Raw genomic sequence first — 57,107 nt, 5'->3', positions numbered from 1 at the left:
CCAACTTCCTGGGCATGAGCGTCTCGTGCGTGTCGCTGAAGGAGGACGCGTGTGCGACCCCCGACGGCGGTGTGGCCAAGAACTCCACGATCGACCTGTGGCAGAACTACGACTCGCAGACCGGTCCCGAGGCGGGCAAGCCATGGGGCGGACTGACCATCCAGCTCCCGGTGAGCCCGGACGGTAAGGCGCTGCTGGCGGTGAACACCCTGTCCGCGACGGTCAACGTGATCGACCCGAAGACACACAAGTTGATCAAGGATCTGCCATGCAACCCCGGTTGCCACGGCGCCAACTTCGGCGCCAAGGAGGGTGGCGGCTACTACGCCTACGTCTCCAACAAGTTCTCCAACGCCATGCAGGTCATCGACGTCGACCCGAACAACGATGGTGACATCTCGGATGCCACCATCGCCGGCCAGCTGCCGCTGGGGCCGACGTCGGACACCAAGATGGACGACGAGCTCGTCGCTCACCCAGGTGTGGGTGGACAGGGCGTCCTGGCCCTCCCGCTCGTCTACAACGGCTGGTCACAGGAGATCCCGAAGGCCTGGCGAAAGGATCTGACCTGCGAGCAGATCAACCCGATCGACAAGTCGGCCTGCTGATCACCATCTGACACCACCGAAGGTCCGGGGCTGGGCAGCGCAGCCCAGCCCCGGACCGTGCCGGACCGACATTTCCCCAAGAGTTCCCAACCATGCAGGAGGCTGGCCGATGACGGCGCAGGAGATTCGCCCACAGGCTGTCACGACCCCACCCCGCCCCGGGTTCCGTCGGCGCGTGATCGGGCTGATTGTGTTGGTTGCAGTCTGCTGGGGAGTGTTGCTCACGGTGCTGCCGTCGCCATCCGGTGACCCGGTGCTGGTCTCGTTGAGCCCGACGGACGGCGAGACGGTCAAGTCCCCCGACGAGGTCCGGATCACGTTCGACCGGCCTGTCCCCGCGGAGCTCGCGATGGTCCAGATGACGGATCCCGCAGGCGAGCGCATCGTGTCGACCCGGCCGTACAACCCGCCAGGGGCCGACGACACGATTGCCGTGCCGATGCCGAAGACCCGCTACGAGGGGATCTACTCGGTCGTCTGGTCGGTGCCGTCCAGCACCCTCGAACCGATGGTCGGGTCGTCGAACTTCTCAGTGTTCTCCGCGGCGAGGCTCACCGCGGTCCCGGGGCTAGTCGTCGACCGCGACCCGGTGGTCGTCACGGTGTACACGGTGGCGGGAATCCTCGCGACAGCCGCCCTGGTGCTGGGTGTCGGGACCGTGTTCGTGCTCGGGGTCGTCTGGCCTGAGGGCGCCCGCCGCCCGGGATCGCGCCGTCTGCTCCGGTACACGTGGGCGGCCATGGTGCTGGCGACCCTCGTGTCACTGCTCTCGTTCGGGGGTTACGCCGCCCGGACCTCGCTCGGTGACGCGTTCGACCCGGCGCTCCTCGCCGGGACGGTCAAGTCGGACATCGGGGCGGCGCTCTTGGCCAGGCTGCTCGTCCTGCTGCCACTCACACTCGGCTTCTGGCTGCTCCTGCGGAGCGAGCCCGCCCGGACCTCGGTCGAGCGCTTGACGGCCGCGGCGACGGTGCTCGGTGCCGCCTCGGCGTTGGCGGCCACCTGGGTCTTCGCCCGCCCGCACGCACCGGCGGGACCGGCGCCGCTCACCGTGGCCGCGGACACCGTGCTTCTACTCGCGGCTGCGGTCGGCGTCGGTGCCGCGGTGATGCAGTGGACGGTCCTGCGTCGAGCCGATGGACCGGCGGCGCCCGCCAAGCGGCTACTTGCCCGGATCATGCCGGTGGGCGGTGCGGTGCTGCTGCTCGCGGCGACCACGACCGACGGCTGGCAGCTGGCAACGTACGGCGCGCTGGCGGTGGTGACCTTCGGCACGGGGGTGGCACTCCTGTACCGGGAGCGGCGCCGCAGATCCAAGCCCGACGAGAGCGACGGCCGGCGCGACAAGCCCGCTCGCCGGCGGCTGCAGGAGGTAGCCGCGGTGTCAGCCTCGGCCACCGTCGTGGCGCTCGCAGCGCTACCCGGTTCGGGCCTCCCCGGTTAAAACCCGCGACTCACACGAGAGATACCCATGTCTATGCACCGCCGCCACCCTCTCGGGCGATTCAGCATCACCATCGCTGCGACCTTCACACTCGTCCTCGCGCCCGCCGCGTGCGGAAGCGCCGAGAACACCGCCCCACCGGCCGAGCCGACCGACGCGACGTCCTCCGTGACCCCCTCGGCTGCCTCTTCGCCGGCAGCTCCGGTCAGCCCCAGCTCCGAGTCGACCGATCTCGGTCCGCTGCTCACGATCACCATCGACGGAGAGGAAGTGTCACCCAATGCGGAGGAGATCCATCTCGGCACCGGAGAGAAGCTCCTCGTGGAGATCGACTCCGATCGGGCCGGCGAACTACACATCCACTCTGCCCCTGAACAGTTCGTCCCGTTCGCCGAGGGGACCACGGACAGCGAGATCGTCGTGAACACTCCTGGCACCGTCGAGGTCGAGGACCACGACACGAGCGCCGTCGTCGCCCTCATCGAGGTGCACTGACTTTGTTTCCCCTGATCCTGCCCATGCATGGCTTGGGCGGGGGCGCCGACCTGCCCATCCCCGCCTCCTACGCGATCGCGGGCGGCACCGCCGCACTCGCGCTGTCCTTCGTCGTGCTGCTCCTGGCCTGGCGTACGCCGCGGTTCTCGACCGCCGGCGGCGAGCGAGCCGTCCCCGCCGGGCTCGCCGCGTTCCTGGACAGTCGCGGCTGGACCATGAGCATCCGCACACTCGGGATGGCGTTCTTCTGCTTCATGCTCTGGCCCGCGCTGTTCGGGCCGGACCTGCTGAACAACCCCACCTTTGGCGTGGTCTATGTCTGGCTCTGGGTCGGCATCGTCCCGGCTTCGCTGCTGTTCGGCCGCTTCTACCGTGCCGTCAGCCCGGCCCGCACCCTCCACTTGATCCTCGCGAAGGTCGCGGGGCGACCACCTGGCGAAGGCGTACGCCGATATCCGGCCAACCTGGGGTACTGGCCCGCCGCGATCGGTCTGTTCGCCTTCGTCTGGCTCGAGCTCGTCTCACCCCAAGCGACCTACCTGGGCTCGGTCCGCGCGTGGTTCGCGTGCTACCTGGCAGCGATGTTGCTCGGCGGCGCGATCTTCGGCGAACGATGGCTCGAACGGGCCGACCCTTTCGAGGTCTACTCCACCCTGCTGGCCCACCTCTCACCCTGGGGACGCAACGACGAAGGCGACCTCGTCTGGATCAGTCCGCTACGCCACCTTGCCCGGGTGCCGGGCGAAGCTGGACTGGTGGCCACGGTCGCCGTCCTCCTCGCAAGCACCGCATACGACAGCTGGCGCGAGAGCGTGACCTGGATCCGGTTCGTCCAGTCCAGCGGCATCGATCCGGCCGTGTTGGGAACGGCCGGGCTCCTGACGGCGGTCACCGTCGTCGGAGTCGTCTTCATGGCGGCGTCGATGGCAACAGGGGTCGATGAGAGCGTCGATCGCTGGCAGATCCCGCGTCAGCTCGCTCACTCCATCGTGCCGATCGTCGTCGGCTACATGGTGGCGCACTACCTGAGCTTCTTCGTACAGGTCGGCTCACAGACTCTGATCCAGATCAGCGACCCCATCGGAACCGGGGCGAATCTCTTCGGGACCGGGGAGTGGGAGGTCAACTACTGGTTCTCCCAGCATGCGACCTTCCTCGCCACTACCAAGGTCGTCTCCATCGTGACCGGGCACGTCTTGGGCGTCATCGCAGCTCACGACCGTGCCCTGGAGATCCTCCCACGCCGTCACGTGGTCGCCGGTCAGCTGCCGCTACTCATCGCGATGGTGCTCTACACCTACATGGGCCTCTACCTGCTGTTCGGAGCCTGACACGGTCAGCCGACGGCTCCCCACACTGGCGGGTTGGTTGCGTACATCGCAACCAGAGGTGGGCTCAGCGGACCAGGTCGTTGACGCAGCGGTTCCAGGCCACCAGGTCGAGCCGATTCACGCCGTTCGCCGTGCATCGCGTGATCGCCTGGGTCAGCGTCAAGACTTGATCGACAGGTTCGCTGACAGGGGCTGGAAGTGGCTCGATGACCTTCTCGAGAGTCCCCTCGGCCTCGTCCTGTCCCTGCTTCGGCGGCGAAGACGGAGTCTCCGAAGCAGGTGACTCGGGCTTGGCCTCAGGCTCGTCTTCCGTGCTTGCCTGACCACCACGATCCGGGTCCGGAGCGGAGGTCGGGCGAACCGTGGCGCCGTCGTCACCCCGCGGGAACCGCCCTGCTTTCGGCGCCCCATTCTCGCCGATGGCAGCAGCGTCAGCCCGCCGATAGGAGCCGGACATGGAGGTCGCCGGCACGGTTTGGTCGGGAACGGCGGCGTAGTCACCCTTCAGGTACGCCACTCGAGTCCGCAGCACCTGGTCGGCGTAGGACCGCGACCGGTTGTAGCGGAGGACCGCTTCGTGGCGGCCAGCCTCGCTACCGAGATCATAGGGCCCTGAGCACAGGTACACCGCTGCCGCCAGCACAGCGTCATTGATGTTCTGCGGGTTCCTCTGCCCGTCGCCATCGGCGTCCACGCCGACGGCCGACCATGTGGTGGGGATGAACTGCATCGGACCGACAGCACGATCCCAGATCTTGTCTCGGTCGTACTGCCCGCCGTCGGTGTCTTCGATCGCCTGGGTGTCATTCGTACCGTCAAGAGGGATGCCATAGATGCTTGGACGGGAGACGCCGTCGGCGCCCAGGGTGCTGCCGCCGAAGCGGCCGTGGTCCGACTCCACGTAGCCCACGGCCCCAAGCAGCTGCCAGTCGATGTTGCACGTCTCGTCGGCAGCGTTGATGACGGTCTCAGCGCGCTGGTACGCGGCAAGCGCAGCGCTCGGGATTCCACTTGCCGAAGCGGCCGACGCAACCTGCACAACACGCCTCTGCGGCGCGCCAGCCCCGACGACCGCGGGTAGGGAGTAGCTCGCTGGTGCCTGCGGCGCCGCCGCAGGCACCGAGATGCGACTGGAAGGCGTGGTGCCCTGCCCATTTGCGCTAGCGAGCGCGTATGGACTCATCAGGTGCGCGGTCCATACGAACGACAGGACGACCAAATCGATGTGTGCGACAACGCGCCGCTTCGTGCTCGACGTCGGCGTCTCGGCACTATCCGTGGCAAACATGGCACCTCCGTGGGGTCTACGGTCGATGTTGAATCGAGGTCCATCCGTCCGCTCAGTAGTCCGTCGCCCAGAGCAGGATCGCGCCGTTGCGACCGAAGAGAAATGGGTCCTACGAAGGGGCCACATCCGTCGGTGGCTCTGACACGAGCGGGGCAACGGGAGGCGCCGGACCTCTTGACCGTCAATACTCGCGAGCCGGATCGCTCCTACAACCACGGCGGCGTAAACATGCGGCGCTCCTAGGTCTCACAACCTCACACCACGCCGCTCGCTCAGCCGGCGGGGCGTACCAGCCGATCGTCGGGGATGACGGCGACGCCGAGGATCTCGATCATCGCCTCCGGCTGCCACAGCTCGGTGGTCCCGATCCCGGCCATCGCCGGGTAGACCGGGCCGGCCAGCTCGCGCCAGACCGCGCCGATCTCCTTGCCGTGTGCCTGGTAGTCGGGGATGTCGGTCAGGTAGATCGTGATGGACACCAGATCCTCGGCGATACCGCCCACCTCCCGCAGCGTGGTCAGTACGTTGCCGAACGCCTGCCGGAACTGCTCGACGATGCCTCCGGGGACGATCCGCATGTTCTCGTCCAGCGCCGTCTGGCCGCCGAGATGGAGGGTGTTGCCGCTGAGCGTGCCGTGCGAGTAGCCGCGCGGCGCGGGCAGGGCCGCGGGGTTCACCGGTACGGGCGTGAGGTCCGTGTTCATGATTCGACCGTAGGGCATCTATTGACATGCCTACAACGTTCGTGCAGAAAATGAAACACCTCCTGAATCGAACGGACAGGACCTCACATGGACCCCACCTCCGACACCTCTGGTCTCGTCGTCCCGGTCGTAACCCGCGCCGGCTTCGAGCCCGACCTGACCGGGCAGAGCGAGGGCGCGACCCGGATCAGCGGCGTCAGCATCCAGCACACGCCCGCAACCAAGCTCTGGTTCGGCAAGGTGCACAACCTCGCCGGCTATCGCTCCGTCCCCCATCACCACGGCGAGGCCGAGACCGGCGGCTACGTGCTGTCGGGGCGGGCCCGGATCTACTTCGGCGAGAAGTTCGAGGACTACCTCGACATGTCCGAGGGCGACTGGGTGTTCGTACCCCCGTTCCTGCCGCACGTCGAGTGCAACCTCGACCGCAACCACCCGCTGACCTGGATGACCACCCGCACCCCGGACAACATCGTGGTCAACCTCCCCCAGGTCGACGACGCCGACCTACGCGACTGGGCTGACCGGCCATGACCGCCGGCTCCCAGACATTCACGGACGCCGTCACCCTCAAGGAGTGCGAGCCGGAGGTCTTCGACCTCGCCTTCACCGCGACCACCCAGCCGTGCCCGTGGCCGAAGGCGTACGGCGGCGACATGGTGGCCCAGGCGCTCGTCGCCGCGTCCCGGAGCGTGACCGACGGCAAGACGATGCACTCGATGCACTCCTACTTCATGCGGCCCGTCGACATCGGCGCCGAGGTGCGCTACGAGGTCGAGGTGCTGCGCGACGGCCGCGGCTACAGCACCCGCCAGGTGCGCGGCTTCCAGAACGGCAAGCCCGTCTACGTGTGCATGGCGAGCTTCGCCGCCGGGGAGCCGAGCGGCAGCTTCCAAGCCACGAGGCCGGCCAACATCCCCGGTCCCGAGACGTTGCCGACCTCTGCGGCCTACCTCGCCGAGCGCACCGGCGGCACCATGACAGAGACCTCCAAGGCGTACTGGTCCGGCGGACGCAGCTTCGACATGCGACACGTGCCGGGTCCGGTCTATCTGACGGTCGAGGGCGAGCGGTCGCCGCACCAGGCCATCTGGGTCAAGCCGTACGACACCCTGCGCCCGGTCGAGGGGCTGACCGACCAGCAGCGCGACGCCGCGGCCCTCGCCTACGTCTGCGACTACACGATCCTGGAGCCCGCTCTGCGGGTGCTCGGCCTGGCCTGGGCCGACGAGGGTCTGGTGACCGCCAGCCTCGACCACGCGATGTGGTTCCACCGCCCGGTCGCGATGGACGACTGGCTGCTCTACGCGCAGGAGGCCGTCTCCGTCGATGACGGCCGCGGCACCGGCCTGGGCCGCTTCTTCACCACCGACGGCGTGCTGGTCGCGACCGTCGTCCAAGAAGGCATGATCCGAGCCGCAGGAGCGGCGTCATGACCGCGCTCAGCCCGACCGGCTACGCCGACACCTTCGCCCGCGACCACCTGCCGCCCGCGGATCTGTGGCCGAGACTGGAGTTCACCACGCCGCTCCTGGACTACCCCGAGCGCCTCAATGCCGCGACCGAGCTGATCGACGCGGCCGTCGCGGCGCACGGCCCGGACCGTCCCGCTCTACGCACCCCCGACGGCACGGTGTGGACCTACGGCGAGCTGCTCACCCGCGCCAACCAGATCGCCCACGTGCTGGTCGACGACCTCGGTCTCGTCAGCGGCAACCGGGTGCTGCTGCGCTCCCCGAACAACCCGTGGACGGTCGCGGCCTGGCTCGGCGTACTCAAGGCCGGGGGCATCGTCGTGACAACCATGGCTGCGCTCCGGGCGACCGAGCTCGGGCCGATCGTCGCGAAGACCCGGCCCGCGGTCGCGCTCGTCGACCATCGGTTCGTCGAGGACGTCCACGCGGTCCGGGACACCGTCGCACCCGACCTGACCGCGGTCGCCTACGGCGGGGACGCCGAGGACGACCTGACCCGCCGGATCCTGGCCAAGCCCGGCGACTTCACCGCGGTCGACACCGCGGCCGACGACGTCGCGCTGTTCGGGCCGACCTCGGGGACGACCGGCGTCCCGAAGATCACCACCCACTTCCACCGCGACATCCTCTCGATCGACAACACCTTCGGCCGGGCGACGCTGCGGCTGGAGCCGAGCGACGTCGTGGCGTGCACGGCGCCGTTCGCGTTCACCTTCGGACTCGGCATGCTGGTCGTCTTCACGCTGCGGGCCGGGGCCTGTGCTCTGCTCACCGAGGCCGCCTCGCCGGTCCAGCTCGCAGACCTGATCGCGACCCACGGCGTCACCGCGCTCGCGACCGCGCCGACGGCGTACAAGCAGATCCTCAAGTCCGGCGCGATCGAGCAGCTCAAGGGGCTGCGGGTCGCCGTCACCGCGGGCGAGCACATGCCCCAGGCGACCTGGGAGGAGCTCGAGCGCGAGCTGGAGCTGCGGGTCATCGACGGCATCGGCGCGACCGAGATGCTGCACATCTTCATCTCCGCGGCCGGCCACGACATCCGCCCCGGGGCGACCGGCAAGCCGGTGCCCGGCTACCGCGCCACCATCCTGGACACCGAGGGCAACGAGGTCGGACCGGGCGTCGAGGGACGGCTCGCGGTGATCGGCCCGGTCGGCTGCCGCTACCTGGACGACGCGCGCCAGCGCGGCTACATCGTGAACGGCTGGAACGTCACCGGTGACACCTTCGTCCGCGACGAGGACGGTTACTACTGGTACCGCTCACGCACCGACAACATGATCGTGTCCTCGGGCTACAACATCGCCGGGCCCGAGGTCGAGGAGGCGCTGGGCACCCACCCGGATGTCGTCGAGGCGGGCGTGGTCGGCGGACCCGATCCTGACCGCGGTGCCGTCGTCTGCGCCTTCGTCGTGCTCCGTGAGGGCGTGGACGGCGACCCCGCGAAGGCCGAGGAGATCCAGCAGTACGTCAAGGGCCGGCTGGCGCCCTACAAGTACCCGCGCGACGTCCGTTTCGTCGCGTCCCTGCCGCGCAACACCAGCGGCAAGCTGCAGCACTTCAAGCTGCGGCAGCTGATCGCCTCGGAGAGCGGGACATGAGGATCGCGATCGTCGGAGGTGGTCCCGGCGGGCTCTACTTCGCCACCCTGATGAAGACCCTCGACCCGAGCCACGAGATCACCGTCTGGGAGCGCAACGCCCCCGACGACACGTTCGGCTTCGGCGTCGTCTTCTCCGACGAGACCCTCGGCAGCATCGAGGGCGCCGACCAAGTCGTGCACGACCGGATGGAGGAGCTGTTCGCGCGCTGGACCGACATCGATGTCGCGATGACCGACCGGCAGGGTCGGAGCCACGCCTTCACCGTCGGCGGGCAGGGGTTCGCCGCGATGTCACGCAAGGACCTGCTGCAGATCCTGCAGGAACGCGTCGCCGAACTGGGGGTGGGCGTCCACTTCCGGACCGCGGCTCCCGACCCCGACGAGCTGCGCGCTTCGTACGACCTGGTGCTGGCCGCGGACGGCGTCAACTCGGCCGTCCGGACCAAGTACGCCGACCGGTTCGGGCCCAGCCTCGACCGCCGCCGGAACAAGTACATCTGGTTCGGCACCGACCTGGTCTTCGAGGCGTTCCAGTTCTTCGTCAAGCAGACCGAGTTCGGCACCATGCAGATCCACGGCTACCCCTTCTCCGACAGCGGCTCCACGTTCATCGTGGAGATGCACGAGGACGTGTGGCGCCGCGCCGGCCTGGACAGCACCGAGCACCAGGTCCTCGCCCCCGGCGCCTCCGACGAGCACGCCGTCGGCCGGGTCGCCGAGATCTTCGCCGACGAGCTCCGCGGGCACGCGATCCTGACCAACAACTCCAGGTGGATCAGCTTCCAGACCGTCCGCAACGAACGCTGGTACGACGGCAACGTCGTGCTCCTCGGCGATGCCGCCCACACCGCTCACTTCTCGATCGGCTCGGGCACCAAGCTGGCGATGGAGGACGCCCTCGCCCTCGCGGCGTGCCTGCATGAGCACGCCTCCCTCGACGAGGCGCTCGAGGCGTACCAGACCGAGCGGAAGCCGGTGGTGGAGTCGACCCAGCGGGCGGCCCAGGCCTCCCTGGAGTGGTTCGAGAACATCGAGATGTACGCCGACCAGGACCCCGCGCAGTTCGTCTTCAACCTGCTGACCCGCTCGCGCCGGATCACATCTGCGAACCTCGAGGAACGCGACGCCGACTTCGCGCGCCTGATGGACGCGGAGTTCGCGCGCCACCAAGGCGCTCAGGAGGTGGCACCGGCGATGTTCCAGCCAGTCCGGATCGGCGAGCTGGAGCTGAAGAACCGGATCATGCTCTCCCCGATGGACATGTACTCCGCGACCGACGGCGTCCCCGACGAGTTCCACCTGGTCCACCTCGGCTCCAAGGCGCTCGGCGGGGCCGGGCTGGTGATGAACGAGATGACCTGCGTGTCTCCCGAGGGCCGGATCACGCTCGGCTGCCCGGGCATCTGGACCGACGAGCAGCGCGACCGCTGGCGCCGAGTGACCGACTTCGTGCACAACCACTCCACCGCCAAGATCGGCATGCAGCTGGGCCATTCGGGCCGCAAGGGCTCGACCAAGCTGATGTGGGACGGCATGGACGAGCCGCTCGATGACGGCAACTGGGAGGTCATCGGCCCCTCCACGCTCCCTTACGGCGAGGGTTGCCACGTCCCGCGGGAGGCGAGCCGTGCCGACCTGGACAAGGTGGTCGCGGACTTCGTCTCCGCGGCTCGGCGCGCCGTCGACGCCGGCTTCGACCTGGTCGAGATCCACGCCGCGCACGGCTACCTGCTCAGCTCCTTCCTCTCCCCCGTCGCCAACCATCGCGACGACGAGTACGGCGGACCGCTGGCCAACCGCCTCCGCTTCCCCCTGGAGGTCTTCGACGCGGTACGCGCCACGGTGCCGGCCCCGATCCCCGTGACGGTACGGATCTCGGCCACCGACTGGATGCCCGATGGCAACACCGACGACGACGCCGTCGAGATCGCCCGCGCGTTCGTCGAGCACGGCGCGGCTGCGATCGACGTCTCCTCCGGCCAGGTGAGCAAGGAGGAGAAACCCGCCTTCGGGCGCTCGTACCAGACCCCGTTCGCCGACAAGATCCGACACCTTGTCGCCGAGCCGGCCGGGGTGAAGGTGATCGCCGTGGGCGCCATCTCGTCGTTCGACGACGTCAACTCGATCCTGCTCGCCGGCCGCGCCGACATCTGTGCGCTCGGCCGCACCCACCTGTTCGACCCGAACTGGACGCTGCACGCCGCTGTCGAGCAGGACTACGACGGCGCCGCGGCCCGATGGCCGGTCCAGTGGGCGGCCGGGCGGCGCAAGCCACCGACGTCGCGCAGCGACAAGATCCCGCCCCGGCTGCAGCTGCTCAGGGCCGGTGAGACCGACCAGGTCCACGTGCGGTGGGTACGCGGGAAGCCGACGGAGGATCCGGCAGAATGCCGCGGGTGACGAAGGCGGGGTCTGCACCGGCAGCACAGGTCAACCGACAATCGCGCACCACCGTGGTGACGTTCCTCGGCGCCGTCGTGCGACCGCTCGGCGACTGGATGCCGATCGCCGGCGCGATCGACCTGCTCGCCCAGGTCGGGCTCGACGCGCCGTCCGTACGCACCGCCGTACACCGCCTCAAACGGAACGGCTGGCTCGACTCGGAGACTCGCGACGGCACCCGCGGATACGGGCTCACGTCCGTTGCCCGCTCCACGCTCGCCGCCGGCGACGAGGTGATCTGGCACGCGCGCAAACCCGCGGACCTGGCCGACGGCTGGTGCATCGTGCACTTCGGGGTACCCGAGTCGATGCGCGCCAAGCGCCACCAGCTGCGCGCCCACCTCTCCCACCTTGGCTTCGGCAACGTCGGCACGGCACTGTGGATCGCGCCCGCACGGATGCGAGACGCCGCCGAGCGAGCGGTGACCGAGCTCGGGCTCGAGTCCCACGCCGCGATCTTCGTCGGCGGCTATCACGGCCCCCAGGACCTCACCGAGCTGCTCTACAGCAGCTGGGACCTCGACGCGATCGACCAGAGCTACCGCGACTTCATCACTGCCCACAGCGCACTCGCCGGCCGGCTCGAGGACACCGCCCCCGCGGGTCAGGACGCCTTCGCGACCTACCTCGGCGTCGTCGGCCAATGGCGCAAGCTCCCCTTCCGTGACCCGGGCCTGCCCCACCACGTCCTCGCCCCGAACTGGAGCGCCCCCGCCGCCGTCGCGCTGTTCGAGAAGCTGGTCGCGGACCTGGAGAAACCCGCGCTCGCACACGCGAGCGCTCACTGGCCCTCAGGCTGACGGGCTCTCGGTGAGCGCCTGGCGAGTCTCGATCAGCCAGTCCTTGTAGTCGAGGTGCGCCTTCCGCAGCGCGGAACCTGGCCAGTCTGCGGGAAGCAGTTCCTCGGGCAGGAGGGGATCCGCGAGCAGGTGACGTACGGAGGTGGCGCAGGCGGTGAACCGCAGCACGGGGTCGTCGGTTTCGGTGGCTGCCAGCAGCTCGCGCGCCCGGTCAGCCCAGCCGGCCAGATCCCACAGCCTGCCGGCAAGTTCCGCGGGGTCGGTCGTGGGCCGCATCGTCAGCCGCTCGCACAGACCGGCGAGGTCATCGGACCACTCGAGGGCGAGGTTCGCCGGGCGTACCCAGACACCCTCACGCAGCTCGGCCAGACGGAGCTCGGAGAGCGTCACCCGGAGGCTCGCCCGGTCGGCGGCGGAGCGGCCGGTAGCGGTCACCACGACCATGTCCCAGTCACCGTCCCAGGCGCCGGTCTGCACGTGGATCGCCGCCTCCTGACGGCGCTGGCGGTGGCTCAACCTCTCGGAGAGCTGGTATCTCCCGTCCACAGTTCGGACCAGATCATCGGCGGCGACCATGCGGGAGAGCGCGACCCGGACCGTCGTCTCCGAGAAGCCGACCAGACGGCCACCCGCGACAAGCTCGCGGGCGGACAACGTCGGCACCTCGGCACTCATGAGCAGACCGAGGAGCGCAGAACGGGCGGACACAGGGCGAAGGGCACTCGCATCGGCATGGGTCGGTGACATCCCTCGGGATGTTACATGAACCCTGCACCCGCAGACGATGTGTTATTTACATCATTGCCACAGCCGTAGACGATCTGTAACGTCCCAGGCATGAGCCTTACTGGACGCACCATCATCATGTCGGGCGGCAGCCGCGGCATCGGCCTGGCCGTAGGCATCGCCGCGGCCAAGCTGGGAGCCAACGTCACGCTGCTGGCGAAGACGGACAAACCCGACCCACGCCTCCCCGGCACCGTTCACACCGCCGCCGCGGAGATCGAGGAAGCGGGCGGTCAGGCGCTGGCAGTGGTGGGCGATGTCCGCGACGAGGCATCGGTGGAGAACGCCGTCGCACAGACCGTCGAGCGATTCGGCGGCATCGACATCGTGCTCAACAACGCCTCCGCGATCGCGCTCGACGGCACCGAAGACCTGCCGATGAAGCGCTTCGACCTGATGACCCAGATCCAGCTCCGCGGGACGTACCTGCTCACGAGCAAGTCGCTTCCCCACCTGCGCGCATCGGCCAACCCGCACATCCTGTCGCTGTCGCCGCCGATCAACCTGTCGCCGCAGTGGCTCGGCGCACACCCGGCGTACACCCTGGCGAAGTACGGAATGAGTCTGCTGACGCTCAGCTGGGCGGCGGAGTACGCCGAGCACGGCATCGCCGCCAACTGCCTGTGGCCGGAGACTCTCATCGCCACGGCCGCTGTGCAGAACCTCCTCGGCGGAGATGCGGCGGTGGAGAGGTCGCGTACGCCCGAGATCGTCGCCGACGCCGCGGTGGAGATCCTGGGGCGCCCCTCGCGTGAGTGCACCGGCAACTCGTTCCTGGATGTGGACGTGCTTCGGGATGCTGGAGTCACGGACTTCTCGAAGTACGGCGGGACCGGCGACCTGGAGTACGACATCTTCGTGGACCGGCCATGACCAGCCTCGTGCGGGAGCGGCGCGGAGACGTCGAGATCCTCCGGCTCAACCGTCCCGAGAAGCGAAACGCCCTCGACACTCCGGCGCTCCGCCTGCTCAACGACGCGTTGAGAGAGCTGTCCGATGACGGCGAGATTCGCGCGGTGGTGCTCTCGACGACATCTCCCGACGCCTTCTGCGCGGGCGCGGACGTCACCGAACCCCTGGACGCGGCGGGCGGAGTCGCCCGGATGGAGGCGTTCGCGGAGCTCTACCAGCTCGTCGAGCAGGTGCCCGTGCCGACGATCGCTGTCGGTGTCGGCAACTGCGTGGGCGCCGGCGCCGAGATCATCGCCGGCTGCGACCTGCGCGTGGCCGGGGACAATCTGAAGCTCGCGTGGGCGGGCGCTCGGCTGGGCGTTCCGGTCGGCCCGGCCCGGCTGACCCAGCTCGTCGGCCTCTCGCGCGCCAAGGAGCTGATCTACACCGGGCGCCCCGTCGGCGCGGATGAGGCTGTCGCGATGGGCCTGGCCCAGCGTACGGCTCCTGCCGGCGAGGCCGAGGCGGTGGCTCTCGAGCTGGCAGGACTCATCGCGCATCAGTCGCCCGACGGGATTCGCACCCTCAAGGAGATGTTTCGCGAGCTCGAGAGCACTGCCCACCGGATCACCTACGAGAACGAACGGCTGATCGACTTCCAGAGGAACAGCGTCGGCTTGCCGCAGGGCTAGCGGGTCCAGGACGTACGACCTAGAGGAAGCCGGCTGTGATCTGTTCGCGATATGGGCGACGGGTGAATGCGACCCTGGTCGGATGGATTTGATGCGGAGGTCGTGTTGAGTTGACGCCATGAGCGTGCGTACTTTCCGGCACACCTCGACGATCGCTGCCCCGCTCGACGAGGTGTGGCGCCGGGTGACCGACTTCGAGGGAATCAACGATGAGCTCATGCCGGTGATGCGCATGCGGGTGCCGCCCGGCCTTCGCGACGCGACGATCGATACCGTGCCGCTCGGGGTCCCTCTGGGCAGGTCCTGGATCTTCTATCTCGGGTTCCTGCCGCTCGAGTACGACGACCTGGTAATCACCGAACTCGCGCCTGGCTCTCACTTCCAGGAAGCCTCCAGCATGGCGTCGATGCGTCGCTGGATGCACCGTCGCGAGCTCCACGCCGTCGACGCCGACCGCACGGAGGTGACCGACGTCGTCGGCTTCGAGCCGCGGCTCCCGCTGCTGGCCAGTCCCCTGGAGCCCGTGATCCGCCGCCTTTTCGTCCACCGGCACCAGCAGCTCGCCCGCCACTTCGCGAACAACTAGAAGGCGGTACGGGTCGCGAGCCCTCGAGGCCGTGCCGTTCTCAGAGGAGGCCGAGACCGGTGGCGTGGCGACGTACCGCCTCGCTGTCGGCGACGAGCACGAGCGGCACCTCGTCGCCCATGGAGCTCCACACGCGCTCGACGCGGCCGTCGTGAGGATCGAGCCGCACCTCGCGGATGTAGACCGCGAGGATCCGCTCAGGATGGCGGCGGACGGCGTCGGCGTAGATCTCCGGATCGTGCTCACCGGAGTCGCCCAAGAGGACGAACGGAAGGCTGGGGTGGAGCGCGAGGACCTCGTCGATGCGCCCGCTCTTCGGCTCCCGGCCGTCGGCGCTGCCGAGCAGATCGCGCAGCAGCAGCGGCCCGCGCGGGAAGTCTCGGTGACGCACGAAGGCGTCCAGGAACGCATGCAGGTTCCACGGGCTGGAGGAGATGTAGAACACCGGGTTCGCGCGGGCGGCAAGGTCGCGGTAGAGCTCGGGCGCGCCAGGGAACGGCGTACGCGTGAGCGCCGATCCGGTGAGGGTCTGACGCACCATCCGCCCGACGCGCTGCACCCCGGTCTCGAGGATCGTGTCGTCGATGTCGGAGATCACGCCGAACTGCGCCTCACCGACAGGCACGCGTACCTCCACCGCGGCTCGGTAGTCGCCGGTCAGACCGCGGTACTCGCCGGCCAGCTCGACGGTGCCGCGCGTCAACGGATCCTCCAGCGTTTCCGGGGCGGGCCGCAGCCGTGCCACGAAGTAGCCCTCGTCATCGGTGACCGCGTCCACCGCGGCATCACCGACGGTGACCCGCAGCGGCACACCCGGCAGCTCGTCGGTCACGAAGTGGCGGATCATGCGGCGTACGGCGGCCCCCGCGCCCTCGCCCTCCACAGCCTCCGAGGGCGGTGGATCGTCGACGACCCGACCGCGTACCACGACCCCCTCGGCACTCCCGTGCCCGCCGTAGCACTCGATCCGGAAGTCCGCCGGAACCCGCGACCCTGCCCGACGGAATCGCGCCGCATCCCACGCTCGCTCCAGCCCGAGCATCCATTGACGTGCCGACATGGCCACAGCCTAGAGTCCGCCCCGTCTCGACGGCTCACCGCCGCGACGGGACCAAGGGACGTGCTCAGCGCGCGTCGCGCGCACCTTGGCGACGAGCACCCTGCGCACGAGAGGACGCGTCACGCTTGAGGCCTCCGGTCGTCCGCGTCGCGTCCCGCCGCGCGCTGGGCACAGGGGTGCCCCCGTCGTTCACGGCAGTTTCACGAGGTGGCCCTGCGCTGGTGGCGGCTCGCGCCGCGGCGATCCGTTCGGCCCGCAGCTCCTGCGAGGCCTTCCTCGCCGCCGCGCTGACCTGTCGACTGACCTGCGCCAACACGGACTCGAAGACCTCCACCTTGGCCCTGGCGCGCTGGTTCTGGTCGTAGGCCTTACCGCGTCCGCCGACACTCTCCACTGCGGCGCTGGCACCGCGACGGTAGACCTTCATGTGCTTGCTGCGCTCGCGTCTCACCCGCTCATGAAGCTCGAGGAGCTGGTCCTCGTCGAGCTCGCGCAGGACAGCAGGGTCCGCCTCACGGACGAGAGCTGCTTCCTTCTCGGTCAGGGAATTCAGCAAAGCCTTGTTCACAGGACCCTCCGGTGTCTTCGACGACTGCGCCGCCCCCGGTTGACGCCCACGGCGCAAGCCCATGCTACGCCCGGCACAGGGCCCCGGTCTGGCGTTCAGGACCCTCCGGGGCACGACGGGGGCACAAGGCGAAGAGACAGGCGAGCGGAAAGCAGAAACCCGGCCCGTTCAGCAACGAATTGCCTACTGAGACCGGGTTTTCACCTGGTGGAGCTGAGGGATTCGAACCCCTGGCCTTCTCATTGCGAAGGCGTGTCATCCCATGGCATCGGTGTTTTCCCGCGTGAGGTGCTAATGCATACGTTGCATTCCGACACCCCAATTTCGACGCCGGGGGCACCTGGGGGCACAAATCCAATCCACCCACCAAGTCCGTATCGCGGGGGCGGAGCGTCACCCGATCCGGCATCTGGCCCCTTTGGCGGGGGTCTGGGGCTGCCCCACGCTGCCTAACTACATCGGCCTGGGAAGCATCGCAGGGAATGTCCCTGCCGGTAGCGGCGGCCCCCTCCCCCTCGTCGCCAGCCTCCTGCTGTGCCTGGCGGCCGACGTGACGGTGATCGCCGGTAGCACGGAATACGTACGCAACGATGCGGGTCCGGTCGTCGAGCTGCTGAACGGGTCGGCCTGGTCGGCATCGTGGTGCAGGGTCCCCCTACTTCTCGCGCCGGTCCTTCGTGCGGGTGTTCTCAAGTCCTCGGGGGCGGGACGTGTCGTCCGGGTGCGCTCGTGCCCACGACCTCTTGGTCATGACCATGTGGCGTACTTTCTCGTCGGGATCGTGCCGGAGTACCTCGAGCACGCTCAGCGGCACGGTCTTGTTCTGGGCCACCCAGAAACACATGTCTGGGAACCGCTCGATCACGTCGCGCCAGGTGGTCTCGGACGCTTCGTCACGAGCGGCACGGTTGTAGTCGGCTGGGTCGTCGCTGGTGCGCAGCCGAACGAACTGCTCCGCTGAGTCGATCACGGAGTCATCGTGACATAGGCCGGACGGCTGGCGGGTTGGGTCGATCTGGTCGACGACTGAAGAGTGAGCGCTTGGTCTACGGACTGGGCGCTCTTCTTCATTTGCGCGGCACGTAGGGGGACCGGCCGCCAGGCCGCACGCCCCCGGAGGCCGCGCACGCGGCCGGAGGCCGCCTTGAGTCAGCAGAGAAAGTTCTCACGAAACCGGTCGGGGTGACCTTCTGACCCGGGTCGCCCAAGAGGAGGCGATACTCGACCCCGTGACGAACATGCGGTCCGACGTGATGCTGTCGATGATGCGCGCCCTCTGGGAGCAGGTCACGGCCGACCTGCGTGGCGTGGCCGTGCAGTACGAAGGCTCCTCGGAGGAAGGCACGATCGAAGGTCGCTTCTTGTACGAGGGCGACGTCGGCGAGGTGCAAGAGGAGTGCGTTTCCCTGGCCGAGACATACTGCATCGCTGACTACCCGCCCGAGGTGTCCGTGAGGTTCCGGGCAATCCCTCACTCGACCCGCGATCTGTTGCACGGTGAGCACTGGGTGTTCCTTCGCTGGGAGCCGGAACTCTGACCGAATCTTGCCGCCGAGACGCGCCGGTCGACCAAGTCATCAGCCCCCGGGTCGGACGACTCGATCTATCCGGTGCGCTGCGTCTTCGGGGGCCGTCTCGCGCCATAACCGTGGCCGACCTCGTCGAGGTTCCGACCCCTGGCCTCCGCGTTCGTCGCTCCCGCACAGAGGGTCACGAGACCAAGTCCACCAAGGGGCGGCGCTCTCGTCGGGTCCCCCTGGCGAACCGCGTACTTCCGCTGGTGCAACAGATGACAACCGGCAAGAAGGCCAACGATCTTCTGTTCACCACCGACACCGGGGCCACCCTCCACCGAGGCGCCGTCACCCGAACCTTGAAGTGGGAGCAGACCGGCCAGGGGCGACGGCTTCACGACCTCCGCCACACGGCTGCTTGCCTGTGGTTGGCTCGCGGCGTCGACGTCGGGACGGTCAAGGAGTGGATGGGTCACGAGTCCATCGCGACCACGAACCTCTACCTGCACTTCCTCGGCACGGGTGCTGACGCGGCGGGCCTGGACCGGCTCAACGACACCGGCCACAGGGGTGCTCAGAAGCCTCCGGAGGGCACCAGGAGGGGCCACATGACGAGGAGACGGGCGAATGACAAGCAAGAAACCCGGCCTTCGCTGCGGTGAAGATGCAGGTCAGAACCGGGTTTCAGGTGGTGGAGCTGAGGGGATTCGAACCCCTGGCCTTCTCATTGCACTGAGCCCGATTCATCGACGCCGACTTCTCGGCGTCTCTGGGTGACTCTTGGGCTCTTTCGGCCTCCGACCAGCGATGACGTTCGACATCGTCCAGTGTTTCGAGAATCCACTCTAGCCCGCTCAACCCGTCTCGATGCGTCTCGGTAGATCCGAAGTGTTGAGGTTTTGTTGAGCCGAAGTCGATCTCCGGCTCCTTCGAACGAAACTAGGAGCCCCTGCAGCGATCGGCGGACCTAGGCAGGACTCGGCGTGGCCAGTGTGGCCGAGTAGGTCTTCGGGCAGGTGCTGCCGGAGCAGGACCTGTACTTCGCCTCGATCGTCTTTAGTTGCGCGATGACCTTGGTGTAGCGCGGGTCGCCGGCCAGATTGCGGGTCTCGTACGGATCGACGGAGCGGTCGTAGAGGATCGGAGTGCCGGTCGCGGTGACCGTGACATAGGTGTAGCTCCCGTAGCGGATGCCGCGGTACTTGGTGGTCGTCCCGCCCGAGGGCGGCCACGCGGCGACCGGGATCGGCCGGTAGAGCGTCTTGCCCGCGGTCACGCTCGCCGCGAGCACCCGAGTGATGTCGACGCCGTCCTGGGCGCGCCCCGGAGTCGCGCGGCCGAGCGCCGCCACCGTGGTGGCGATGTCAGGGTTGCCGACCGCGGACCCGACCTTCCGGTTCTTCGGGACCCCCGGGCCAACGACCACGAGCGGGATCCGCGAGGCCTGCGAGGTCTCCCAGAACTTGTTGAGACGGTTGTGTTGGCCGGTGGTGTAGCCGTTGTCCCCGGAGAAGATGATCACGGTACGCCGGTACTGACCGCTGCTCTTCAGGTGAGCGATCGTGCGGGCAACCGCCCGGTCCACCGACTGCGCGGCCTCGAGGCGCTGCTGGTAGACGTAGCGCATCACCCGCTGCTGCGCCACGGTGTAGGACGGCCCCGCGGTGACCTGCCCCGGGCCGGCGTAGAACATGTTGGGAGTCGTCGGGAGCTCGAGGCCGCTGAACCTGCCCTTGTCCGAGGCCATCGGCCTGGTGTTCTCCAGCCACAGCGACGGCTGGTTCGGATAGCGCTTCTTCGGGTCGCTGCCCTCGACCGGTCCTCCGGCATGCGGGGCCACGTAGTTGACCCACAGGAACCACGGCTTCTTCCCGCCGATGTTGGTCCCGGCCTTCTTGATCATCTTGATCGACCGGTTCTGCAACACCACCGAGCTGTACACACCAGGGCTCTCGATCGTGCCGTTGTTGTTGATCTTCGGGCTCGACAGGTTGTAGGTCGAAGGGTCGATCGTCGCCTGCCAGTCATCCCACCCCGGCTCGCCGCTGGAGTAGCGCTCGGATCCCTTGCCGTAGCCGTTGAGGTACTTCCCCAGGAACATCGTGCGGTAGCCGGCTTTGTCCATCCACACCGGAAGCGTGTTCCGCCGCCCCGTGAACCCCTTATAGCCGCCGTTGGTCCCCGAGATAGACCAGTCCCTGTGGTTGTGGGCGTACTTCCCGGTCAACAGGCTCGCCCGCGCCGGCACACACAACGGCGTCGGCGCCACCCCATCGGTGAACGTCGTCCCCTGCTGCACCAGCAGCTTCTGCACGTTCGGCATGTACTTGATGTCGGTCGCCGCCAGGTCGTCGACGTTGATCATCAACACGCTCGGCCGCCCCGACTCCAACCGCCCCGGCAGCGCCGCCGCCACCGCCGTCGACATCGGCCCGCACAGCACGGCCACCGAGCTCGCCACCGCCACGGTCGCGATCGACACCCGCCCATGTCTAAGCACGCGCTTCAACGCCACCCCAGCACTCATGAACCAACCCGCCTCATCAAGTAGGTCACACTCAAATGCTCCGCAATCCCGCTGGACTCGGACCTGATTGGTCCGATGTCCGCCGCACCGAGAACCGATACAGAATCCCCGCCGAAGTCCGCGTTCTCCGACGGAATTCGATCAGCCCTATCACCAGGCCGAAAGCGAATCCCGCCAGGGAAACCGATTCGGGATCGATCCATTCATTTTCCGACGCCTCCCTACGACCGATCCGAGTGCTGCGAAATCTGCTTGGCGAACCGGGCGCTCAAGACGATGGCAATGACCACCCACAGGAACGCAAGTGCGTACTGCCCGTTGACCAAAAGGGCCACGGATAACAGCATGGATACAAAGCAGAGTATGGCACCAAGAACTAGTTGAATGATTCTCCAGATCTTGCTGCGATCGGTCAGCATCGGACAACCCAAATCGATGGCGCATAGAACTTCTTGATAGAGCGGCTAGCAATGTACTTTCTTCCCGCGAAGTTGATCACCACACACTTCCCTCGAAGGGCGGCGTATGACGCTACGCTCGAGAGGTAAAAGAAGTAACCCTCGACGATCGTCCACGCTGCCCACACCCATCCGCTCATCTTGATCTTCCCTCCTACCCAACTCAGCGCTCCAAACGTGATCCCGGTTCCCCACGCGAGGTTGGCCGTTTCAGACCTGTTCAGCTTGAGGTTCACCCACCAGACTGGTGACCAGAAGTTGAATGAGTAACTGGTTATCCGGATTTTCCCAGTGAGGTCCAGTTCGTTCACAGGGTCGGCAGGATAGTTATACGCGTTAGCGTTTCCGCCAAGGACGGGGTCTGGTGACAGGAACAGGCCGGTAGATGGACTGTAGAGTCGCGCGCCCATGCTGACGATGCCTCCAATGGTGTCACCGCCAGCGGGACGCTGGTGAGTTCCGAGATATCCGTAGCGTCGATCAACGCCCTCGTCGTCGATGGAGTTACCGAACTCGTCGGTTTCGGCGTAACTCAGTGCACCGGTATCTGTGTCCATGGTGGCAACGATGTCGCCATGGAGGTTCGCGAGTTGCAGCGTCGTGGCGGTAGCAGATACCTCGGCGACGTTCCCCACACCCGGCACTGTCACATACCGCTGCGACGCCCAAGACTCGCCGCCATCAGTCGTTGTTGATATGTAAGAGGGAATATCACCCGAACCGGGGTACTCATATCGGACACGGCTTGCTTCCTGTCCGTCGATAGTCGACGCCACAGTCGTGACACGTCCGGCGGGGTCGAGGGTGTAATCACGGCCGTCAGTTCGCGTGGTGACAGTGCCGTCTGCAGCAGTGCTCTGAAACTGCTGAGTCATCGACTTGACCATGTCGTTGGCGTGATAGGTCACCTGCAGCGGTCCTGACCCACCTCCGCTGTTGGAATCGACCGCAGGAACGGTCAGCGTTCGCCCAAGTGGGTCATAGGCATACCCGTCATTGGTAATACGGTTGGCCGAGTCGTACGTGTTGGACTTCGAGGTCGCCATCGTCGTGGCCTGACAAGCGCCTGCTCCGTCGCCTGTCGTCGAGTCACCCTGCGCCGGACCGAACGTTGTCAGGCTGGTGCGTTCAGACGCCTGGCTGAAGCTGTATGCACGAGTGGTGCATGCACCCTCGCGGGTGTCTTCGACCGTGGTGAGTCGGCCGATCGAGTCGTAGCCGAAGTTCTGAGTCGAGGCTGCCGAACTGTAGCCGAGGACGCGGCCATCGACGTCGGTAGTGGCGGCGAATCCAACCAACTCGGTCGGCACGCCACCGACGTTGGTGGTGTAGCTGAGCGCGGTCGGAGCTCCCGACTCGTTGTAGCCATGGGTTGCCGTCATGCCGTTGGGATAGGCGACCTCGGCGATCTGGCCCCTCGCATCGCGCCTGATCGTCAAGATGTCGTTGGTGCCCGCGGGAAGGTCGAGGTCAACGCCGGTCAGCAGGTTTCGGTGTTCGCCGGTCGGCTGGTCATAGCTGTATTCATAAAGACTGCGACCATCGTTGAACGTGGCGACGGCACCACCGCTTGTGTAGGTGGTGACTGCCTCGAGGCCCGCTGCATCCTTCGATGTCCACTCGCGGCCCCAGGTGTCCGTGGTCGCGGAAATCGTGTTCGTGGCGTCGCCCATCGACGCCGGCATTCCGGTCGCCGGGTTGTAGATGACGGTGGTGTCGATAGTCTCGTTGGTCGCGCCCCCGCCAGTGACCTGGACTCGACTGCTGGTCGGGCGTCCGAGCTTGTCGTAGCCGGTCGCAGTGGTCCGGGTGACGGCCGCCGACGTCTCCACGACGATCGTCGGCTGCAGGTCGGCGTTGTAGTCGGAATGGTGTTTGACCGGGATCGGCTGACCGATAGGCTGCCCAGCGGGACCGGTCTTGCAAGGCAGGCCGTCCCACCCGGCACGGTTCGCGTGACCAGTGATGTCGCAGTCGGGGTCCGAGTGGTTCTTCGAGTAGTAGGAAAACACGGTCGCATGCGCGTCCGCCCCGGCGCCAGAGGCGGAGGTAGCGCCGCCCGGCTGACGGGTCTCGACTTGGCGGCCGTCGGTGTCGTAGCGGTCGAGGGCGGTCTCGCGCCAAGTGCCATCGGCGAGCTTGACCAGGGTCTTGGTCGGGGTGCCGGACTTCCAGCCGTTGCCGTCACCACTCACCAGCGGGGAGTACTCGGCGCGACTGACGTGCTCGTCAAAGACCTCGGTCATGTCCGGGTTGGTCGCGTAGCGGTGGGTCTGGACGACCATGTCGAAGGAGGTCTTGCCCTCAGGATAGGCGGGCTTGGCGCCGCCGCCGAGGGTGGGTTCTTCGTCGTCGTAGTCATTGAGAGTGGCGGAGCGGTAGGTTCCGGTCGTGCCGTCCTTCAGTGTCGCGGTCTGAACGGGGCCGTACTCGGCCTCTACGCGGGTGCCGGCCGTGTTGAACTCGGTGATCACCGAGGCATTCAAAGCAGCGGCCCGCTGTTCCTCCGCCACCGTGCTGGTGGCGAGGGCGGCGTGGCGCCCGGCACCGTCGAGGCTGCGGATGGTGTTGCCGTGTTCGTCGTACCAACTGGTGTCGACCAACCACACCGGGTCGCCCTCGACATTGGCGTGGACGGCGGTGTTGGTGGTCGTGCCAGCCGAGTCGGTGTACCAGAGCTGGGCGTGCTCGATCTCGGCGGCGGTCGGGTTCTTCCGGTCGGCGGGGACCTTGGTCGGGTCGAAGACCGCGAACGCCTTGACCGGGGCCACTTCCTGGCCCCAGCGGGCGATCGTGTCGGTGGTCATGTCGGTGAGGCCGGGGCGTGTCGGGGCGAGGTCGTAGGCGATGGACCAGGTTGCAATGCCACCGCTGGTGGTGTTCTCGTCCTGGGCACGCGTGACGGTGGCGAGTCGGCCGGTGGTGTCGTAGTGGAACTCCCACGGCTTCTGGCCCGGTGGGGTCATCTTCGCCAGTAGCGTCCGGGATGCGACGGTGGTCGTGTCGTAGGCGTAACTCGAGCACAGGGACGGAAGCGCACCGGCTGAATCGGGGTCGATGCCGCAGACCTTGGTGAGCAGACCATCCGTGTAGGTGTAGGTCGCCACCGTCTCGGTCGCGGTCGTGCCGTCAGGGTTGACGGTGAGCCGGTCGATCTTGGAGACCCGCCTTGCATCCCCGGTGCCGGTATAGGTGAGCTTCAGCCCGCGGCAGCCGGGCTCCTGGGTCTGCTCGGTGCAGGTCGTGGCCACACCTGGCGAGGTCTGGGCAATCCAGGTCGGATACTCGGCACCGCCGGCAGGGTCGAAGGTGAACTCAGCCTCCGGGTCTGCCGTGTCGCTCTCCTGGCTGGTCGACTCGGCCAGGACCCACTCCGCCTCCGTGGTGTCCCAGATCCAGTTCGTGACCGCCCCCTGCAGCCTGGTCAGCGTGATCGTGTCCGGATCGGCGGTTGGGTCGAGCACGAGCCGTGATCCGTCATCCACACCGGCAGGCTTGAACTCCAGTGGACTGGTCGGGGCGGTGACGTCGGCGTCCGGGTCGACGGGGGTGAACATCTGCGATGAACCACCGGCGGTGACCAGCACGATCGTACGGTCCAGGGAACGGTGGTCGACGATCTCGGCACCGGTGTCTCCGGCCGCGATCAGCGTCGTGGACCAGCCCGGCCCGAAGGCACCCGTGGTGCCGTTGATCAAGGTCGAGCCGTCCAGGGTGGCGTAGGTGCGTCCGACACCGGCGGCAGTGTCCACCGCATCCGGTTCGGTGATGGTCGCCTCGCCAGTGGTCAGCGCGACGGATGCGGGGCCGACCTCGGTGGTCGGGAAGTTCCCACCGAAGGCCGAGGGCACGAGCTGGACCGGCCGGGCGGACGAGCACACCGTGGATGGCGTTCCGGAGTAGGTGAAGCAGGTGCGCAGCTCGATGCGAGTCGGTGCCTTCAGCAGCGCATTCGGATCACCGGTCGTCGGGGCCGGTTGGGTGGACGCGTCCCAGACCAGGTTCGGGGTCGTCGAGGTCCCGGACGCCTCGGAGACCGTGCCCGACCATGCGGACCCGCTGGTCGTGGTCGCGCCCTCGACGTCCTTCCATGTGCTTTCGCCGGCATAGCGCCAGCCGAGCTCGGCACCGGTCGCGTTGGGAGGACCGGATGCCTTGACTGCGAAGACACCGGTGGAGCGGTCATCACTGTTCGGGGAGAGCAGCGAGGCGGCGCCGACTCCGAACGTGAAGGTCGCGGTCGTGCCGAGGTTGCCGGCCTTGTCTGTCGGTGTGACCTTGAGCGTGTGCGCGCCGTTGGTCGGCAACCAGGAGAGCGTGGCGTCGCCGCTGGTGTTCGCGGTCATGGTGGTGGCGGCGCCGTTGTCCTTGACCACCGAGAACGACTTCGTGTCCGTGGGGCCGTTGAACGTGAAGGTGTTCGACGCCGGCGCCTGGGTCGTCCAGGTCCCGTTGGTGAACCCGGATGCGGTGATCGTCGCGGCGGGCTTGGTCGTATCGACTGTGAACGTCTTCGATGCCGAGTAGCTCTTGGACCAATCCGTCCCGTCAGCGGCACGCGCCCGCACCGTATAGGCCGACCCATTGGTCAGTTTGCCCGTTGGGATCGTGGCGCAGACATTCGTGCCGGAGGAGACTGCGTTGGCCACTGCTGCGGTCCATGTCCATATCGCGGTCCCGGACGCGGTCGAGCCGGCGTAGACCTCCAACGAGCCACGCAGCTTCGCCCCGGCATCGGGATCGGAGACCGTGAAGCAGACCTTCGGGGTCAACGTGGTGACGTACGGTGCCGTGCCCGGCGACGCCACCGGAGTGCTAGTGGTGCCGGGGTAGGAGTTGTAGGTGACCACCAGCTTCGGGTGCAGGCTGGTGCTGGTGGTGTAGTTCGCCGACCGGTAGCGGCGCCAGGTGTTGCTCGAGGTCTCGTCGACCGCCTTGATCCGCAGCCCGTAGTTCGGGAACCCGTCGTGCCACCCGGTGACCATGTCGGTCAGGTCCCAGGTCGCGTCTCCTGCCGGACAGGTCGAGTTAGCGCCGTAGGCAGTGCTGAGATCGGCGTACTTCTCGGCCCCCACGTTGGGCTGGTTGCTCCAGGTCAGGTCAGGTAGCGTCCAGTCACTGAGTACACGGCTGACCCGGATCGCAGAGCCCGTACAGGTCTCGGACTGCCAGTTCCGCAACGTGAGCTTCGCCGACAGGACGTGGCGGCCCTCCCACAACGCGTCACCGTCGTTGAACCTCATGAACGTACGCGCCTTGTGGGCGCCACCGTCATAGGTGCCGGCCCGCAGCTCTTGCGAGGAGGTCTGGCCGGACTGGTAGTCGGGGTACTGGACCCAGGTGTCGGCGTTCGGGTCGACCGTGAACGACGGGTCCACCGTCACCGGCCCGGCAGCCGCCGTTGCAAGCACGTCGGCCGGGATCGTCAGAGCGACCCGGGAGACCGCGCGCGACTTCACTGTCGCCTTTGAGGACGGCTTGGTGACCTTGACCTTGGCCTGGTGAACGTGGGCCTTGCCATCGTCGACCGGCTCTCCACCGGCCCCGATCTTCCGCTTCGGCGCCTTCTTGTTGTGGACCTTCAGCGCCTTCGTCGCCGGATCGAACTCATCCGGGCCCGGCGTGGTGGCATCCCACATCACCGGGGAGGGGGCAATCGCCAAGTTCTTCGCCCTTTTGCCCTCCCCGGCGGTGATCCGCAGACCGCCCTGGTCGGTCTCAACCACCCGAGCCGCATCAGTCTTCCCGTCCTTCTCGGCGGTCATATCGGTGACCGTCAGGCCCAGGTCCAGATCTGTCGCGGCGCTCGCAGTTTCGGCGTCGTCCTGGTGGATCACCCACCAGTGCTCGAAGCCCGTGCCCGACGCGCGCACCACCAGGTCAACCCGCATCGTTCCGTCCACGATCACATTCGCGTACACAGCGGTGTCCTCGGTGACGACGGGCTGACCGAACTCCACCGGCGCACCAGTACCGATCCCGTCCTCGAGGTCGTCCAGGCCGAAGCGGAGCTCGTGGCCACCGATGTTGAGCGAGGCAAACCACTCCGTACCGCCATCGGTGAGGGTCATGTCCTGCAGCACCGTGTGCGCCGGCTTCCAACCAACGGGCTTCGCTACCAGAGTCGGGTCGATCAGGTTCCAACCCTCGACGCCGTCCGCTCCGACCGGACCGTCTTGGACCTGCTCGGGCTCCGACGCCGTCTCCGAGGACCAGGTGCCATCGGGGTGGGCGAAGACACGCGTCGAATCGGTGCGCTTCGAGACGTCCTCTACAGCCACACCAGAGGTCTGCGCCGCCACCGCAGCGGACACGGCATCCGGGCGTCCCGGCCGATCATCGAGATCACCCGATCCCAGATCAGCGTCATCGACGGACCGGACAGACACCGCGGCCGCCGGCATTGTTGGAACCCATAGGCCGAGCACTGTCACAGCGACCGACAGCACACCGACCAAAGCGGCCAGCACCCCGGGACGGACGTGGCGTGGACCGACGAAGGCGAGGTCGACGCGCAGGGCAGACCAACGACTCGACAGTCTCCGGTGGGCAGCCGCGACTACATGAGGGCAGGGGAGGTTCAACGAGACTCCTGGCAAAGAATCGGACAGCTAGTAACGCGTCTCCGATCCCGAGCCGGCGAGCAAGACAGAAGTTAGCCCCCGGGGGCATGTCGCCGCAGAGGTTCAGGCCTCTGTTAACCAGTTGTACATCAAGCGCGGGGTCGACCGGCGAGTAGGCCGGTGAGTCCGGGGCCGACGTAGGCCAGGGCCGATACAAATCCGAGCCCACGTAATCCGGACCCACGCAATCCGGGCCGATGTACCGCTCCTCGAATGGGAACCGCGGTACAGACGACCGCCGGCATGGAGGCACTCATCCCGGGCGGTCGAACTCACGGCCTGGGTAGTAATTATTTACTGATACCATGATGAGCATGCGCGTTGGCCGACCTTCAAAGGGCTCCCTCGGTGTCTCCGGGATCGGCCAGGCGGTGATCGATCACCGACGGGCAGCCGGGATCAGCCGCGCCACGCTCGCCGCGAACGCAGGGCTCTCGTCCAACACGCTGATGAAGGTCGAGCAAGGGCAGACGCGGGATCCAGGCGTGTTGAAGGTCGCTGCGCTCTGTCGTGCGTTGTCCGTCTCGATCGACGCCTTGATGCGGGACGCCGAACGCAATCAACTACCTCAGGAGATACCCGGAATGACTCACGGAATCGTCTCGGTCGGATACGAAGGGCGAACGATCGACGAGTTCGTCGCCGAACTGGCGCACGCCGGGGTCCAGACGGTGGTCGACGTTCGGCTCAACGCGATCAGCCGAAAGGCCGGCTTCTCGAAGACTCGACTGCGTGAGGCTCTGGTGACTGCGGGCATCACTTACCGCCACATGCGCAGCCTCGGGAACGCAAAAGACAACCGTTTGCCGTTCCGGGAGGGCCGAGTCGATGAGGGACAGCGCGTCTTCCGGGAAGCCCTGAAGTCGCCCGAGGCTGAATCCTCACTCGAAGAACTCTCGACGTTGGTGCGCGACCAGGTCGTTGCGGTGCTCTGTTTCGAGACCGATGTCGAGAAGTGTCACCGCAAGGTGATCATCGATGAAGTGGTTGGTGCGACGGACGTGCCCGTCGCCGCGCTTCCTGTCTAGGACAACCTTTCCGGGCACGGCGTGTCCGGAACTACCTGTCTAGGAGTCCTTCTTCGGGTAGTAGGCACCGAGGATGCTGAATGTCTGTGGGCGTTTGGCTTGGTTGCCGACGTAGAACGCGACGTCGTTCTCGGGGGCGCAGATCTCGTCGAAGAAGCGCGTCCGGATCGCTGCTTGGACTTCGGCCTCTGATCGGTTTCGCAGATTGCGTTGTAGGGCGACGAACTCCCAGTCGATGATCGACTGCTCGTGGGTCCCGCACTTCGGGTCAGCGCATCGCCATTTGTAGTAGCCCTTGAAACGTGGTGCCTCAAGCGCCGTCTTGTCGTGGGGATCGTCGAAGACGTCGAGTTCGAGTTGGTTGACGTAGGCGTCGATCTTCGCCAGCTCGTCCTTGCTCCAACCGGGGTGTCGTTCCAAGCGGAAGCCGAGGATCTCGGTTGGCCGTACCAACGAAAGTGATTGGGCTCTGGCGTCGGCAGCCGCGTCTGCACGGATGCGGCACATCGAGGTGTCGATGATCGGCTCGAGAAGTTGTTGCCGCTGCTTCCATGGTGGGAGCTGCTTCTCGATGCGAAGAGTCGCCATGTTGGGACGCCAAGACTCAAGCCGAGCCTCGCCAGCAGGCTGACACTCGACCGTGACGACGTCGTACTTCTTGAACTTCGCCGTCGCCGACGGTAGGTGTCGGAAGTTGATGGGATATAGCCGGATCCACCCGGTCACGCCAAGGTCGCCGAGCAAGACGCCAGCCACACAGACGGTCTCGCCGTGGGCGGCCGAGGGGTTAGGAGCGGCCTTCACGGTGATTAACACACGGTGTCTCGCCGGACCGGTCGGCTTCGTAGTCGGATGGTTGAAGGTATCGCCGAAAAGCGTCTCCATCGCCTGCTCCGTCTCGCACGCTCCATCTGCCCACAATCGAAGGTAGTCGGTTCCATCGATCCTTATCGTCGATTTGCTCTCACTGACCTCAGGCGGACGACCTGGACCAGAACCCGGCGACCAGGTCGGTCTGCACGGCGCCCAGCCCGCGATCAGGGAAGCCAGGCGAGTCAACGGTGCGTCAATCAGGGCCGGCCCCGGGTGAGCTCAAGGGCATCCAGAAAGACTTCTGGGGAGCACCAGAGTGAGCTTCACTGTCTGCCATGTCTGATCGGTGACTGTCGACGGCCAATGACCGATGCCAAAATCGATCCTGACCAGCCCCTACACACCTTCCGAAACCGTCGGCACCCATGCGACCGTCGTCAGCACAGGCGAACGGTGGTCAACAACCCACCTCGACCGCGGGCAGGGTGAAGGTGCCGTGGGTGATCCGACCGACCATCGAGTGCGCCGTGACGAGGCTGTTGACCGTGCTCTGGTATCGCACGTCTTCGACAATCTGACCCAGCGCGATCCGCACGATGAACTCGTCGAGCAGCACCTGCATCGCGTCCGGTGAGTCAACGATCCAGTCGATGACCTCTTGGGCTTCCTGTACCGAGATGCTCTCCTGGACCTTCCGAAGCAGTTCGGCCGTGGTCATCGGCCGCCGCGACAGGCCTTCTGTTTGGGCTGATAGCGGCGCGCGGCGCGGCTTGGGCGTCGTCCGACGCGCATGCGCACGGTTGCGGCACTGCGGACTGCAATACAGTCGCGGACGGCCTCGGCCGCCCTTACGCGGGAACTCCCGACCGCATGCCACGCAGGTCTTGGTCTTTCGCGTCTGACTCACGTCCAGCAGGTGCACCCCACACTCCGCTCAGTGGCGAAATTCCTCGATCTGCCAACCGTGTGAAAAGGATGAGCGGGCATATAGCGAACGAGTACTTCGCCGATCGACACCAGTGGCTACATGGGTTCGAGGCATTCACAGCGCTTCTAAATCACGGCAGGAACCCCCTGCTGTTGGGGGGTGGAGAGCGTAGTCACCCTTCAGCAAGCGGGACTGGCAATGGAGGAGTCCCCTCATCCCAGGACGAGGTTGTCGACGGCGCTGAGCGTCGCGGGCCTGGACGATCATCGTGGTTTCCGCGGGATGGGGGCCGCCGACCATCTTGGGCAGTTGGCCAGAAGAAGGCTGTTGGCAGCGATCTGCCACAGCCACTTTTCCGATGACTTCAGGGGAGCATGCGTCTGACCTGCAAGGACGCAGCTTGCTCCCCCATTCACTTCCTCGCGAGTTCTGCCTGGAGGTAAGCACTTGGGTAGCCGCCACTGTCGATCATTGGACACGTGAAACAGTCGCAGCCACGGCGGCCTGGTGTGGGAGCGTGCGACGGCGTTGCCGTCGGCGCTGATCCGGACTTCCCGGAGAGCACGGCTCCGGTGACTCACCGGAACCGCATCTAGCACCCAGGGCGTCCGGCCAGGCATCCCAAGCCGACAGCCTACGCTGCGTCATCGCCTTCGTCGTCTGCAGCGGTGTCGATCGCATCGAGGATCGCCTCCTCCACCTCGTCCGCCACGACAGCTAAGTAGGTGGCATCGGGCTGATCTGCCCGCAGGGTGCTCTGCAAATAGCCAGTCGGGGTTCGATCGATGGTCTTCTCAGGCTCGATGTAGTGCCCCTCGGTGACGATGGCAGAGGTGTGTCCGAGGAAGGCGGCAGCGGCGTCCTTGCCCATCGATCGTGCGACGACCGTGGCGACCGTACGGCGATACCACCGTGGGCTGATCCCGCTGTCCTCGAGGCCCGCTAGGACCAGAAACTCACGAAATGTCCGACGCACGTTGTGGGGGCTGAGCGGCTTGCCGGCGCGGTTCACGAAGACGGTCCGGGTGTCGTGGCGGCGCATGCCCTTCAGCCGGCGGCGCAGTACGACGGCTGCGAACTCGGGCACCGGGACGTGGCGAGCCGAGGCATGGGTCTTGGGGTGTGGCTGGCGGATGGTGCCCTTGCCCCGGCGTTGAACGACGGTTCCGCAGACGTGGATGACCATGCCGTTCTTGCCGTCGATGACGTCGCATGGGCGGATGGCGAGCACTTCGCCCGGCCGCATCCCGGTGCCGGCGAGGATCTCGATGATGTCTCGGACCTGACCGTCCGGCTTGGGACCAGGCACACCGTTGTCGGTACGCCAGCTCGCCGCGGCCGCTCGGATGGCTGCGATCTGCTCGAGGGTGAGCGCCTGCGGTGCGCCTTTCGGGCGGACCAGTGGCGATGTGCCCTCCACGGGATTGCGGGAGATGGCGTCATGTCGCAGCGCGTAGCCGAAGAGCAGGTTCAGGATCGTGCGGCATTTGCTCGCCTGTGAGTAGGAGACGGCGTGTTGGGCCTTGAGAAACCACTCCACTCGACCGGTGGTGATCTCGGCGAGGTTGAAGTTCTCGAACGCTGGTCGGACGTGGAGCCGGAGCATGTCCTGATACACCTCGCGGGTGCCATCCGTCAGGTCTCGGACGTCTAGGTCGGCGAGCCAGAGATCCGCCAGCGTTGTGAAGCTGCTGGTGCGGCTGAGCTGGCCGTGGCGGTCCATGCCGTCGCGCTCGGCGATCCGCTCCTTGAGCAGGACCTTGGCCGCGGAGGACGAGCTTCCAGTGGCAGTCGCTTGGCGTAGCTTGCCGTCCTGGTCGCGTACCCAGGTGTTGGCCACGTGCTTGCGCCCGCGCATCGACATCCAGATCTCGCCATGCTGGCCGATCGGGGTCCGGGGTCGCCCGCCACTCATGCCGGCTCCCTCCCGCCATGTTCGGGGGCCGGGTGCCGTTTGGCATCGGCGGCTTCCAGCCGCGCCAGCCATGCGTCGACCTCCGTGAGCCGGAAGCGGAGCTCACGACCGACTCGGAAGCCGCGTGGTCCGCGTCCCTGGCTGCGCAGGTCGTACATGGTCTGCACGGGCACGTGGAGATGTGCCGCGAGCTCGGAGAGCGAGAGCACGGCCGAGAGGACGGCCTGCTCGTCGTCGTTGTGGATGAGACTCAGGTGTGTGCTGCTGGTGTCCATGCACTCCAGGTGCACGAGCGCCACCGAGCGCGGACCAGAAGGTCCGAGCGAACCCCGCATCGAACGCGGAGTGTTGAGTTTCTGTTGAGTCGGCACGGTTTCCCCGTCAGATCGGGATACCGAACGTGCCGCTGATCAGTAAATCTTGGTGGAGCTGAGGGGATTCGAACCCCTGGCCTTCTCATTGCGAACGAGACGCGCTACCAACTGCGCCACAGCCCCAAGCGATGAGAAACGTTAGCATCTCGTCGCGGGTGTTACCCAATCAGTATGGCCTCAGGAGCCCGTGGCGCGACCGCGGGCAGCCTCGGCGGCCTCGGCCGCTGCACGCTCGGCCTCCTCGGCCTGGCGGACCAGCTCGGAGTCGGCTGCGTTGCGACCCGAGCTCCACACGCCAGTGGCGTCCAGATCGATGGTGCGGACTGTGCGGCGCGGCGCGGCCTCCTTGGAGACGTACGTCGGCAGCGGTGTCTCCACCGGCTTCCAGGATCCCGCGGGGAGGTGCTCGCCAGTGTCGTCGTGCTCGACGACGGCGACCAGATCGCCGGTGTCCTGGTCGATGTCGAAGGTGACCCGGGGCGGGGCGACCGGCTCGGGCTCGGGGAGGTCCTCGGGGAACGGGATCCGCGCCCAGACCTCACGCTGATGGCGCACGCTGAGCCGGCAGGTGACGAGCCAGGCGACGACCAGCGCGCCCGGGATCGCGATCCACACGGGCCCGAAGACACCGAAGCCGGCGAGCGCGCCGACCACGGCGAGACCGAGGACGAGCACACCGAGCACGATGCTGCGGCGCTTGGCCGCGGCGCTAGCCGCGCGGCGGCGTACGGCCATCGGGACGGGTCGCGGAGCACGCCCTTGATCGGGCTCAGCCGGGATCGCCTCAGCCTCAGCCTCCGCCTCCGGCTTCTTCGGCGACTTCTCGGTCACCAGATCGGTGGAGTCCTTGCCGGTGGCTTCTCGCCGTGCGAGGATCCGGCGGGACTTGGAGATGGCGGCGCTGGCCCGGCTCTTGGTCCCGTCCTCGGCCGTCGCTGTCTGTTCGAGCATCTTGGGCACCAAGTACACCGCCCACGCCACGGCGAGGGCGACGAAGATGAGTGCGCTCGGGTCCACGTTAAGAAGCGTAGGAGCCATTACCAGCCCGTAGGCGGACGTGCAGTGGTGTGTCGCGTGTGACTTGTGTGATTTCAGAAGGACACGCCGAGTCAATGCCTCATTCAGGTGACAAACCGAGCCTGGCCAGCATTCCTTGGTGACATTCTTCAACCGTTATCGCGAAGATACGGTGATCTCGCCAGGCACCGTCGATATGCAGAAATCGGGGCGCATATCCGATCTCGTTGATGCCCAGTTTCTCCACGACGCGGAGCGAGTTGGAGTTCTCCGGGCGGATGCAGATCTCGATCCGATGCAGCCGCGCGGCGGTGAAACAGTGGTCGATGACCAGCGCCACCGCCAGCGGCATCACGCCGCGTCCGGCGAAGCGCTGGTCGATCCAGTAGCCGATCGAGGCGAACTGTGCGGAGCCGCGCACGATGTTGTTGACCGTGACCTGACCAGCGAAAACACCGTCGACATCGATCGCGAACGGATAGGTCACGCCACGCTTGGCCTGACGCCTAAGACGACGTACGAGGCTCGCGAACGTCGTGGGCCGCGCGCTGGATCCCGGTGGGACGGTCGCGTCCCACTGGTGCAGCCAGGCCGCCGAGCGGCGGCGCGCCTCGGTCCATGCCTTGGCGTCGGTGCGGTCGAGCGGGCGTAGAGTCACCGCGCCGTGAGAGAGGACGGCGGGCCAGCCGGGATCGGTCACTGATGGTCGCTTCCTACACTCTGCTCCACGGCGTGGGGCAGCACCGGACGAAGGATCTCGATCGCATCCTTCACGCCGCCCCGGGACCCGGGAAGGTTCACCACCACACACGCTCCGATCTGACCGGCCAGACCGCGGGACAGTAGCGCCGTCGGGATCCCCTTGGCCACTCCGGCCGCGCGGATGCCCTCGGCGATGCCGGGGATCTCACGATCGAGCAGCGGGCGGGTGACCTCGGGGGTGCGGTCGGTGGGGGTCAGCCCCGTGCCGCCGGTGGTCAGGACGACCCGCGCTCCCTCCTCGGCCGCCCGGGCGATGGCCTCGCCGACCGGGTCTCCGTCGCGTACGACCTCGGGAGGGCCGACCACGAAACCGAGCTCTTTTAGAAAGGCGACCAGGAGGGGTCCGGTGGTGTCCTCATAGACGCCTGCCGAGGCGCGGTTGGAGGCGACGACGACGGTCGCTTTGAGGCTCATCGCTGGCTCTGCCCGATTTCCCAGGTGCCCGACTTTCCGCCGGTCTTTTTCTCGACCCGGATATCGGTGATGACCGCCCCCTTGTCGACGGCCTTGATCATGTCCACGACGGTGAGTCCGGCGACCGCGACCGCGGTCAGCGCCTCCATCTCGACACCGGTGCGGTCGGTGGTCTTCACGGTCGCGGTGATCTCGACAGCGTCATCGGCGACGCTCAGCTCGACCTTGACGCCCGAGACCGCCAGCGGGTGGCACAGCGGGATCAGATCGGGGGTCTTCTTGGCGCCCATGATCCCCGCGATGCGGGCGACAGCAAGCGCGTCCCCCTTGGGTACGCCCTCGCCGCGAAGCAGCTCGACGACCTCGGGTGCGACCAGCACCCGCCCGGACGCGGTCGCGGTACGAGCCGTGACCGCCTTCTCGGAGACGTCGACCATCCGGGCCGCGCCGGTCTCATCGACGTGGGTCAACCTGTCAGCCATCAGAACTCCACGTCCAGCTCGATCACGTCCACCTCGGCGTCCTTGTCCAGCGAGGTCGTCTCCGGCGGAATGACGATCAGACAGTTGGCGCCGGCGAGGTCCCCGATCAGGTGGGACCCGGGCCCGCCGATCGGCGAGACACCGGCACGGGAGCCGTCGTACCAGCCGCGGAGGTACTGCTCCTTGCCCTTCGGGGAGCGCACCGCGTGGGTCAGGGCGGCGCGGCGTACGGGCCTGGCCTCGGGGGTCATGCCCATCAGCCGGCGCAGCGCCGGGAGCACGAAGAGCTCGAAGGAGACGAACGAGGAGACCGGGTTGCCGGGGAGGCACAGGACCGGCACCCGCTCCTCGCCGATCCGGCCGAAGCCCTGCGGCTTGCCCGGCTGCATGCTCACCGGGCCGAACCAGACCCCCTCCGGCGTCAGCGCCTCCTTGACCACGTCGTAGTCGCCCATCGAGACGCCGCCGGAGGTCACCACCAGGTCGGCACGGACGAGCTGGTCGGAGAGCGCGGTCATGAACGCCCGCGGCTCGTCGGGCACGATCCCGACACGGTAGGCGATCGCGCCGGCACGGCGAGCGGCGGCGGCCAGCAGGAAGGAGTTGCCGTCGTAGATCGAGTCGTGGCCCAGGGTCTCGCCGGGCTCGCGCAGCTCGGTGCCGGTCGAGAGCACCACGACCCGGGGGCGCGGGCGCACCGCCACCTGCGCGCGGCCCACGGAGGCGATCAGGCCCAGATGGCGAGGGCCGAGCACCGTGCCCGCGGGGATGAGCAGATCGCCCTTGGCGACATCCTCCCCCGCGTAGCGGACGTGCTGAGCCTCCTCCGGCGTCTGCCGGATCTCGACCTCGGCGACGCCTCGGTCGGTCCACTCGTACGGCACGACCGTGTCGGCACCCGTCGGCAGCGGAGCGCCCGTCATGATCTTCGCCGCCGCGGCCGGCGGGAGCGCCAGCAGCGAGGCCTGCCCGGCACCGATCTCACCGAGCACCGGCAACCGCGCCGGAGCCTCGGCCGAAGCGGTCGCGACATCGGCGTAGCGGACCGCGTAGCCGTCCATCGAGGAGTTGTCGAAGCCCGGGAGGGCCACCTCGGCATGGATGTCCTCCGCCACCGCCAGCCCGAGGCAGTCCATCAAGGGCTGCGGGTAGGCCGGCATCGGCTCGAGGTCGTCGAGAATGCGCTGGCGATATTCGTGGGGTGTCACCCCGGAAACACTAGTCGCCCGCAGCGCCGTTCTGCGTGGTCGCCTGCGCTCGGCGGGCACGGAAGTCTCGAACGTACGGCAGCAGACCACAGGCGAGGAGGAAGACGGCTCCGAAGATCGGGGTGACGGTGCCCTGGACCGGAGTCAGACTCAAGCCCTTGGGCACCGTCTCGGGGTAGTCGCTGGTCGGTAGCTCTCGCCCGTCGATCCGGACCTCGATGATCCGACCGCGCCAGAGGGTCGCGGCGACCGGCATGCCGTAGGTCAGTCCCTCGATGTCCTCGCGGTCGAACTTCTCGACGGCACGGACGAAACCGGGGCTACCGTCCGGATCCAGCCTGGTGTCGCGGAGGTCGATCGAGTACCAGCTGCGGCCGCGATATCCCTCGTGATACTCGGAGCCGACGAACTCGAACTCGCCTTTCCACGTGCACGCGGCCGGCTTCGTCGGCTGGCTGTCACACGCCGGAGCCGAACGCAACGACTCCATCTCGGCTGCGGCCTCGCCATCGGGATCACCCGGGACAAAGGCCCCCACCGCGGTGATCACCACAGCGAGCAGGCCCATGACGATCAACGCCACGAGTCGTACGCTCTTCACGCCGGAAAGATCGCACAGGGCCGGGTCGCCCCGCAGAGCAACCCGACGCTTGTGGATCAGCCGTTGGTCAGTCGGACAGGACGGTGGCGGGCGCGACGCGTTCGGCGTCGGCGCCGTCGAGCGAGACCGCCCCGACGACCTGGACGCCCTTGCCGAAGGTCCAGTCGCCGTTGACGGTGAGCGAGGCCGCCTTGCGCAGCGACGGAGCGCCCTCAGGGAAGCGCTCGTCGAAGTTCGCGACGTACTTGTAGTAGTCGCCGTCCAGGTCGATGAACGGCACCACGTCGGCGACCTGGTCGAGCACGAAGTTGTCGCCGATGTCGTAGACGTCGGAGCGGAGGACCAGGAGGTCGTTGGTCGTCTTGACCGGGACGAACCGGTCGCGACCGACCTCGATCAGCTGCGAGCCCTCGAAGACCTCGATCGCGGCGCCCATGGCGGTCTCGATCTGGACGACCTTAGGGGTCTTCGGGTCGGCGGGATCGACGGTCTTCTCGTTGCGGATCAGCGGCAGGCCGAGGATGCCGTCGCGCTCGGAGAGGACCTTCTTGAGCGCCTTCAGGTCGAACCAGATGTTGTTGGTCGAGCAGTACTTGTGGCGGTTGAGGTCCTGCAGCGCCACCTTGTCCTCGTCCAGCGTCTGCGCGGTCTCACGCAGGATCAGGCGGCCGTCGGACTTGCGGCGCGCGAAGTGACCGCCCTTGCGGTCGCTCGGCGTGCGGCGTACGGCCTCGATGGCGAAGGGGGCACCGGACTTGGCGAACCAGCCGGCGACCTTCTCGTCGGGGACGGCGCCGAGGTTGTCGGAGTTGGAGACGAAGACGCGCTCGTAGCCCTGCTCGATGAGCAGGTCGAGGAGCCCGGTGTCGAGCAGGGCGGTGTAGATGTCGCCGTGGCCCGGCGGGCACCACTCGAGCTCGGGGTCCTTGGGCCACTCGACCGGGGTCAGATTGTCGACGAGCAGGCGCGGCTCACGGTTCTGCAGGAACTCCAGCGGCAGGCCCTCGACCGGCAGGTCCTGGTAGCGCTCGAGCGCGGCCAGGCTGTCCTCGGAGGTGCGGAAGGAGTTCATCAGCAGCAGCGGGAGACGTACGTCGTACTTCTCGCGCATGTGCAGGATCTGGCGGGCGATCACGTCCAGGAAGCTCAGACCCTTGCGCACGCACAGCAGCGACTTGGCACGGTCCATGCCCATCGAGGTGCCGAGGCCGCCGTTGAGCTTGATCACCGCGGTGGTCGAGATGGCGGCGTGCGCCTCCTCGTCGGTGACCACGGCGTCGCTGATCGACGGGATGTCGACCGGCTCGATGGTCTCCTCCGGGATCATCCCGGTCTCACCGTGCTCGAGCTGGCGGTAGTAATGTGCGAATGTCTGCACCGCGACGTCGTCCACGCCGGCATCGCGCATCTTCGCCATTGCCTTGGCCAAACCTGGGCTACCCATAGAGGAAAGCCTAGGCTGTCGTTGTGTCGGGTTCACACACCCCTCCGGGTTCTGATAGTCCAGCCCCCGCTGACTTCGTGGGGCGCAAGACTGCCTTACGCGACCAGTTGCTGACTAGCCGGGGGCGCATCGGGCTCCCTCGGTTGGGTTCGCTCGCGCGCGCCCTGTCGCAGGTGGTCACTGATATTCCAGACGTACGCAGCGCCGGAACGGTTGCGCTCTACGTCTCGATAGGCACCGAACCGGGCACCGGACCTCTGATCGACGAGCTGGACGCGGCCGGCAAACGCATCCTGCTGCCCTGTCTGCTGCCGGACAACGATTTGGACTGGGCCGCGTACGACGGAGAGCTGGTACGGGCGCCTCGGGGGCTGCTGGAGCCCGGCGGGGAGCGGTTGGGCGTCTCCGCGATCGCCGGCGCTGACGTCGTTCTCGTCCCCGGCCTGGCCGTCGACTCGCGTGGGCGTCGGATGGGGCGTGGCGGCGGATCCTACGACCGTGTGCTGTCTCGGGTGCCGGCCGGAACCTTCACCTGCGCACTTCTCTATCCATGGGAGATCGGCGTCTCGGTGCCGGTCGAGGCGCACGACCGGGCGGTCGGAGCTGCGGCGAGCGCGGAGGGAATGCAGCGCTTCTCCTAGGCGTTCGCTAATATTGGCAGTCGCGCCCGTCGAGTGCCAGATTCTGTTCTAGGAGAAACGTGCCCACCTATCAGTACGCCTGCACCGAGTGCGGCCACGCCTTCGACCAGTTCCAGAGCTTCAGCGACGCCTCGCTGACCGAGTGCCCCGAGTGCGGCGGCAAGCTGCGCAAGGTCTTCAGCGCCGCCGGCGTCGTCTTCAAGGGCTCGGGCTTCTACCGCACCGACTCCCGCTCCGGGTCCTCCTCGTCGACGTCCTCCACGTCCTCGACGACGTCGTCCTCGAGCACCTCCTCCCCGGCGCAGGCCGCCTCCAGCTCCTCGGACTGAGACCCACCCGCGGCGTCGGGTTATCCACAAGGTCATCCACAACCTGATCTGGGCTGTGGATAGCGAGATGCGGGAATCGCGCGGGCGACTTAGCGTGCCCGCATGTTCACTCGAATCACGTCCTTCTCCCGCCGCGTACGCCGCGGAGTCCTCGCCCATCGACGCCTGCTGGCGTTCCTGCTGACCGCATCGGCGGTCGCGATCGGGTTCTCGGCCACCCGGCCGGACCCACCCGACACCTCGACGATGGCGGTCGCCTCCCGAGATCTGCCGGTCGGCACGGTCCTCACCGCCGCCGACCTCACCGACGTCTCGACCGACCCCGCCAACATCCCTGCCGACCTCGCCGAAGCGCCGCTCGGAGAGCGCCTCGCAGCGCCCTTGCGGCGTGGCGAGCCCGTCACCGACGTACGTCTCGTCGGTCCGAAGCTGACCGAGGGACACCCCGACCTGGTGGCCGTCCCGGTCCGGCTCCCCGACGCCGAGATGGCCGGGCTGCTCCACGTCGGCGACACCGTCGACCTCTACGCCACCGACCCCGCCACCGCCGAGACCGCCCTGGTCACCACCGACACGCTGATCCTCAGCCTCCCTCAAGCCGCGGAGCCGAGCCGCGATGATTCCATGGCACAAGGAAAGACCGACGGGTTTGGCGTCACGAACACTTCGGCCGGGCGTCTGGTCATCGTCGGAGTCGCCGAGGACAGCGTCGAGGACGTCACATCAGCAGGGGTGGGTGGCTACCTCACCTTCGCGTACTGACGGCCAACGCACGCCACATCCGGGGTCTCCTTCACCTCACACAATGAGCAACAGGAGAAAGCAACACATGAACGGTTTCAAGAAGTTCCTGCTCCAGGGCGACCTGATCAAACTAGCGGTCGCGTTCATCATGGGTGCCGCGTTCGCCTCGGTGGTGACCGCGACGGTCGACGTGATCATGGACCTGATCGGCAAGGTCGGCGGCACGCCCGACTTCTCGAACTACGAGCCGGGCGGCGTCAGCCTCGGCGCATGGCTGACCGCGGTTATCGCCTTCCTCATCATGGCCGCGGTGGTCTACTTCATGATCGTCAAGCCCTACACCGCCGCCAAGGAGCGCTTCTTCCCGGAACCCGAGCCGGGCGAGACCGAGATCGACATCCTCAAGCAGATCCGCGACCGCCTCAGCGCCGCCCGCTGACCCGTTCGCACCCAGGTGCCGTCTCACCCACCGTGGTGAGGCGGCACCTGCGATTTCAGCCATCGATCCGACGCCGACTCCTCCGACTCCGCCGACGAGTCCCGCTCGTCGCTGGTCGTCTCGGGAAGTACGTCACCGAAGATCCGCGCCAGCCTCTGCTTGCGCTTCCACTCCGGCTCCTCCGGCTCCGCCGGTTCGTCCGGCGCTTCCGGTTCGGACGAGGTGTCCTCAGCCATCAGCACAGACCCGCACGCTCGCGCTCAGCCTTAGCCTGCTCGGCGATCGCGGCGAGCTCCTCCTCGGTCGCTCCACTGCTGGCATTGCCCGACGCGTCGCCCGAGGAGTCACCCGAGGACGCATCGTCGGAGGGCTCCGAACCAGCGGTCTCGCCGTCGGTGCCTTCGCCGGAGCCTTCGGGCTTCTTCTTGTCCTTATCGCCCGCGGCCTGCCCCGCATCAAGCGAGCCCGCCGCGATCTTCTTGGTCAACGGCTTGTCGTTCGCGATGGCCCGCCAGACGTTCTTGGCCTTCTCGTCATCGAGGACGACTCGGTTCTCGTTCTGGGGGTCCGTCGCCACGGGGATGGTGAGGAACTTGATGTTCTCCATCCCAATGCTCTGGAAGCCAGCACCGATCTTGGCCATCGTGTCGAGGTTGTCCTTGAGGCCTTCGTCCATCGTCAGGCCCTTGGTCGCGGCGTTCAGGAAGCCGAGTACCTTCGTCGGGCTCGACAAGGTGTCACCAGAGAGCAGCTTCGCCGCCATCGAGCCGATGAACGCCTGCTGGCGCTTCGCCCGCAACAAGTCGCTTCCGTCACCGAAGACGTGGCGCATGCGGACGTACTGAAGCGCTTCCTTGCCGTTCAGCGTCGAGGGGCCGGCCTTGAACTTGGCGCCTGTGTAGCTGTCCTCCACAGCCTCCGGAAGACACACGTCGACGCCGTCGATGGCGTCGACCATCCCCTTAAAGCTTCCGAAGTCGACCACGACGAGATGATTGATGGTGATGTCGCACTTCTCACCGCACATCTCAGAAGCCACTGACTCCACCTGTTCAACGGTGCAGGTCGGACCTCCGGTCTCGTACGCAGCGTTCCACTGCACATAGTCCGCTGGGGCGGTCTTCCCGTCCTCCGTCTTGCACGAAGGCCGGTTGACCATCGTGTCGCGCGGGATGGAGACGCCGTAGGCGAACTTACGGTTCGCCGAAAGGTGCAACAGGATGGTGGTGTCCGAGCCGCCACCGCTCTCGCCGTCCAGGCCACACCCCTTGCAGTCGCGGCTGTCCGAACCCATCACGAGGATGTTGATCGGTTCCTTCGGGCCGACGTCAGCAGCCGCCTCGCCGAGGCTGACGGTGCTGATGTTCGACCGCAGGCTGCGGTAGGTGTAGACGGTGAACAGGCCGACGAGCAGCGCCAGCACGAGCAGGGTCGAGCTGAGCACCTGCCACACGCTGACCCGCGGCTTGTCGCGCTCCTCGCGCTCGTCGTCCGGGTAGGGGGCGTACGGCTCCTGGTAGCCACCCTCGGGCGGGTAGTCGTCGTAGGACTCGTCGTCATAGCCCGATGCGTACGCAGCGCCCCGGCGCCCCGGGGCGGGATAGGCCTCGTGGCGGGCCTCGTGCAGCTCATCGCGCGAGGACGTACGCCCTCGGGGCCGGTCGGCCGGGTCAGGCCGGGGCGCGACAGCGGTCGCGCCAGGGTCGTTCCAGTCGAACTCGCGCGCGGCCGGCGGGGCGAGCTGCTGGTCGGGGACCTGGGGGGTGGGAGGGGCGGGGTGAGGATCCTGGCGATACCACTCCGGCGCCGGCGCGATCGCGGTCTCCTCGACGGAGGGTACGGGGGCCGGCGGCGCGGGTATTCGGCGTCCAGGGCGCGGAGTCTCGCGCAACGGAGGGGCCACGGCCGTCGCGTCGGGGTCCCACTCCTGAGGGGCTGGAGGGGCAGGCATCGGCGACGGCCCAGGGGTCCCCCGGCCCATCGCCTGCAAGCGCTCGGCGCGGGTCGGCTCCTGCCGCACCGGTTCTGCGTGCAGCGGCTCGACGGCGGGAGGCTCGGGTTGAGCCGGCTCCTGGCGGGCCGGACGCGCAGCCCGACGGCCACCACCCGACGATCCCGATCCGGGCCCGGGAGGCGGCGGCGACACGAAGTCGGACTGCGGACGCGCAGCTCGCCGGCCACCCCCCGGCTCCGCCGACGGCTGGTCGGTCGGTACGTCGGCGACCCGAGCACCACGGCCGGAATGAGTCCCCCCAGACTCGTTGCTCTCAGGCTCGTCGGCGCCGTACATCCACTCGAATCCGGACACGCCGGAGCCTGAATCCGCACCCCCACGTCGGGGAGGCATGGAGGAGTCAGGCATAGATCACCGTCATTCGTCGCTTGTCATTGGGGGGATTCGGGTTGAGTCGACGGTGACTCAACCTACGCGAGGGCCCCAAGTTTGGCCCCTCACCGCATCGAACCCCAAACCGTAGTATCACCTGCCACCATGGCAAGATATTCGCGAATGCCCCAGTAGCTCAGTGGATAGAGCAGCCGCCTCCTAAGCGAAAGGTCGCAAGTTCGACTCTTGCCTGGGGCACCAGTGCCAGATATTTCCCTATGCCACCGCGACCTGTGACGCGTCGATGACCTCGAACCGGATCCCCGCGACCTGGAGCCGATCGAGGAGCGCATCGCCCATCGCGACCGCGGTGGTCACAGAACCGGACGTCTCGGGCAGCGTGTCGAAGGCCAGGCAGAGCGCCGACTCGGCGAGCATCTTCGCCGTCTCGGTGTAGCCGGGGTCGCCTCCGGAGACCTTGGTGTGGATCTTCCGGCCCCCGGACTCGGCGACGAAGTCGACGGTGAACCACGACTTCTCGCGGCGGCCCTCGGAGGGCCCGGTGCCCTGCTTGACCCGATCACCCAGCTTGGCCCGCAGCGGCGGCACCTGCATCGCGAGGGCGAGGGCACCGACGCCGACCGCGCCGCCGACGGCGTACCTCAGAGTCTTGGTTCCGGCGAAGTGCGAGTAGGTGAACGCGGGGCCATAGGCCTCAAGGGCCCGGCCGGAGCGCGCGACGATGAACGGGTCGATGGTCGGCAGCGGCAGCAGCCAGTAGCCCAGTTCACGGTCGCGGCCCAACGAAGGCTTCGCCGGTCGAGACGTACGCCCCTTCGGCCGCTCCTCGAGCGCACGGCGCTCGCGCGACGCGGCCGCCATCTCCCGGGGCCGCGACATCTGCCCCAGCGCGGAGTGGAAGGTGCCGCCGGAGAAGGTGGCGTTGGAGCGGACGACGCCCTTCATCGTCAGCGGCCCGGTGATCTCCCCGCCGGCGGCGAGCTCGCGCACCGTGAAGAAGGCACCGAGGTCGTGCGGGATCGAGTCGAACCCGCAGGCGTGCACGATCCTGGCACCGTTGGCGCGGGCGGTGGCGTCGTACATCACGAACATCCGGTCGACGAACTCGGGTTCTCCGGTCAGGTCGACGTAGTCGGTGCCGGCCTCGGCGCAGGCCTTGACCAGCGGCTCGCCGTACTCCAGGTAGGGCCCGACCGTGGTGATCACGACGCGAGCACGTGCCGCGAGCGCAGCCAGCGACGAGGAATCGTGCACGTCGGCCTGGATGAGCTCGACGCCAGGAGAGTCGAGCGAGTCACGGACGGCCTCGAGCCGCGACAGGGAGCGGCCGGCGAGCGCCCATCGCAGTCCCTCGGGCGCGTGCTCGGCGAGATATCCGGCCACCAGACCGCCCGTGAATCCGGTCGCGCCGAACAGGACGATGTCGAGATCGCGAGGAGACGTCATAACCGCTACCTTTCCAGAAGCAACGAAATCCGAGACGGCACGGGTCTCTCAGTGATCAAATGTTGCATCAATAGGGATACTCTTGAGCGGTTTCTTTCGGTGAATCAGCATTTGAGTGAACGACCAGGCACCATCCCCAACCACGAGATGAGTGAGACGAGCCTGTGGGCGACGCGGTGATCAGCGTTCTGCTGGCCGACGGTCACGACGTTGTGCGTGTCGGCGTGCGTACGGTCCTGCTGCCCGAATCGGACATCGAAGTCGTGGGTGAGGCCCGCACCGCCGCCGAGGCACGACCGCTGATCGCGACGCTCCGTCCTGACGTACTCATCCTCGACGCCCACCTGCCCGACGCCTCCGGGGTGGCGCTGTGCCGCGAGGCGCTCGCGATGAAGAGCGACATCCGCTGCATGATCCTGGCCACCGACGCCGACGACGAGGTGATGAGCCAGGCGATCATGGCCGGGGCGGCCGGTTACGTGCTCAAGCAGATCGAGGCGACGAGCCTGGTCTCCGGCGTACGCCTGGTGGCCAGCGGCCACACCCTCTTCGACCCCGAGGCGGCCGCCAAGGTGGTCCACAACGTCGAGGAGCGCCGCCGGATGCACGAGGTGGTCGCCGACCTGACTCCGCAGCAGCGCCGGATCCTGGTCCTGCTCGCCGAGGGCATCTCCAACCGGCAGATCGCCGACCGTCTGGTGCTGGCGGAGAAGACCGTGAAGAACCACATCACCGGTCTGCTCGCCAAGCTCGGCGTCAGCCACCGCACCCAGGCCGCTCTGATGGCGAGCCAGCTCCTCGAGGACGGCGTCGTGCCGCGACCGGCTCCTCCGGCCGATGACGTGAGGCAGGCCAAGGGCGCCGCGCCCAACGGCGGGCCGATGCCACCGCATCCGCGCGGCCAGGCCCCCTCCCACACCCCTGGCCGATCGCGCTGACCGTCGCCTGGATCCAGGTACCGTGGATGGCATGTGCCGCAACATCCGCCCGCTCCACAACTTCGAGCCGCCCGCCACCAACGACGAGGTGGCCGCTGCCGCCCTGCAGTTCGTACGCAAGGTGAGCGGCACGACCAAGCCTTCGGCCGCCAACCAAGAGGCCTTCGACCACGCCGTCGCCGAGATCGCCCACATCACCCGGCATCTCCTCGACGATCTGGTCACCAACGCCCCCAAGAAGAACCGTGAGGCCGAGGCCGCGAAGCGCAAGGCTCGCGCCGAGGGCAGGTACGCCTCGTGACCCTCGCCCCGGGGGCGATATCCGAAGATTCGTACGCGGCAGCCATGGCCCTCCTGCAGGCCCGGCGCCTCGTGGTGCTGACCGGGGCCGGCGTCTCGACCGACTCGGGCATCCCCGACTACCGCAGCCCGGGCAGCCCGTCCCGGCAGCCGATGACGTACCAGCAGTTCATCTCTGGCCCGCAGGAGCGGCAGCGCTACTGGGCTCGCAGCCACCTCGGCTGGCGGCGGATGGGCAGCGCGGTGCCGAACGCCGGCCATCGCGCCCTGGCCGCGATCGATCCCGAGCTGCTGATCACCCAGAACGTCGACGGTCTGCACGAGCAGGCGGCACCCGAGCTCGCCAGCGGCGGCCGGATCGTGACGCTGCACGGGCGGGTGTCCGATGTGATCTGCCTGTCTTGCCGCACGCTGAGCCCGCGCCGCGACCTTCAGGAGCGGATGGAGGCGCTCAACGCGGGTTGGGCCGATGCGCACGCGGACGTCGAGTCCCGGCCTGACGGTGACGTCGCGCTCGAGGAGACGCAGGACTTCGTCGTGCCCGACTGCGAGATCTGCGGTGGCATCCTCAAGCCTGACGTCGTCTTCTTCGGCGAGAACGTGCCCAAGGACCGGGTCGCCCGGTGCATGGCGGCGGTCGACGCGCTGGCGGAACCAGGCCTCGAACTCCGCGACGAGCGGCAGGGGAAGGGCGTGCTGCTCGTCGCGGGCTCGAGTCTGGCGGTGATGAGTGGCTATCGGTTCGTGCGCCGGGCGGCGAAGGCCGGGATCCCGGTCGTCATCGTCAACCGCGGCGCCACCAGGGGCGATGGGGACGCTGCGTACAAGCTGGAGGTCGGGACCAGCGAGTTCCTCACCACCTTGGCGTCACGCAGAGCGTGATTGGGGCAGGTCGGCCATGCGGCCGGCGGCCTCGTCGACGGAGAGTCTGGCACCGATGAAGAAGTGGTAGACCGGGCCTTCGTCGATCAGCAGAACCTTGGCGCTGTGGTAGTCGCCACCGAGGTCGGTGAGCACGATCTCCTCGCCGCGCTCGAGGTGACGGGTCAGGCCGGTGTCGGTGTGGTGGACGGCGACTGGGCGGAACGTCTCATCCAGCTCGCGGCCGCGAGCGGGCAGATGAACGACCTCCATAGAGCTCTCCCCTCCGGAGACCCCCGCAAGTCTCGACATGACAACTGCTGAAGCCCACATCGACAATCGGGCTTCCAGCAGGCCTTGCACGTCAAACATAAGCATCTATGACGTAATCGGTCCAGAGTGATGTGCCAGATTCTGCCGACGTCGAGAGAATTTCACCCGCGGTTACAAAAGTGGGCGCAGCGTTGCCACATCGAAGACGACTCGTGGAGCCGACCAGCGACGCATCTGCGGGTCAGAGGGCCTTTACGAAGATATGGTCCGCGGCCTCGGGGATGATCTCCGCGGTCTCCCCACCGGAACCGAGCATGACCCCGTCGGGGGTCGCCTTGATGGCGACGGTCTGGTCCGGGGTCGCACCGACCCGGCGCAGGGCGCTCATCAGCGACTCGTCCTTCTGCATCTCCTCGGAGATGCGACGCACCAGGACGGTGGCGCGCTCGGAGCTCGCCGCAGCCGTGAGCGACTGGACGCCGGCCATGAAGTCCTCGTCGGCGGGCTTGCCGCCGAGCTCGTCGAGACCGGGGATCGGGTTGCCGTAGGGCGACTCGGTCGGGTCGCCGAGCAGGTCGAGCAGTCGCTTCTCGACGGTGTCGGACATGACGTGCTCCCAGCGGCAGGCCTCCTCGTGCACGAGCTCCCAGTCGAGACCGATGACGTCGGTGAGCAGCCGCTCCGCGAGGCGGTGCTTGCGCATCACCCGGGTGGCCAGGCGAAGGCCCTCGTCGGTGAGCTGCAGGTGGCGGTCACCCTCGACGGTGAGCAGCCCGTCGCGCTCCATCCGGGCGACGGTCTGGGAGACCGTGGGGCCGGACTGGTGCAGACGCTCTGCGATACGGGCGCGCAGCGGAACGATTCCCTCTTCGACCAGCTCGTAGATCGTGCGGAGGTACATCTCGGTGGTATCGATGAGATCGCTCACGGGCTAATCCTACATCCTTGAATCAGTCAGAAAAACCGAACCCAGCAGGGTGTGTCCCGAACGACGTCGGCCTGCAGGAGAGATCATCACGGCGCGATCCCCTAGGAGCCCTGGCGTTCTAGGGCTTCGTTGTATCTGGAAAGCATAGCGCTGAGCCGGTCGATCTCGTCCGGACTCCAGTCGGCCAGCCGGTCGTTGAAACGTACGCGACGCTCCCGGGCCACCCGCTCGAGCCCCTCACGGGCCTCGGCGGTCAGCGAGACCAGGCTGGCCCGCCCGTCCTCGGGGTCGGGATGGCGCTCGAGGAGGCCCAGGTCGATCATGGCCTGCACCATCCGGCTGACCGCTCCCTTGTCGATGCCGAGTCCGTCGACCAGCGCGGAGGCGCGTACGGGGCCACGCTCGGCGATCCAGGTCAGCATCATGTAGCCGCCGGGCGGCAGATCCGGGTGGAGCATCCGGCCGCGTGCCTTCATCGCCCGCTTGGCCCTCCACACGAGCACACCGACCTCGGACTCGAGCCGGCTGAGCGACTCACCGCGAGGGCCGTCCTCGAACTGCTCGCCCTGGGCGGCTTTGTCCATGGCTGTCATCCCTGTCATCTCCGGCCCGCTCCTCCCGCCTCGAGCTCCGCGGCGACCTCAGGAGCGATCTCTTCGTCGGCGAGGTCCTCGATCGTAGTCTTGAGCGGAACCTCCTTGATACCCAGGATCGCAACCAGCGCGATGACCGCGCACGGGATGGCCACCAGGAAGAGATCGGCGGTGGCGACGGCGAAGGCGTGCTCGTAGAGGGCCTGCACCGCGCTCGGCATGCTCGCCGGATCGGCGAGCCCGCTGCCCTGCAGGCTCTGCAGCTCTTCGGGGGTCACCTTTCCGCTGGCCACCAGCTCCGGGATGCCGTCGGTGATGACGTCCTCGACCCGGTGGGAGAGCACGGCGCCGAGCGCGGCGATGCCCATCGAGCCGCCCATCGACCGGAAGAACGCGACGACCGAGGAGCCGGCACCCATGTCCTTGTTGTCGAGGTTGTTCTGCACCGCGAGGACGAGGTTCTGGTTGGTGGCACCGACGCCGAGACCGAGAACGGCCATGAAGGCGCCCACCAGGGCCAGGTTGGTGTGCTCGTCGATCGTGCTGAGCAGATAGAGCCCGATCGGCAGCATGATGCCGCCGAAGATCAGGTAGCGCTTCCAGCGTCCGGTAGAGCTGATCAGGCGCCCGGTGATCATCCCGGCACTGGAGAGTCCGAGCACCATGCAGATCGACATCAGGCCGGCGTGGGTCGGCGTCATCCCGCGAGCGGTCTGGAAGTACTGCTGCAGGTAGACAGTCGCGCCGAACATCCCGGCACCGACGAAGAACGAGGCGAGGGTGGAGAGGACCATCGTGCGGTCGCGGAAGAGGCGCAGCGGGATGATCGGCTCCTTGGCGAACCTGCCCTCGACCAGGATCGCGAGGGCCAGCACGACGACGCTGCCGGCGACCAGGGCGTACGACATCAGCGAGGTCCACGCGAAGGAGTCGCCGCCCAGGGTGACCCAGATCAGCAGCGTCGAGACGCCGGCGACCAGCAGGAACGCGCCGAGGTAGTCGATGCTGACCTCGCGGCGTACGTGCGGGAGGTGCAGGGTCTTCTGGAGCAGGATGAAGGCGACCACCGCGAACGGCACGCCGACATAGAAGACGCCGGGCCAGCCCAGCGGGGAGTCGACGACCACGCCGCCGACGAGCGGCCCGATGACCGTGGCCAGGGCGAAGACCGCGCCGATGTAACCCGAGTAGCGACCGCGCTCACGCGGGGAGACGATCGTCGCGATGATCACCTGGATCAATGCGATGATGCCGCCCATGCCGAGGCCGGCGATGACCCGGCCGGTGATGATCACCGGCATCGACGGCGCCAGACCACAGATCGCCGATCCGACGATGAACAGGCCGAGCGCGGCTTGGACCAGCACCTTCTTGTTGTAGAGGTCGGCGAGCTTGCCCCAGATCGGCATCGTCGCGGTCATCGCCAGCATGCTCGAGACGACGATCCAGGTGTAGCCACTCTGGGTGCCGCCGAGGTCGGTGACGATCCGCGGCAGGGCGTTGGCGACCGACGTACCGGACAGCATGGCGACGAAGAGCGCCATCAGAAGGCCGGAGAGGACCTCCATGATCTGGCGGTGGGTCATCTGCGGTGCCGCGATGGCCTGCGAGGACTGCTGGGACTCTGACAAGTGGGACTCGGCTCTCACGCGAATTGGTTGAACATTGACAACCAATGTACGTCGGATTAGTTGCTAAACGCAACTTGTCGCCGGTCCGGCTGATCCCAACAATGCAGAAAACGGGGCGACCCGCAGGCGGGCCTGGTGGCCAACCCGGTGGATGAGTCCGGTACGCCTGCGGGTCGGGTGGCTGCTGTTGGATTGCCAGCCCCATCCCTTGTCGGGGAAGCTGCTAGCGAGCAGCCACCTCACGCATCCAATCGTTCTTCATCTGATCGGATCACCTCCTTTCCCGTGTGGCTCTACGGTAGGCGCCGGGCCATAACGGGATCAAAGGGTTATTTCTCAAGCCGGCTCCTCGACGAGGGCGTGGCTGAACTGCGACTGGTAGAGCTCGGCGTACGCACCCTTCGCCTCCAGCAGCTCGGCATGGTTGCCCTGCTCGACGATCGCGCCGTCGCGCATGACCAGGATCAGGTCGGCGTCGCGGATCGTGGAGAGCCGGTGGGCGATCACGAAGGATGTACGGTCCGAGCGCAGTGCCGCCATGGCGTGCTGCAGGAGCAGCTCGGTGCGGGTGTCGACCGAGGAGGTCGCCTCGTCGAGGATCAGCAGCGACGGCTCGGCGAGGAAGGCCCTCGCGATGGTGATCAGCTGCCGCTCGCCCGCCGAGAGGTTGCCGCCCTCGTCGGTGATCAGGGTGTCGTAGCCATCCGGCAGCGAGTGCACGAACCTGTCGACGTACGTCGCCCGGGCCGCCTCGAGGAGGTCCTCCTCGGTCGCGTCCGGCCGGCCGTAGCGGATGTTGTCGCGGATCGTACCTTCGAAGAGCCAGGTGTCCTGGAGCACCATGCCCGTGCGTTCACGCAGGTCGGAACGGGGAATCGAGGCGATGTCGACGCCGTCGAGGGTGATCTGCCCGGCATCGAGCTCGTAGAACCTCATGATCAGGTTGACCAGGGTGGTCTTGCCGGCACCGGTGGGGCCGACGATCGCGACGGTCTGCCCGGGGCAGGCCACCAGGGACAGGTCCTCGATGAGCGGCCGGTCCTTGTCGTAGGAGAAGCTCACGTGCTCGAACCGGACCTCGCCGGCCCCGGCGCCGTTCCGGGGAGCGCCGACATCGGGCGTCTGCTCCTCTGCGTCGAGCAGCTCGAAGACCCGCTCGGCCGAGGCGACGCCCGACTGGAGCAGGTTCATCATCGAGGCGAGGGTGGTGATGGGTTGGGTGAACTGACGCGAGTACTGGATGAAGGCCTGCAGCTCACCGAGGCTCAGGGCTCCACTGGCGACCCGGAGGGACCCGACGACGCAGACCACCACGAACATCAGGTTGCCGACGAACATCATCAACGGCATCAGGATCCCGCTGATGAACTGTGCCTTGAAGGATGCGGCGAAGAGCTTGTCGTTCTCCTCGGCGAAGGTCTTCTCGACCTCCTCCTGACGCCCGAAGACCTTGACCAGGTCGTGGCCGGAGAAGGTCTCTTCGATGTGGCCGTTGAGCTTCCCGGTGTGCCGCCACTGGGCCACGAACTGGCCCTGCGACCGCTTCATCACCGCGCTGGTCACCACCAGCGAGACCGGCACCGCGAGCAGCGCGATCAGGGCCAGCATCGGGCTGATCCAGAACATCATGAACAAGACCGTGACCAGCGTGAACAGAGCGGTCAGCACCTGGCTGAAGGTCTGCTGCAGAGTCTGGCTGATGTTGTCGATGTCGTTGGTGACGCGGCTGAGCAGCTCGCCTCGCGGCTGCTTGTCGAAGTAGGACAGCGGGACGCTGTGGACCTTCTTCTCGACGTCCTCGCGCAGGCCCTTCACGGTGCCCTGGACGACCGAGTTGAGGATCCAGCCCTGCACGAAGGAGAGCAGGGAGGCGACGAGGTAGACGGCGAGCACCACCAGCAGCGCGCTGCGCAGGGCGTCGAAGTCGACGCCCTGGCCCGGGGTGACGTACTCCATCCCGGAGAGCATGTCCGCGAGCTTGTCGTCGCCCTGGGCACGCAGACCCTCGACGGCCTCCTCCTGGGTGACCCCCGCCGGCAGCTCCCTGGAGAAGACACCGCCGAAGATGATGTTGGTGGCCTTGCCCAGCAGCCACGGACCCAGCGACATCAGGGTGACGCTGATCGCGGCCAGGCCGATGGTGGCGTAGGCGTGGACCTTGTAGGGCGCCATCCGGCGCAGCAGCCGCTTGGCCGAGGGGACGAAGTTCATCGCCTTGTCCCCCACCGCGCCGCCTGCGCCCATCGGGCCGGGGCCGCCCTGGGGACGTACGATCCGCTCGGTCTTCTTCATCTGGCCATCTGTCTGGCTGGTGTTCTGGTCGCTCATGCTGCCGCCTCCTCTGCACTGAGCTGGGAGGAGACGATCTCCTGATAGGTGGCGTTGCCGGCGAGGAGCTCCTCGTGGGTGCCCTCGCCGACGATGGCGCCGTCCTCGAGCACGAGGATCTTGTCGGCGTCGCGGATGGTGGAGACCCGCTGGGCGACCACGACGACCGTGGAGTTGCGGGTCTCGGGGGCGAGCGCCGCGCGGAGGCGGGCGTCGGTGGCGACGTCGAGCGCGGAGAACGAGTCGTCGAAGAGATAGATGTCGGGCCTCCTCACCAGCGCCCGGGCGATGGCCAGACGTTGCCGCTGACCACCGGAGACGTTGGTGCCGCCCTGGTCGATCTCGGCGTCGAGGCCGGTGCCGTCCTCGGGGGCCATCCGCTCCACGAAGTCACGCGCCTGGGCGACCTCGAGGGCATGCCAGAGCTCCTCGTCGGTGGCGTCCGGCTTGCCGTGGAGCAGGTTGGAGCGGACGGTGCCGGTGAAGAGGAACGCCTTTTGCGGCACCAGCCCGAGGGAGCTGCGCAGGGTGGCCGGGTCGAGGTCGCGTACGTCGATCCCACCCACGCGGACGACACCTGCGGTCGCGTCGAAGAGCCGCGGGATGAGGCCGAGGAGGGTCGTCTTGCCTGCGCCGGTGGAGCCGATGATCGCGACGGTCTGCCCGGGCCGGGCCTCGAAGGTGAGGTCGTGGAGGACGGGGTGGTCCGCGCCGGGGTAGGTGAAGCCGGCTCCGCTCAGGTCGACGTACCCGTGCCGGGAGATCTCCGTGACGCCTGCCGCCGGCGGGGTCACGCTGGTCTCGGTGTCGAGGACCTCGGCGATCCGGTCGGCGCAGACGGCGGCGCGCGGGACCTGCATGAGCATGAAGGTGCCCATCATGATCGACATCAGGATCTGCATCAGGTACTGCAGGAAGGCGGTCAGCGGGCCGACCTGCATCAACCCGTTGTCGACCCGGATGCCGCCGAACCAGATCACCGCGACGCTGGCGACGTTGATGACCAGCATCATCAGCGGGAACATCGTCGACATCCAGCGCCCGGCCCGCAGCGCGACGTCGGTGAGCTCGTCGTTGGCCTTCGCGAAGCGCTCGGTCTCCTGACGCTCGCGTACGAACGCCCGGATCACTCGGATGCCGGTGATCTGCTCGCGCAGGATGCGGTTGACCGCGTCGATGCGCTCCTGCACCTTGCGGAAGTTGGGGACCATGCCGCGTACGACCACGGTCATGGAGATGAGCAGCACGGGGATGACGACCGCGAGCAGCCAGGAGAGCCCGGCGTCCACACGGATCGCCATCGCGACGCCGCCGACCATCATCATCGGCACCATCACCGCGAGCGTGCAGGTGAGCACGGCGAGCATCTGGACCTGCTGGACGTCGTTCGTGGTCCGGGTGATCAGCGACGGGGCGCCGAAGCGGCCGACTTCGCGAGCGCTGAACGAGCCGACCTTCGCGAAGATCGCCGCTCGCAGGTCGCGACCGAAGCTCATCGAGCTGCGTGCGGCGAAGTAGACGCTGACGATCGAGGCGAGGATCTGCACGAACGCGACGCCGAGCATGATCGCGCCGATCCTCATGATGTAACCGGTGTCGCCCTCGGCCACGCCCTTGTCGATGATGTCGGCGTTCAGGCTGGGCAGCAGCATGAAGGCCGACGTCGAGATGAGCTGCAGGATCGCGATGACGACCAGGAATCGCTTGTACGGGAGCAGGTAGTCCCGCAGGAGTCGGAGAAGCATTCAGGGGGTCTCTCTGGTCAGGCTGTGCTCGATGGGACTGTGCTCGATGAGAATGCCGCCGAGCAGCACGTCGATGACGTCTCCGCTGCTCAACGGCTGGTTCGTTCGGTTCAGACCAGGGAGCCAGGCCCCGATCGTGAGGCTGCGCAGCACCAGCGCGGCCTTGCGCGGCGGCAGCCGCAGCTCGTCCACGTGCGGCTCGAAGACGAGCCGGGTCAGGTTGTCGACGAGGGCCTTGTTGGCATCGATGATGAACTTCGGGGGTCCGTGCTGCTGACGTACGTCTTCGGGGTCTGGCTGCTCGAGCACGGCCGAGCGCACCGCCATCATCACGAGGAGGTTGCGCTGCGAGGATGCCGCGAGCAGGTCGATGACCGCACGGAGCTTGTCCTCGATCTCGGCCTTGCCCTCCACGACCTCCGTGATCGACTCGTCCGCTCGGACCGGGTCGAAGATGTTCTCGGCCACGGCCCGGTAGAGCTCCCGCTTGTCGCGGAAGTGTCTGAAGATCGTGCCTTCGGCGACTCCGGCCGCCTCGGCGATGAGCCTGGTCGTTGTCGCCGTGCCGTGCTCGATCAGCAGTGTCTCGGTCGCCGCGATGATCGCGGCGCGCCGGTCGGCGGCGGGAATCGGCTTGGCCCGCGTACGTCGTTCGTCCACGTCGACCAGGGTAAGTGAGTGAGCACTCACTCACAAACCTAATTATGGGTCAGTGCTCCTGCCAAACCCTGTTCGACCAGATGCGGACTAGGGCATGCTGGGCCCACTGTCGGGCCGACAAGGGCCATGACAGCGGTGGTCCCGACAATCTCGACCACCGAATCCAGGAATGGAGACAGCATGCGTAGGTTGTTGACAGGCGCGGCCGCAGTCGCGCTGGGGGTCACCGGCACCCTCGTCATGGCGAACTCGGGAAACGCCACCTCTGACCAGGAGGTCCGCTATGTCGTGGCATATGCCGAGGGATCCTCGGCCGCCAGCGCCCGTGCCGCGGTGAAGGCCGCGGGGGGCGAGATCGTCTCGGAGAACAGTGCCATCGGAGTCGCGACGGTGACCGCTGGTGAGGGATTCGCCGAGGCGGCCAACGCCTCGAAGGCCCTCGTCGGCGCGGCCCAGGACAGGATCGTGGGCGCCACGACTCCTGACGCGGCCAGCAAGGCCCGCAAGCAGGAGGTGTCGAAGGTCGAGACCGAGTTCCGCAGCGGCACCAAGGGCACCGGGCCCAAGGCGCCGAAGCCCAAGGGGTCCACGGAGCCGCTCTCCGGTCTGCAGTGGGACATGAAGCAGATCGACGCCGCGGCGGCCAACAAGACCGAGCGCGGCAAGGGTGTCCGCGTCGGCATCCTGGACACCGGTGTCGACGGTTCGCACCCCGACATCGCACCCAACTTCGACGCGAGGCTGAGCCGCAACTTCACCACCGACATCCCGGTCGACGCCAACGGCGCCGTGGTCGACGGTCCGTGTGAGGACGAGCCCGACGCGTCGTGCAGCGACGCGGCCGACGTCGACGAGAACGGCCACGGCACCCACGTCGCCTCGACCATCGCCTCGCCGGTCAACGGCGTCGGCATCTCCGGCGTCGCCCCGCAGGCCGACATCGTCAACCTGCGCGCCGGCCAGGACTCCGGCTACTTCTTCCTGCAGCCGTCGGTCGACGCGCTGACCTACGCCGGCCGCAACGGCATCGACGTGGTCAACATGAGCTACTACGTCGACCCGTGGCTGTTCAACTGCACCAGCCACCCGGCCGACTCCGCCGCGGACCAGGCTGAGCAGGCCACGATCATCACCGCGATGCAGCGTGCCCTCGACTACGCCCGCGCCCGTGGCGTCACCCTCGTCGCGGCCGCCGGCAACCAGGCGATCGACTACACCAAGCCGCAGACCGACGCGAGCAGCCCCGACTACGCCAGCGAGCCCGGCGAGGCCGCGTACGTCCGTGACCTGCTCGACCCGGAGTCGTGCGTCTCGATGCCCACCGAGGGCAACGGGGTCATCGCGGTCAGCTCCACCGGTCCGTCCGAGCGCAAGTCCTACTACTCCAGCTACGGCGACGGCTTCGTCGACGTCGCGGCGCCTGGTGGGGATGCGTACGACACTGCGGACGGCACGCGCGACTTCGCCGCGACCATCCTGGCCGCCTACCCGTACGACCTGGGTGTGGCCGAGGGCGCGATCGACCCTGCCACCGGCGAGGTCCTGGTGCCGTGGGCCGTCGCGGACTGCTCCAGCGGTGAGTGCTCCTACTACCAGTACCTGCAGGGCACCTCGATGGCCTCCCCGCACGCTGCTGGTGTGGCCGCGCTGATCGTCGGCGAGTACGGCAGCCGCGACTTCTCCGGCAAGACCCTCTCGCCCAAGAAGGTCGAGAAGATCCTGCTGAAGTCGGCCACCGACAAGGCCTGCCCCGTCCCGGCGGACTTCACCTACGTACGCCACCTGCCCAACGGCACGACGGCGACCTCCACCCACACCTGTGAGGGTGGCAAGGCCCCGAACGGCTTCTACGGCAGCGGCATCGTCGACGCCAAGGCGGCGGTCGGTCGCTGAGCTGCTGCAGGGATACCCGGTTAACCGGGTATCCCTGCACTTCTCTGGCATTGCAACACCTGAGAAGTGCAGGTTTCACCGGTTAACCGGGGATTCCTACCAAGGGCCCGGATGCTCAACCCGAGCATCC

General features: G+C 67.3%; 52 protein-coding genes and 2 tRNA genes (1 of these 54 running past the window's edge). 24 read left to right on the top strand and 30 right to left on the bottom strand.

Features of this window, described 5'->3' with window-relative positions:
* The 4 genes from ABZU72_RS21770 to ABZU72_RS21755 all read left to right on the top strand — a co-directional run.
* Nucleotides 1-608: the 3' end of a copper oxidase gene (locus tag ABZU72_RS21770; RefSeq protein ID WP_355020891.1), read on the top strand. It extends 1,696 nt beyond the left edge of the window; 608 of the gene's 2,304 nt are visible here — the last part of the coding sequence; its start codon lies off the left edge, out of view; the stop codon is at nt 606-608.
* A 214-nt stretch (nt 609-822) separates the two neighbouring features.
* Complete coding sequence (locus ABZU72_RS21765) at nt 823-2,052, top strand: copper resistance protein CopC (RefSeq protein WP_355020890.1); 1,230 nt, start codon at nt 823-825, stop codon at nt 2,050-2,052.
* A gap of 27 nt (nt 2,053-2,079) precedes the next feature.
* Nucleotides 2,080-2,547: a hypothetical protein gene (locus tag ABZU72_RS21760; RefSeq protein WP_355020889.1), complete on the top strand. Its 468-nt coding sequence runs from the start codon at nt 2,080-2,082 to the stop codon at nt 2,545-2,547.
* 23 nt (nt 2,548-2,570) lie between these two features.
* Nucleotides 2,571-3,878 (top strand): hypothetical protein, encoded by a 1,308-nt coding sequence (locus ABZU72_RS21755; protein ID WP_355020888.1) that lies wholly within the window; start codon nt 2,571-2,573, stop codon nt 3,876-3,878.
* 64 nt (nt 3,879-3,942) lie between these two features.
* Here ABZU72_RS21755 and ABZU72_RS21750 read toward each other — a convergent pair whose 3' ends face one another.
* On the bottom strand, nt 3,943-5,166 hold the full coding sequence (locus ABZU72_RS21750) for a lytic murein transglycosylase (RefSeq protein ID WP_355020887.1): 1,224 nt from the start codon (nt 5,164-5,166) through the stop codon (nt 3,943-3,945).
* 272 nt (nt 5,167-5,438) lie between these two features.
* Nucleotides 5,439-5,870 carry a RidA family protein gene (locus ABZU72_RS21745; RefSeq protein WP_355020886.1) on the bottom strand — a complete coding sequence of 144 codons (432 nt, stop codon included), beginning with the start codon at nt 5,868-5,870 and terminating at the stop codon, nt 5,439-5,441.
* Between the two features lie 87 nt (nt 5,871-5,957).
* Here ABZU72_RS21745 and ABZU72_RS21740 point away from each other — a divergent pair, with 87 nt between their 5' ends.
* Genes ABZU72_RS21740 through ABZU72_RS21720 form a run of 5 tightly spaced genes read left to right on the top strand, consistent with a single transcriptional unit; the run spans nt 5,958 to nt 12,190 of the window.
* Nucleotides 5,958-6,404, top strand: coding sequence for a cupin domain-containing protein (locus ABZU72_RS21740; protein WP_355020885.1), 447 nt, complete (start codon nt 5,958-5,960; stop codon nt 6,402-6,404).
* Nucleotides 6,401-7,306 (top strand): acyl-CoA thioesterase domain-containing protein, encoded by a 906-nt coding sequence (locus ABZU72_RS21735; RefSeq protein ID WP_355020884.1) that lies wholly within the window; start codon nt 6,401-6,403, stop codon nt 7,304-7,306. The genes ABZU72_RS21740 and ABZU72_RS21735 overlap by 4 nt, the downstream gene beginning before the upstream one ends.
* Entirely contained in the window at nt 7,303-8,946 is a 1,644-nt protein-coding gene (locus ABZU72_RS21730) for an AMP-binding protein (RefSeq protein ID WP_355020883.1), read from the top strand. The genes ABZU72_RS21735 and ABZU72_RS21730 overlap by 4 nt, the downstream gene beginning before the upstream one ends.
* Nucleotides 8,943-11,348 carry a bifunctional salicylyl-CoA 5-hydroxylase/oxidoreductase gene (locus ABZU72_RS21725; protein WP_355020882.1) on the top strand — a complete coding sequence of 802 codons (2,406 nt, stop codon included), beginning with the start codon at nt 8,943-8,945 and terminating at the stop codon, nt 11,346-11,348. The genes ABZU72_RS21730 and ABZU72_RS21725 overlap by 4 nt, the downstream gene beginning before the upstream one ends.
* Nucleotides 11,345-12,190, top strand: coding sequence for a PaaX family transcriptional regulator C-terminal domain-containing protein (locus ABZU72_RS21720; protein ID WP_355020881.1), 846 nt, complete (start codon nt 11,345-11,347; stop codon nt 12,188-12,190). The genes ABZU72_RS21725 and ABZU72_RS21720 overlap by 4 nt, the downstream gene beginning before the upstream one ends.
* On the opposite strand, the gene ABZU72_RS21715 is transcribed toward ABZU72_RS21720, so the two are convergent.
* The gene (locus tag ABZU72_RS21715; RefSeq protein WP_355020880.1) at nt 12,182-12,898 is read right to left on the bottom strand and encodes a PaaX family transcriptional regulator C-terminal domain-containing protein; all 717 of its coding nucleotides are present in this window, start codon (nt 12,896-12,898) and stop codon (nt 12,182-12,184) included. The genes ABZU72_RS21720 and ABZU72_RS21715 overlap by 9 nt on opposite strands.
* Nucleotides 12,899-13,027: 129 nt before the next feature.
* Here ABZU72_RS21715 and ABZU72_RS21710 point away from each other — a divergent pair, with 129 nt between their 5' ends.
* From ABZU72_RS21710 to ABZU72_RS21700, 3 genes are all read left to right on the top strand, one after another.
* Nucleotides 13,028-13,849 carry an NAD(P)-dependent oxidoreductase gene (locus ABZU72_RS21710; protein WP_355020879.1) on the top strand — a complete coding sequence of 274 codons (822 nt, stop codon included), beginning with the start codon at nt 13,028-13,030 and terminating at the stop codon, nt 13,847-13,849.
* Complete coding sequence (locus ABZU72_RS21705; protein ID WP_355020878.1) at nt 13,846-14,559, top strand: enoyl-CoA hydratase/isomerase family protein; 714 nt, start codon at nt 13,846-13,848, stop codon at nt 14,557-14,559. The genes ABZU72_RS21710 and ABZU72_RS21705 overlap by 4 nt, the downstream gene beginning before the upstream one ends.
* Before the next feature lie 118 nt (nt 14,560-14,677).
* Nucleotides 14,678-15,145, top strand: a complete 468-nt coding sequence (locus tag ABZU72_RS21700) for a hypothetical protein (protein ID WP_355020877.1) — start codon at nt 14,678-14,680, stop codon at nt 15,143-15,145.
* 40 nt (nt 15,146-15,185) lie between these two features.
* Here the strand turns inward: ABZU72_RS21700 and ABZU72_RS21695 are convergent, their stop codons facing one another.
* From ABZU72_RS21695 to ABZU72_RS21685, 3 genes are all read right to left on the bottom strand, one after another.
* Nucleotides 15,186-16,205: a phosphatase domain-containing protein gene (locus ABZU72_RS21695; RefSeq protein ID WP_355020876.1), complete on the bottom strand. Its 1,020-nt coding sequence runs from the start codon at nt 16,203-16,205 to the stop codon at nt 15,186-15,188.
* Nucleotides 16,206-16,269: 64 nt separating this feature from the next.
* Nucleotides 16,270-16,773, bottom strand: coding sequence for a hypothetical protein (locus ABZU72_RS21690; protein WP_355020875.1), 504 nt, complete (start codon nt 16,771-16,773; stop codon nt 16,270-16,272).
* Nucleotides 16,774-17,428: 655 nt separating this feature from the next.
* Nucleotides 17,429-17,743 carry a hypothetical protein gene (locus tag ABZU72_RS21685; protein ID WP_355020874.1) on the bottom strand — a complete coding sequence of 105 codons (315 nt, stop codon included), beginning with the start codon at nt 17,741-17,743 and terminating at the stop codon, nt 17,429-17,431.
* A 259-nt stretch (nt 17,744-18,002) separates the two neighbouring features.
* Here ABZU72_RS21685 and ABZU72_RS21680 point away from each other — a divergent pair, with 259 nt between their 5' ends.
* A complete protein-coding gene (locus ABZU72_RS21680) occupies nt 18,003-18,311 on the top strand; it encodes a hypothetical protein (RefSeq protein ID WP_355020873.1) in 309 nt (102 codons plus the stop codon).
* Between the two features lie 110 nt (nt 18,312-18,421).
* A complete protein-coding gene (locus ABZU72_RS21675) occupies nt 18,422-18,949 on the top strand; it encodes a tyrosine-type recombinase/integrase (protein WP_355020872.1) in 528 nt (175 codons plus the stop codon).
* Nucleotides 18,950-19,254: 305 nt separating this feature from the next.
* On the opposite strand, the gene ABZU72_RS21670 is transcribed toward ABZU72_RS21675, so the two are convergent.
* Nucleotides 19,255-20,769, bottom strand: a complete 1,515-nt coding sequence (locus tag ABZU72_RS21670) for a sulfatase-like hydrolase/transferase (RefSeq protein WP_355020871.1) — start codon at nt 20,767-20,769, stop codon at nt 19,255-19,257.
* Between the two features lie 457 nt (nt 20,770-21,226).
* Complete coding sequence (locus ABZU72_RS21665) at nt 21,227-27,676, bottom strand: RHS repeat-associated core domain-containing protein (protein WP_355020870.1); 6,450 nt, start codon at nt 27,674-27,676, stop codon at nt 21,227-21,229.
* 533 nt (nt 27,677-28,209) lie between these two features.
* Between ABZU72_RS21665 and ABZU72_RS21660 the strand changes: the two genes are divergently transcribed.
* Complete coding sequence (locus ABZU72_RS21660; protein ID WP_355020869.1) at nt 28,210-28,923, top strand: DUF488 family protein; 714 nt, start codon at nt 28,210-28,212, stop codon at nt 28,921-28,923.
* A gap of 39 nt (nt 28,924-28,962) precedes the next feature.
* On the opposite strand, the gene ABZU72_RS21655 is transcribed toward ABZU72_RS21660, so the two are convergent.
* From ABZU72_RS21655 to ABZU72_RS21600, 12 genes are all read right to left on the bottom strand, one after another.
* Nucleotides 28,963-29,808, bottom strand: a complete 846-nt coding sequence (locus ABZU72_RS21655; protein ID WP_355020868.1) for a hypothetical protein — start codon at nt 29,806-29,808, stop codon at nt 28,963-28,965.
* A gap of 385 nt (nt 29,809-30,193) precedes the next feature.
* Entirely contained in the window at nt 30,194-30,658 is a 465-nt protein-coding gene (locus tag ABZU72_RS21650; RefSeq protein ID WP_355020867.1) for a hypothetical protein, read from the bottom strand.
* Nucleotides 30,659-31,298: 640 nt separating this feature from the next.
* A complete protein-coding gene (locus ABZU72_RS21645) occupies nt 31,299-32,579 on the bottom strand; it encodes a tyrosine-type recombinase/integrase (RefSeq protein WP_355020866.1) in 1,281 nt (426 codons plus the stop codon).
* Nucleotides 32,576-32,914, bottom strand: coding sequence for a helix-turn-helix domain-containing protein (locus ABZU72_RS21640; protein ID WP_355020865.1), 339 nt, complete (start codon nt 32,912-32,914; stop codon nt 32,576-32,578). The genes ABZU72_RS21645 and ABZU72_RS21640 overlap by 4 nt, the downstream gene beginning before the upstream one ends.
* A gap of 86 nt (nt 32,915-33,000) precedes the next feature.
* A tRNA-Ala gene (locus ABZU72_RS21635) sits at nt 33,001-33,076 on the bottom strand.
* 54 nt (nt 33,077-33,130) lie between these two features.
* Nucleotides 33,131-33,970, bottom strand: a complete 840-nt coding sequence (locus ABZU72_RS21630; protein WP_355020864.1) for a hypothetical protein — start codon at nt 33,968-33,970, stop codon at nt 33,131-33,133.
* Nucleotides 33,971-34,070: 100 nt separating this feature from the next.
* A complete protein-coding gene (locus ABZU72_RS21625) occupies nt 34,071-34,670 on the bottom strand; it encodes a GNAT family protein (protein ID WP_350836541.1) in 600 nt (199 codons plus the stop codon).
* The gene (locus ABZU72_RS21620; RefSeq protein ID WP_355020863.1) at nt 34,667-35,146 is read right to left on the bottom strand and encodes a MogA/MoaB family molybdenum cofactor biosynthesis protein; all 480 of its coding nucleotides are present in this window, start codon (nt 35,144-35,146) and stop codon (nt 34,667-34,669) included. The genes ABZU72_RS21625 and ABZU72_RS21620 overlap by 4 nt, the downstream gene beginning before the upstream one ends.
* Entirely contained in the window at nt 35,143-35,628 is a 486-nt protein-coding gene (moaC, locus tag ABZU72_RS21615; RefSeq protein ID WP_355020862.1) for a cyclic pyranopterin monophosphate synthase MoaC, read from the bottom strand. Before moaC ends, ABZU72_RS21620 begins: the two co-directional genes overlap by 4 nt.
* Nucleotides 35,628-36,836: a gephyrin-like molybdotransferase Glp gene (gene glp, locus ABZU72_RS21610; protein WP_355020861.1), complete on the bottom strand. Its 1,209-nt coding sequence runs from the start codon at nt 36,834-36,836 to the stop codon at nt 35,628-35,630. The genes moaC and glp overlap by 1 nt, the downstream gene beginning before the upstream one ends.
* Before the next feature lie 10 nt (nt 36,837-36,846).
* On the bottom strand, nt 36,847-37,437 hold the full coding sequence (locus ABZU72_RS21605; protein WP_355020860.1) for a hypothetical protein: 591 nt from the start codon (nt 37,435-37,437) through the stop codon (nt 36,847-36,849).
* Between the two features lie 67 nt (nt 37,438-37,504).
* Entirely contained in the window at nt 37,505-38,881 is a 1,377-nt protein-coding gene (locus ABZU72_RS21600) for a UTP--glucose-1-phosphate uridylyltransferase (protein WP_355020859.1), read from the bottom strand.
* A gap of 23 nt (nt 38,882-38,904) precedes the next feature.
* On the opposite strand from ABZU72_RS21600, the gene ABZU72_RS21595 reads away from it, so the two are divergent.
* From ABZU72_RS21595 to ABZU72_RS21580, 4 genes are all read left to right on the top strand, one after another.
* Complete coding sequence (locus ABZU72_RS21595) at nt 38,905-39,522, top strand: 5-formyltetrahydrofolate cyclo-ligase (protein ID WP_355020858.1); 618 nt, start codon at nt 38,905-38,907, stop codon at nt 39,520-39,522.
* 59 nt (nt 39,523-39,581) lie between these two features.
* Nucleotides 39,582-39,851 carry an FmdB family zinc ribbon protein gene (locus tag ABZU72_RS21590; protein ID WP_355020857.1) on the top strand — a complete coding sequence of 90 codons (270 nt, stop codon included), beginning with the start codon at nt 39,582-39,584 and terminating at the stop codon, nt 39,849-39,851.
* 102 nt (nt 39,852-39,953) lie between these two features.
* Complete coding sequence (locus ABZU72_RS21585; RefSeq protein ID WP_355020856.1) at nt 39,954-40,613, top strand: SAF domain-containing protein; 660 nt, start codon at nt 39,954-39,956, stop codon at nt 40,611-40,613.
* 67 nt (nt 40,614-40,680) lie between these two features.
* On the top strand, nt 40,681-41,034 hold the full coding sequence (locus tag ABZU72_RS21580; RefSeq protein WP_355020855.1) for an MscL family protein: 354 nt from the start codon (nt 40,681-40,683) through the stop codon (nt 41,032-41,034).
* Nucleotides 41,035-41,057: 23 nt separating this feature from the next.
* Here ABZU72_RS21580 and ABZU72_RS21575 read toward each other — a convergent pair whose 3' ends face one another.
* A complete protein-coding gene (locus ABZU72_RS21575; protein ID WP_355020854.1) occupies nt 41,058-41,270 on the bottom strand; it encodes a hypothetical protein in 213 nt (70 codons plus the stop codon).
* Complete coding sequence (locus ABZU72_RS21570) at nt 41,270-42,985, bottom strand: LCP family protein (RefSeq protein ID WP_355020853.1); 1,716 nt, start codon at nt 42,983-42,985, stop codon at nt 41,270-41,272. Before ABZU72_RS21570 ends, ABZU72_RS21575 begins: the two co-directional genes overlap by 1 nt.
* Nucleotides 42,986-43,545: 560 nt before the next feature.
* On the opposite strand from ABZU72_RS21570, the gene ABZU72_RS21565 reads away from it, so the two are divergent.
* Nucleotides 43,546-43,621 (top strand) — tRNA-Arg (locus ABZU72_RS21565).
* Nucleotides 43,622-43,636: 15 nt separating this feature from the next.
* Here the strand turns inward: ABZU72_RS21565 and ABZU72_RS21560 are convergent.
* On the bottom strand, nt 43,637-44,827 hold the full coding sequence (locus tag ABZU72_RS21560) for a saccharopine dehydrogenase NADP-binding domain-containing protein (protein ID WP_355020852.1): 1,191 nt from the start codon (nt 44,825-44,827) through the stop codon (nt 43,637-43,639).
* A 176-nt stretch (nt 44,828-45,003) separates the two neighbouring features.
* On the opposite strand from ABZU72_RS21560, the gene ABZU72_RS21555 reads away from it, so the two are divergent.
* Genes ABZU72_RS21555 through ABZU72_RS21545 form a run of 3 tightly spaced genes read left to right on the top strand, consistent with a single transcriptional unit; the run spans nt 45,004 to nt 46,947 of the window.
* Entirely contained in the window at nt 45,004-45,765 is a 762-nt protein-coding gene (locus tag ABZU72_RS21555) for a response regulator transcription factor (RefSeq protein ID WP_355020851.1), read from the top strand.
* Between the two features lie 31 nt (nt 45,766-45,796).
* Nucleotides 45,797-46,066 carry a DUF2277 domain-containing protein gene (locus ABZU72_RS21550; RefSeq protein WP_355020850.1) on the top strand — a complete coding sequence of 90 codons (270 nt, stop codon included), beginning with the start codon at nt 45,797-45,799 and terminating at the stop codon, nt 46,064-46,066.
* A 44-nt stretch (nt 46,067-46,110) separates the two neighbouring features.
* Nucleotides 46,111-46,947 carry a Sir2 family NAD-dependent protein deacetylase gene (locus ABZU72_RS21545; protein ID WP_355020849.1) on the top strand — a complete coding sequence of 279 codons (837 nt, stop codon included), beginning with the start codon at nt 46,111-46,113 and terminating at the stop codon, nt 46,945-46,947.
* On the opposite strand, the gene ABZU72_RS21540 is transcribed toward ABZU72_RS21545, so the two are convergent.
* The 7 genes from ABZU72_RS21540 to ABZU72_RS21510 form a co-directional block, all read right to left on the bottom strand.
* On the bottom strand, nt 46,933-47,199 hold the full coding sequence (locus ABZU72_RS21540) for a hypothetical protein (RefSeq protein ID WP_091042652.1): 267 nt from the start codon (nt 47,197-47,199) through the stop codon (nt 46,933-46,935). The two genes, ABZU72_RS21545 and ABZU72_RS21540, sit on opposite strands and share 15 nt — an antisense overlap.
* A gap of 241 nt (nt 47,200-47,440) precedes the next feature.
* Nucleotides 47,441-48,127 carry a metal-dependent transcriptional regulator gene (locus ABZU72_RS21535; RefSeq protein ID WP_141802577.1) on the bottom strand — a complete coding sequence of 229 codons (687 nt, stop codon included), beginning with the start codon at nt 48,125-48,127 and terminating at the stop codon, nt 47,441-47,443.
* A gap of 101 nt (nt 48,128-48,228) precedes the next feature.
* The gene (locus tag ABZU72_RS21530) at nt 48,229-48,729 is read right to left on the bottom strand and encodes a MarR family winged helix-turn-helix transcriptional regulator (protein WP_355020848.1); all 501 of its coding nucleotides are present in this window, start codon (nt 48,727-48,729) and stop codon (nt 48,229-48,231) included.
* Nucleotides 48,726-50,351, bottom strand: coding sequence for an MDR family MFS transporter (locus ABZU72_RS21525; RefSeq protein WP_355020847.1), 1,626 nt, complete (start codon nt 50,349-50,351; stop codon nt 48,726-48,728). Before ABZU72_RS21525 ends, ABZU72_RS21530 begins: the two co-directional genes overlap by 4 nt.
* A gap of 336 nt (nt 50,352-50,687) precedes the next feature.
* Nucleotides 50,688-52,679 carry an ABC transporter ATP-binding protein gene (locus ABZU72_RS21520; RefSeq protein WP_355020846.1) on the bottom strand — a complete coding sequence of 664 codons (1,992 nt, stop codon included), beginning with the start codon at nt 52,677-52,679 and terminating at the stop codon, nt 50,688-50,690.
* Complete coding sequence (locus ABZU72_RS21515; RefSeq protein WP_355020845.1) at nt 52,676-54,424, bottom strand: ABC transporter ATP-binding protein; 1,749 nt, start codon at nt 54,422-54,424, stop codon at nt 52,676-52,678. The genes ABZU72_RS21520 and ABZU72_RS21515 overlap by 4 nt, the downstream gene beginning before the upstream one ends.
* Nucleotides 54,425-55,114: a helix-turn-helix domain-containing protein gene (locus tag ABZU72_RS21510; RefSeq protein ID WP_355020844.1), complete on the bottom strand. Its 690-nt coding sequence runs from the start codon at nt 55,112-55,114 to the stop codon at nt 54,425-54,427.
* Nucleotides 55,115-55,264: 150 nt separating this feature from the next.
* On the opposite strand from ABZU72_RS21510, the gene ABZU72_RS21505 reads away from it, so the two are divergent.
* Nucleotides 55,265-56,977, top strand: a complete 1,713-nt coding sequence (locus tag ABZU72_RS21505) for a S8 family serine peptidase (protein ID WP_355020843.1) — start codon at nt 55,265-55,267, stop codon at nt 56,975-56,977.
* Nucleotides 56,978-57,107: the final 130 nt, after the last annotated feature.

Origin of the sequence: Nocardioides sp. NPDC004968 (genome assembly GCF_040608935.1) — a bacterium.
Lineage (GTDB): Bacteria > Actinomycetota > Actinomycetes > Propionibacteriales > Nocardioidaceae > Nocardioides.
This window is presented reverse-complemented; position numbering and strand designations above follow the sequence as displayed.

Bases quoted from the DNA above. Each gene is read 5' to 3' on its own strand.
- ABZU72_RS21760 (WP_355020889.1), top strand. From the start codon at position 2,080: ATGTCTATGCACCGCCGCCACCCTCTCGGGCGATTCAGCATCACCATC.
- ABZU72_RS21755 (WP_355020888.1), top strand. From the start codon at position 2,571: ATGCATGGCTTGGGCGGGGGCGCCGACCTGCCCATCCCCGCCTCCTAC.
- ABZU72_RS21750 (WP_355020887.1), bottom strand. From the start codon at position 5,166: ATGTTTGCCACGGATAGTGCCGAGACGCCGACGTCGAGCACGAAGCGG.
- ABZU72_RS21745 (WP_355020886.1), bottom strand. From the start codon at position 5,870: ATGAACACGGACCTCACGCCCGTACCGGTGAACCCCGCGGCCCTGCCC.
- ABZU72_RS21740 (WP_355020885.1), top strand. From the start codon at position 5,958: ATGGACCCCACCTCCGACACCTCTGGTCTCGTCGTCCCGGTCGTAACC.
- ABZU72_RS21735 (WP_355020884.1), top strand. From the start codon at position 6,401: ATGACCGCCGGCTCCCAGACATTCACGGACGCCGTCACCCTCAAGGAG.
- ABZU72_RS21730 (WP_355020883.1), top strand. From the start codon at position 7,303: ATGACCGCGCTCAGCCCGACCGGCTACGCCGACACCTTCGCCCGCGAC.
- ABZU72_RS21725 (WP_355020882.1), top strand. From the start codon at position 8,943: ATGAGGATCGCGATCGTCGGAGGTGGTCCCGGCGGGCTCTACTTCGCC.
- ABZU72_RS21710 (WP_355020879.1), top strand. From the start codon at position 13,028: ATGAGCCTTACTGGACGCACCATCATCATGTCGGGCGGCAGCCGCGGC.
- ABZU72_RS21705 (WP_355020878.1), top strand. From the start codon at position 13,846: ATGACCAGCCTCGTGCGGGAGCGGCGCGGAGACGTCGAGATCCTCCGG.
- ABZU72_RS21700 (WP_355020877.1), top strand. From the start codon at position 14,678: ATGAGCGTGCGTACTTTCCGGCACACCTCGACGATCGCTGCCCCGCTC.
- ABZU72_RS21695 (WP_355020876.1), bottom strand. From the start codon at position 16,205: ATGTCGGCACGTCAATGGATGCTCGGGCTGGAGCGAGCGTGGGATGCG.
- ABZU72_RS21665 (WP_355020870.1), bottom strand. From the start codon at position 27,676: ATGCCGGCGGCCGCGGTGTCTGTCCGGTCCGTCGATGACGCTGATCTG.
- ABZU72_RS21660 (WP_355020869.1), top strand. From the start codon at position 28,210: ATGCGCGTTGGCCGACCTTCAAAGGGCTCCCTCGGTGTCTCCGGGATC.
- ABZU72_RS21655 (WP_355020868.1), bottom strand. From the start codon at position 29,808: ATGGAGACGCTTTTCGGCGATACCTTCAACCATCCGACTACGAAGCCG.
- ABZU72_RS21645 (WP_355020866.1), bottom strand. From the start codon at position 32,579: ATGAGTGGCGGGCGACCCCGGACCCCGATCGGCCAGCATGGCGAGATC.
- ABZU72_RS21640 (WP_355020865.1), bottom strand. From the start codon at position 32,914: ATGCGGGGTTCGCTCGGACCTTCTGGTCCGCGCTCGGTGGCGCTCGTG.
- ABZU72_RS21620 (WP_355020863.1), bottom strand. From the start codon at position 35,146: ATGAGCCTCAAAGCGACCGTCGTCGTCGCCTCCAACCGCGCCTCGGCA.
- moaC (WP_355020862.1), bottom strand. From the start codon at position 35,628: ATGGCTGACAGGTTGACCCACGTCGATGAGACCGGCGCGGCCCGGATG.
- ABZU72_RS21600 (WP_355020859.1), bottom strand. From the start codon at position 38,881: ATGGGTAGCCCAGGTTTGGCCAAGGCAATGGCGAAGATGCGCGATGCC.
- ABZU72_RS21585 (WP_355020856.1), top strand. From the start codon at position 39,954: ATGTTCACTCGAATCACGTCCTTCTCCCGCCGCGTACGCCGCGGAGTC.
- ABZU72_RS21580 (WP_355020855.1), top strand. From the start codon at position 40,681: ATGAACGGTTTCAAGAAGTTCCTGCTCCAGGGCGACCTGATCAAACTA.
- ABZU72_RS21575 (WP_355020854.1), bottom strand. From the start codon at position 41,270: ATGGCTGAGGACACCTCGTCCGAACCGGAAGCGCCGGACGAACCGGCG.
- ABZU72_RS21570 (WP_355020853.1), bottom strand. From the start codon at position 42,985: ATGCCTGCCCCTCCAGCCCCTCAGGAGTGGGACCCCGACGCGACGGCC.
- ABZU72_RS21560 (WP_355020852.1), bottom strand. From the start codon at position 44,827: ATGACGTCTCCTCGCGATCTCGACATCGTCCTGTTCGGCGCGACCGGA.
- ABZU72_RS21550 (WP_355020850.1), top strand. From the start codon at position 45,797: ATGTGCCGCAACATCCGCCCGCTCCACAACTTCGAGCCGCCCGCCACC.
- ABZU72_RS21545 (WP_355020849.1), top strand. From the start codon at position 46,111: ATGGCCCTCCTGCAGGCCCGGCGCCTCGTGGTGCTGACCGGGGCCGGC.
- ABZU72_RS21540 (WP_091042652.1), bottom strand. From the start codon at position 47,199: ATGGAGGTCGTTCATCTGCCCGCTCGCGGCCGCGAGCTGGATGAGACG.
- ABZU72_RS21530 (WP_355020848.1), bottom strand. From the start codon at position 48,729: ATGACAGGGATGACAGCCATGGACAAAGCCGCCCAGGGCGAGCAGTTC.
- ABZU72_RS21520 (WP_355020846.1), bottom strand. From the start codon at position 52,679: ATGAGCGACCAGAACACCAGCCAGACAGATGGCCAGATGAAGAAGACC.
- ABZU72_RS21515 (WP_355020845.1), bottom strand. From the start codon at position 54,424: ATGCTTCTCCGACTCCTGCGGGACTACCTGCTCCCGTACAAGCGATTC.
- ABZU72_RS21505 (WP_355020843.1), top strand. From the start codon at position 55,265: ATGCGTAGGTTGTTGACAGGCGCGGCCGCAGTCGCGCTGGGGGTCACC.